48 protein-coding genes (1 of these 48 running past the window's edge) are annotated in these 57,419 nt (G+C 63.7%); 20 read left to right on the forward strand and 28 right to left on the reverse strand.

The features are described from left to right. Window positions 1–99: 99 nt before the first annotated feature. On the forward strand, window positions 100–576 hold the full coding sequence (locus CAG46_RS17615) for a nuclear transport factor 2 family protein (protein WP_085616786.1): 477 nt from the start codon (window positions 100–102) through the stop codon (window positions 574–576). After that, window positions 569–865, forward strand: coding sequence for a GIY-YIG nuclease family protein (locus tag CAG46_RS17620; protein WP_013971092.1), 297 nt, complete (start codon window positions 569–571; stop codon window positions 863–865). The genes CAG46_RS17615 and CAG46_RS17620 overlap by 8 nt, the downstream gene beginning before the upstream one ends. A 123-nt stretch (window positions 866–988) precedes the next feature. On the opposite strand, the gene yejK is transcribed toward CAG46_RS17620, so the two are convergent. Continuing rightward, the gene (yejK, locus tag CAG46_RS17625) at window positions 989–1,996 is read right to left on the reverse strand and encodes a nucleoid-associated protein YejK (RefSeq protein WP_085616859.1); all 1,008 of its coding nucleotides are present in this window, start codon (window positions 1,994–1,996) and stop codon (window positions 989–991) included. Window positions 1,997–2,366: 370 nt separating this feature from the next. Here yejK and CAG46_RS17630 point away from each other — a divergent pair, with 370 nt between their 5' ends. After that, on the forward strand, window positions 2,367–2,648 hold the full coding sequence (locus tag CAG46_RS17630) for an HU family DNA-binding protein (RefSeq protein WP_003257928.1): 282 nt from the start codon (window positions 2,367–2,369) through the stop codon (window positions 2,646–2,648). Between the two features lie 50 nt (window positions 2,649–2,698). Here the strand turns inward: CAG46_RS17630 and rlmF are convergent, their stop codons facing one another. The 5 genes from rlmF to CAG46_RS17655 form a co-directional block, all read right to left on the reverse strand. Next, window positions 2,699–3,652 (reverse strand): 23S rRNA (adenine(1618)-N(6))-methyltransferase RlmF, encoded by a 954-nt coding sequence (gene rlmF, locus CAG46_RS17635; protein ID WP_085616784.1) that lies wholly within the window; start codon window positions 3,650–3,652, stop codon window positions 2,699–2,701. Window positions 3,653–3,830: 178 nt separating this feature from the next. Continuing rightward, window positions 3,831–6,677, reverse strand: coding sequence for a valine--tRNA ligase (locus tag CAG46_RS17640; protein WP_085616782.1), 2,847 nt, complete (start codon window positions 6,675–6,677; stop codon window positions 3,831–3,833). Window positions 6,678–6,885: 208 nt separating this feature from the next. Continuing rightward, a complete protein-coding gene (locus CAG46_RS17645) occupies window positions 6,886–7,251 on the reverse strand; it encodes a hypothetical protein (RefSeq protein WP_013971096.1) in 366 nt (121 codons plus the stop codon). A 5-nt stretch (window positions 7,252–7,256) separates the two neighbouring features. Further along, entirely contained in the window at window positions 7,257–7,688 is a 432-nt protein-coding gene (locus tag CAG46_RS17650) for a DNA polymerase III subunit chi (RefSeq protein ID WP_025337838.1), read from the reverse strand. Window positions 7,689–7,737: 49 nt separating this feature from the next. Continuing rightward, window positions 7,738–9,231 carry a leucyl aminopeptidase gene (locus CAG46_RS17655; protein ID WP_025337839.1) on the reverse strand — a complete coding sequence of 498 codons (1,494 nt, stop codon included), beginning with the start codon at window positions 9,229–9,231 and terminating at the stop codon, window positions 7,738–7,740. A gap of 301 nt (window positions 9,232–9,532) precedes the next feature. On the opposite strand from CAG46_RS17655, the gene lptF reads away from it, so the two are divergent. Both lptF and lptG read left to right on the forward strand, forming a co-directional pair. Continuing rightward, window positions 9,533–10,648, forward strand: a complete 1,116-nt coding sequence (gene lptF, locus CAG46_RS17665) for an LPS export ABC transporter permease LptF (protein WP_025337841.1) — start codon at window positions 9,533–9,535, stop codon at window positions 10,646–10,648. Further along, window positions 10,641–11,702, forward strand: a complete 1,062-nt coding sequence (gene lptG, locus CAG46_RS17670) for an LPS export ABC transporter permease LptG (protein ID WP_025337842.1) — start codon at window positions 10,641–10,643, stop codon at window positions 11,700–11,702. Before lptF ends, lptG begins: the two co-directional genes overlap by 8 nt. A gap of 182 nt (window positions 11,703–11,884) precedes the next feature. Here lptG and CAG46_RS17675 read toward each other — a convergent pair whose 3' ends face one another. From CAG46_RS17675 to arcD (CAG46_RS17735), 13 genes are all read right to left on the reverse strand, one after another. After that, on the reverse strand, window positions 11,885–12,373 hold the full coding sequence (locus CAG46_RS17675; protein WP_075043880.1) for an RDD family protein: 489 nt from the start codon (window positions 12,371–12,373) through the stop codon (window positions 11,885–11,887). Window positions 12,374–12,464: 91 nt separating this feature from the next. Beyond that, a complete protein-coding gene (locus CAG46_RS17680) occupies window positions 12,465–12,677 on the reverse strand; it encodes a cold-shock protein (protein WP_075043881.1) in 213 nt (70 codons plus the stop codon). Between the two features lie 356 nt (window positions 12,678–13,033). Beyond that, a complete protein-coding gene (gcvT, locus tag CAG46_RS17685; RefSeq protein WP_085616780.1) occupies window positions 13,034–14,155 on the reverse strand; it encodes a glycine cleavage system aminomethyltransferase GcvT in 1,122 nt (373 codons plus the stop codon). A gap of 27 nt (window positions 14,156–14,182) precedes the next feature. Beyond that, a complete protein-coding gene (locus CAG46_RS17690; RefSeq protein WP_085616777.1) occupies window positions 14,183–15,559 on the reverse strand; it encodes an L-serine ammonia-lyase in 1,377 nt (458 codons plus the stop codon). Window positions 15,560–15,700: 141 nt separating this feature from the next. Further along, window positions 15,701–18,556: an aminomethyl-transferring glycine dehydrogenase gene (gene gcvP / locus CAG46_RS17695; protein WP_085616775.1), complete on the reverse strand. Its 2,856-nt coding sequence runs from the start codon at window positions 18,554–18,556 to the stop codon at window positions 15,701–15,703. Window positions 18,557–18,567: 11 nt separating this feature from the next. Beyond that, window positions 18,568–18,951 carry a glycine cleavage system protein GcvH gene (gene gcvH, locus CAG46_RS17700; protein WP_003257943.1) on the reverse strand — a complete coding sequence of 128 codons (384 nt, stop codon included), beginning with the start codon at window positions 18,949–18,951 and terminating at the stop codon, window positions 18,568–18,570. 419 nt (window positions 18,952–19,370) lie between these two features. Beyond that, complete coding sequence (gene gltS, locus CAG46_RS17705) at window positions 19,371–20,567, reverse strand: sodium/glutamate symporter (protein WP_085616773.1); 1,197 nt, start codon at window positions 20,565–20,567, stop codon at window positions 19,371–19,373. Between the two features lie 308 nt (window positions 20,568–20,875). Continuing rightward, entirely contained in the window at window positions 20,876–22,384 is a 1,509-nt protein-coding gene (locus CAG46_RS17710) for a sigma-54-dependent transcriptional regulator (protein WP_025337851.1), read from the reverse strand. A 186-nt stretch (window positions 22,385–22,570) separates the two neighbouring features. Further along, entirely contained in the window at window positions 22,571–22,939 is a 369-nt protein-coding gene (locus CAG46_RS17715) for a DUF5064 family protein (protein ID WP_085616771.1), read from the reverse strand. A gap of 55 nt (window positions 22,940–22,994) precedes the next feature. Beyond that, the gene (arcC, locus tag CAG46_RS17720) at window positions 22,995–23,924 is read right to left on the reverse strand and encodes a carbamate kinase (RefSeq protein ID WP_003257953.1); all 930 of its coding nucleotides are present in this window, start codon (window positions 23,922–23,924) and stop codon (window positions 22,995–22,997) included. A 180-nt stretch (window positions 23,925–24,104) separates the two neighbouring features. Continuing rightward, window positions 24,105–25,115, reverse strand: a complete 1,011-nt coding sequence (locus CAG46_RS17725) for an ornithine carbamoyltransferase (RefSeq protein WP_025337853.1) — start codon at window positions 25,113–25,115, stop codon at window positions 24,105–24,107. Window positions 25,116–25,184: 69 nt separating this feature from the next. Further along, window positions 25,185–26,438, reverse strand: a complete 1,254-nt coding sequence (arcA, locus tag CAG46_RS17730; RefSeq protein ID WP_075043890.1) for an arginine deiminase — start codon at window positions 26,436–26,438, stop codon at window positions 25,185–25,187. Between the two features lie 33 nt (window positions 26,439–26,471). Next, on the reverse strand, window positions 26,472–27,899 hold the full coding sequence (gene arcD / locus CAG46_RS17735; protein ID WP_085616769.1) for an arginine-ornithine antiporter: 1,428 nt from the start codon (window positions 27,897–27,899) through the stop codon (window positions 26,472–26,474). A 436-nt stretch (window positions 27,900–28,335) separates the two neighbouring features. Between arcD (CAG46_RS17735) and arcD (CAG46_RS17745) the strand changes: the two genes are divergently transcribed. Further along, window positions 28,336–29,763, forward strand: coding sequence for an arginine-ornithine antiporter (gene arcD, locus CAG46_RS17745; protein WP_085616767.1), 1,428 nt, complete (start codon window positions 28,336–28,338; stop codon window positions 29,761–29,763). Here the strand turns inward: arcD (CAG46_RS17745) and CAG46_RS17750 are convergent. The 6 genes from CAG46_RS17750 to gap all read right to left on the reverse strand — a co-directional run bounded on the left by CAG46_RS17750 (window position 29,743) and on the right by gap (window position 36,691). Further along, a complete protein-coding gene (locus tag CAG46_RS17750) occupies window positions 29,743–30,159 on the reverse strand; it encodes a YbaN family protein (protein ID WP_075043892.1) in 417 nt (138 codons plus the stop codon). The two genes, arcD (CAG46_RS17745) and CAG46_RS17750, sit on opposite strands and share 21 nt — an antisense overlap. A gap of 54 nt (window positions 30,160–30,213) precedes the next feature. After that, window positions 30,214–30,807, reverse strand: coding sequence for a biliverdin-producing heme oxygenase (locus tag CAG46_RS17755; protein WP_025337858.1), 594 nt, complete (start codon window positions 30,805–30,807; stop codon window positions 30,214–30,216). A 222-nt stretch (window positions 30,808–31,029) separates the two neighbouring features. After that, entirely contained in the window at window positions 31,030–33,633 is a 2,604-nt protein-coding gene (locus tag CAG46_RS17760) for a TonB-dependent receptor (RefSeq protein ID WP_085616765.1), read from the reverse strand. A 267-nt stretch (window positions 33,634–33,900) separates the two neighbouring features. Continuing rightward, entirely contained in the window at window positions 33,901–34,860 is a 960-nt protein-coding gene (locus CAG46_RS17770) for a FecR domain-containing protein (RefSeq protein ID WP_075043895.1), read from the reverse strand. A gap of 71 nt (window positions 34,861–34,931) precedes the next feature. Beyond that, window positions 34,932–35,444: an RNA polymerase sigma factor gene (locus CAG46_RS17775; protein ID WP_085616759.1), complete on the reverse strand. Its 513-nt coding sequence runs from the start codon at window positions 35,442–35,444 to the stop codon at window positions 34,932–34,934. A 245-nt stretch (window positions 35,445–35,689) separates the two neighbouring features. Beyond that, window positions 35,690–36,691 carry a type I glyceraldehyde-3-phosphate dehydrogenase gene (gene gap / locus CAG46_RS17780; protein ID WP_041506241.1) on the reverse strand — a complete coding sequence of 334 codons (1,002 nt, stop codon included), beginning with the start codon at window positions 36,689–36,691 and terminating at the stop codon, window positions 35,690–35,692. A 265-nt stretch (window positions 36,692–36,956) separates the two neighbouring features. Here gap and edd point away from each other — a divergent pair, with 265 nt between their 5' ends. From edd to CAG46_RS17835, 11 genes are all read left to right on the forward strand, one after another. Next, window positions 36,957–38,783, forward strand: coding sequence for a phosphogluconate dehydratase (gene edd, locus CAG46_RS17785; protein ID WP_085616757.1), 1,827 nt, complete (start codon window positions 36,957–36,959; stop codon window positions 38,781–38,783). Further along, window positions 38,780–39,742 carry a glucokinase gene (locus CAG46_RS17790; protein ID WP_085616755.1) on the forward strand — a complete coding sequence of 321 codons (963 nt, stop codon included), beginning with the start codon at window positions 38,780–38,782 and terminating at the stop codon, window positions 39,740–39,742. Before edd ends, CAG46_RS17790 begins: the two co-directional genes overlap by 4 nt. Before the next feature lie 168 nt (window positions 39,743–39,910). After that, on the forward strand, window positions 39,911–40,636 hold the full coding sequence (gene gltR, locus CAG46_RS17795; protein ID WP_025337864.1) for a two-component system response regulator GltR: 726 nt from the start codon (window positions 39,911–39,913) through the stop codon (window positions 40,634–40,636). Continuing rightward, a complete protein-coding gene (locus tag CAG46_RS17800) occupies window positions 40,617–42,071 on the forward strand; it encodes an ATP-binding protein (protein WP_025337865.1) in 1,455 nt (484 codons plus the stop codon). Before gltR ends, CAG46_RS17800 begins: the two co-directional genes overlap by 20 nt. A 239-nt stretch (window positions 42,072–42,310) precedes the next feature. Continuing rightward, a complete protein-coding gene (locus CAG46_RS17805) occupies window positions 42,311–43,561 on the forward strand; it encodes an AGE family epimerase/isomerase (RefSeq protein WP_085616753.1) in 1,251 nt (416 codons plus the stop codon). Window positions 43,562–43,665: 104 nt separating this feature from the next. Further along, window positions 43,666–44,952, forward strand: coding sequence for an ABC transporter substrate-binding protein (locus CAG46_RS17810; protein WP_085616751.1), 1,287 nt, complete (start codon window positions 43,666–43,668; stop codon window positions 44,950–44,952). 196 nt (window positions 44,953–45,148) lie between these two features. Next, window positions 45,149–46,057 carry a carbohydrate ABC transporter permease gene (locus CAG46_RS17815; protein WP_025337868.1) on the forward strand — a complete coding sequence of 303 codons (909 nt, stop codon included), beginning with the start codon at window positions 45,149–45,151 and terminating at the stop codon, window positions 46,055–46,057. Then, window positions 46,050–46,895, forward strand: a complete 846-nt coding sequence (locus tag CAG46_RS17820) for a carbohydrate ABC transporter permease (RefSeq protein WP_075043901.1) — start codon at window positions 46,050–46,052, stop codon at window positions 46,893–46,895. Before CAG46_RS17815 ends, CAG46_RS17820 begins: the two co-directional genes overlap by 8 nt. A 3-nt stretch (window positions 46,896–46,898) precedes the next feature. Beyond that, a complete protein-coding gene (locus CAG46_RS17825; RefSeq protein ID WP_085616749.1) occupies window positions 46,899–48,053 on the forward strand; it encodes an ABC transporter ATP-binding protein in 1,155 nt (384 codons plus the stop codon). 101 nt (window positions 48,054–48,154) lie between these two features. Then, a complete protein-coding gene (locus CAG46_RS17830; RefSeq protein WP_230384892.1) occupies window positions 48,155–49,447 on the forward strand; it encodes a carbohydrate porin in 1,293 nt (430 codons plus the stop codon). A 115-nt stretch (window positions 49,448–49,562) separates the two neighbouring features. After that, window positions 49,563–50,417 carry a D-hexose-6-phosphate mutarotase gene (locus tag CAG46_RS17835; protein WP_013971129.1) on the forward strand — a complete coding sequence of 285 codons (855 nt, stop codon included), beginning with the start codon at window positions 49,563–49,565 and terminating at the stop codon, window positions 50,415–50,417. Here CAG46_RS17835 and hexR read toward each other — a convergent pair. Beyond that, complete coding sequence (gene hexR, locus CAG46_RS17840; protein WP_169774905.1) at window positions 50,410–51,273, reverse strand: DNA-binding transcriptional regulator HexR; 864 nt, start codon at window positions 51,271–51,273, stop codon at window positions 50,410–50,412. The genes CAG46_RS17835 and hexR overlap by 8 nt on opposite strands. A 212-nt stretch (window positions 51,274–51,485) precedes the next feature. On the opposite strand from hexR, the gene zwf reads away from it, so the two are divergent. The 3 genes from zwf to CAG46_RS17855 are packed head-to-tail and all read left to right on the forward strand — an operon-like array spanning window position 51,486 to window position 54,353. Then, entirely contained in the window at window positions 51,486–52,955 is a 1,470-nt protein-coding gene (gene zwf / locus CAG46_RS17845) for a glucose-6-phosphate dehydrogenase (protein WP_085616745.1), read from the forward strand. Continuing rightward, window positions 52,942–53,655, forward strand: coding sequence for a 6-phosphogluconolactonase (pgl, locus tag CAG46_RS17850; RefSeq protein WP_084785050.1), 714 nt, complete (start codon window positions 52,942–52,944; stop codon window positions 53,653–53,655). The genes zwf and pgl overlap by 14 nt, the downstream gene beginning before the upstream one ends. 17 nt (window positions 53,656–53,672) lie before the next feature. After that, the gene (locus tag CAG46_RS17855; protein ID WP_084785051.1) at window positions 53,673–54,353 is read left to right on the forward strand and encodes a bifunctional 4-hydroxy-2-oxoglutarate aldolase/2-dehydro-3-deoxy-phosphogluconate aldolase; all 681 of its coding nucleotides are present in this window, start codon (window positions 53,673–53,675) and stop codon (window positions 54,351–54,353) included. 237 nt (window positions 54,354–54,590) lie between these two features. Here CAG46_RS17855 and leuA read toward each other — a convergent pair whose 3' ends face one another. Together leuA and CAG46_RS17870 are read right to left on the reverse strand one after the other, a co-directional pair. After that, complete coding sequence (gene leuA, locus CAG46_RS17865; protein WP_075043907.1) at window positions 54,591–56,264, reverse strand: 2-isopropylmalate synthase; 1,674 nt, start codon at window positions 56,262–56,264, stop codon at window positions 54,591–54,593. A 423-nt stretch (window positions 56,265–56,687) separates the two neighbouring features. Then, on the reverse strand, window positions 56,688–57,419 hold the 3' portion of the coding sequence (locus CAG46_RS17870) for a M23 family metallopeptidase (RefSeq protein WP_085616742.1). Its footprint extends 96 nt past the window's final position; the window shows 732 of its 828 coding nt (coding positions 97–828); the start codon falls outside the window, past its right edge — the gene reads right to left on this strand; its stop codon occupies window positions 56,688–56,690.

A 57,419-nucleotide genomic window follows, 5' to 3' on the forward strand; every position in this document is an offset into this window, starting at 1 on the left:
CCTGTGGGAGCGGGTTTACCCGCGAAAGGGCCGGTACTGGCATAAGCAACCGGGGCAGATTATCGTGCTGCTTTCATCCCCAGGACGGACCAGCCCCCCATGAGCGACGCCAACCGCGACCTGATCACCCGCTTCTACCAGGCCTTCCAGCGCCTGGATGCCGAGGCCATGGTCGCCTGCTACAGCGACGATATCGTCTTCAGCGACCCGGTCTTCGGCACCTTGCGCGGCAAGGATGCAGGTGACATGTGGCGAATGCTCACCAGCCGTGCCAAGGACTTCACCCTGACCTTCGACAACGTCCGCGCCGATGAACGCACGGGCGCCGCACATTGGGTGGCCACCTACCTGTTCAGCCAGACCGGCCGCATCGTGGTCAACGATATCCAGGCGCGTTTCGTGATCCGTGACGGGCTGATCTGCCAGCACGATGACCAATTCGACTTGTGGCGCTGGTCGCGGCAGGCGCTGGGTGTGCCTGGCATGCTGCTGGGCTGGTCGCCGTTGGTGCAGAACAAGGTGCGCCAGCAGGCGTTCACAGGATTGCGAGCATTCCAGCAGGCCCAGGGTGAGTGAGCCCGTCGAAATTGCCGCGAGCAAACCCTGGTATGTCTACTTGGTAAGGGCTGCCAATGGATCGCTGTATTGCGGTATCAGCGATGACCCGCAGCGGCGCTTTCTGGCGCACCAGAAGGGGCAGGGCGCGCGCTACTTCAAGACCAGCCCGGCCCAGGCGCTGGTGTATGTGGAGCAATGGCCGGACAAGGGCGAGGCGTTACGCCAGGAGCGGCTGGTGAAGCGGCTGCGCAAGTCGGCGAAGGAGGCTTTGGTGGCCTCCTATGGCGCAGTAGTGGCTGCTAATTAGGGCCGCTTCGCGCCCCATCGCCGGCAAGCCAGCTCCCACCTCGACCGCCTTGACCGCAAGCCATGTGCTACCCCTGTGGGAGCTGGCTTGCCGGCGATGGGCTGCCCAGCAGCCCCGGGGCCATCAGTCCTTGCGCCGCTTCAACTGATCCACCAAGGTGGTCGGAAGGCCCTTGATGATCAAGGTCCCTGCCTCTTCGTCATACTCGACCTTGTCCCCCAGCAGGTGCGCTTCGAAGCTGATCGACAACCCCTCGGCACGGCCGGTGAAACGGCGGAACTGGTTGAGGGTGCGCTTGTCTGCGGGGATTTCCGGCGACAGGCCGTAGTCCTTGTTGCGGATGTGGTCGTAGAACGCCTTGGGCCGGTCCTCGTCGATCAGGCTGGACAGCTCTTCCAGCGTGACCGGCTCGCCCAGCTTGGTCTGGGTAGTGGCGTACTCGACCAGGGTCTGGGTTTTTTCGCGGGCAGACTCTTCCGGCAGGTCTTCGCTCTCGACGAAGTCACTGAAGGCCTTGAGCAGGGTGCGGGTTTCGCCCGGGCCGTCGACGCCCTCCTGGCAGCCGATGAAGTCGCGGAAGTAGTCCGAGACCTTCTTGCCGTTCTTGCCCTTGATGAACGAAATGTACTGTTTGGAGTTCTGGTTGTTCTTCCACTCCGACAGGTTGATGCGCGCCGCCAGGTGCAGCTGGCCAAGGTCGAGGTGGCGCGAAGGCATCACGTCGAGCTCGGCGTTCACCGCCACGCCTTCGCTGTGGTGCAGCAGGGCGATCGCCAGGTATTCGGTCATGCCTTGCTGGTAATGGGCAAACAGGATGTGGCCGCCGGTGGACAGGTTGGACTCTTCCATCAGCTTCTGCAGGTGCTCCACGGCCACGCGGCTGAACCCGGTAAAGTCCTTTTCTTCGTCCAGGTACTGCTTCAGCCAGCCGCTCAGCGGGTAGGCGCCGGACTCGCCGTGGAAAAAGCCCCAGGCCTTGCCTTGCTTGGCGTTATAGCTGTCGTTGAGGTCGGCCAGCAGGTTTTCGATGGCGTCGGAGGCGGCCAGTTCGCAATCACGGGCATGCAGCACGGCGGGGCTGCCATCGGGCTTTTTGTCGATCAGGTGAACGATGCAATGACGGATTGGCATGGAATTCTCGGCGAGCTGCAAAAGTCGTCCAGTTTACCCTAGACACAAGGTGGTGCAGTGGCCGGATGTTGGCAGAAATGCCGGTTGTTCGTTTTTTGTTCAAATTTGTGCGTTTTAGGCTAAAACCCCCGAAAAACCTGCATTAAATCGAAGCGCGCAGCGGATATTTATCCGTTCCTGTGGTAGCTTTGCGCGGTCTTGCGCCCCTTGTGTGGCGCATTGCTGGCAGCGTGCTGTCGTCGTGTCGAACCAAACGTCGATTTACGTATCTACATACGCGATTGGCGCGGCCCTCCACTTTCAGGGGCTGGCCCGATAACGTCGTAGTCCGCTGCATAACCATCGAATTTGATAGGGAAGGAACACCACCATGGCATTGACCAAAGACCAACTGATTGCCGACATCGCCGAATCGATCGCCGCGCCAAAAGCCACCGCCAAGAACGCTCTGGAGCAACTGGGCCAGATCGTTGCCGACCAGCTGGAAAACGGCGCTGAAATCACTCTGCCAGGCATCGGCAAGCTGAAAGTCGCTGAGCGTCCTGCCCGTACCGGCCGCAACCCTTCGACTGGCGCTGCCATCGAAATCGCTGCCAAGAAAGTCGTCAAGTTCGTTCCAGCCAAAGTGCTGACCGACGCCATCAACAAGTAATTGTTGAAGCTTTGACGAAACCGCGCCCGGCTTGCCCGGGCGCGGTTTTTTCATGCCTGGGTTTTACGCCTGGCGTGCCAGGCTTGGCGTGCGGCGTCGTCGTGGAAGCTCCAGGCGACCATGCGGCTTTGCTTCTGCCCTTGGCCCATTTCACTGATGCGCACGGCCTTGGCGCCCGCTTTCCTGAGCGCAGCCTCGATCCCCGGCAGGTTGCTGGCCTTGGACACCAGGCTGGTGAACCACAGTACCCGTTCGGCGTACTGCACGCTTTCGCTGACCAGTTGGCTGACAAAGCGGATCTCGCCGCCTTCGCACCACAGTTCGTTGTTCTGGCCGCCGAAGTTGAGCACCGGCAGCTTGCGCTTGGGGTCCTGCTTGCCGAGGTTCTTCCACTTGCGCTGGCTGCCACGGGTGGCTTCGTCGCGTGAGGAATGGAAGGGCGGGTTGCACAGGGTGAGGTCGAAGCGTTCGCCCTCCTGCAGCAGGCCGCTGAAGATGTGTGCACGGTTGGCCTGCTGGCGCAGGGTGATGGCCTTGCCCAGGCCATTGGCCTGGACGATGGCCTTGGCCGAAGCCAGGGCCACGGGGTCGATGTCCGAGCCGAGGAAGCGCCAGCGGTAGTCGCTGTGGCCCAGCAGCGGGTAGATGCAGTTGGCCCCCACGCCGATGTCCAGCGCCCGCACCTGGGCGCCCTTGGGGATCTCGCCGGCATTGTCGTCGGCCAGCAGGTCGGCGGCCACGTGGATGTAGTCGGCGCGGCCGGGAATCGGCGGGCACAGGTAGTCGGCGGGGATATCCCAGTGCTGGATGCCGTACTGGGCCTTCAGCAGGGCACGGTTGAACACCCGCACGGCCTCGGGGTTGGCGAAGTCGATGCTGGGTTTGCCGTGGGGGTTGGTGATGGTGAAGCGCGCCAGGTCAGGGTGGGCCTTGATCAGGCTGGGGAAGTCGTAGCGGCCCTGGTGGCGGTTGCGCGGGTGCAGGGTGGGTTTGTTCGGGGTCATGGCAGTGTCCAGCCCTATACGAGCGGTGGCTGATAGAGCCTGGGGCTGCTTTGCAGCCCTTTCGCGACACAAGGCCGCTCCTACAGGATAGCGGCGCCCTTCAGACCGGCGCCGTCCCTGTAGGAGCGGCCTTGTGTCGCGAAAGGGCCGCAAAGCGGCCCCGGCTTTTCTCTAGTGATTAAAGCGCTGCAATCCGCGCATGCTGCTCGGTGAAGTTGGCCAGGGCCTGTTCGGACTCGGCCAGCTTGGCGCGTTCCTTCTCGATCACGGCAGCTGGTGCCTTGTCGACGAAGGCGGCGTTGGACAGCTTGCCACCCACGCGTGCCACTTCACCCTGCAGGCGCTGGATTTCCTTGTTCAGGCGCGCCAGCTCGGCATCCTTGTCGATCAGGCCGGCCATTGGCACCAGCACTTGCAGGTCACCGACCAGGGCGGTGGCCGACAGCGGCGCTTCGTCGGCATCGCCCAGTACGGTGAACGATTCGACCTTGGCCAGCTTCTTCAGCAGGGCTTCGTTTTCCTGCAGGCGACGCTGGTCGTCGGCGTTGGCGTTCTTCAGGAACAGCGGCAGCGGCTTGCCCGGGCCGATGTTCATTTCGGCGCGGATGTTGCGCAGGCCGACCATCAGCTCCTTGAGCCACTCGATGTCGCCTTCGGCGGCAGCATCGATGCGGCTTTCATTGGCCACCGGCCATGGCTGCAGCATGATGGTCTTGCCTTCGATGCCGGCCAGCGGCGCGATGCGCTGCCAGATTTCTTCGGTGATGAACGGCATGAACGGGTGCGCCAGGCGCAGCGCCACTTCCAGCACGCGCACCAAGGTGCGGCGAGTGCCACGGGCGCGCTCGACCGGGGCGTTCTCGTCCCACAGCACCGGCTTGGACAGCTCCAGGTACCAGTCGCAGTACTGGTTCCAGATGAACTCGTACAGCGCCTGGCTGGCCAGGTCGAAGCGGAACTGCTCCAGCTGGCGGGTCACTTCGGCTTCGGTACGCTGCAGCTGCGAGATGATCCAGCGGTCGGCCAGCGAAAGCTCGTAGGCTTCGCCGTTCTGACCGCAGTCCTCGCCCTTGTCCAGCACGTAGCGGGCGGCGTTCCAGATCTTGTTGCAGAAGTTGCGGTAGCCTTCGACGCGGCCCATGTCGAACTTGATGTCGCGGCCGGTGGAGGCCAGCGAGCAGAAGGTGAAGCGTAGGGCGTCGGTGCCGTAGCTGGCGATACCTTCGGGGAACTCGGCCTTGGTCTGCTTGGCGATCTTCTCGGCAAGCTTGGGCTGCATCATGCCGCTGGTGCGTTTTTCCAGCAGGGCGTCGAGGGTGATGCCGTCGACGATGTCCAGCGGGTCCAGCACGTTGCCCTTGGACTTGGACATCTTCTGGCCCTGGCCGTCACGTACCAGACCGTGCACGTACACGGTCTTGAACGGTACCTGCGGGGTGCCATCCTCGTTCTTGATCAGGTGCATGGTCAGCATGATCATGCGCGCAACCCAGAAGAAGATGATGTCGAAGCCGGTCACCAGCACGTCGGTGGAGTGGAACTTCTTGAGGAACTCGGTCTGTTCCGGCCAGCCCAGGGTAGAGAAGGTCCACAGGCCCGAACTGAACCAGGTGTCGAGTACGTCGTCGTCCTGGCGCAGAACAACGTCGGCGCCCAGGTTGTGCTTGGCGCGCACTTCTTCCTCGTTGCGGCCGACATAGACCTGGCCGGCCTCGTCGTACCATGCCGGGATGCGGTGGCCCCACCACAGCTGGCGGCTGATGCACCAGTCCTGGATGTCACGCATCCAGGAGAAGTACATGTTCTCGTACTGCTTGGGCACGAACTGGATGCGGCCATCTTCCACGGCGGCGATGGCAGGTTCTGCCAGCGGCTTGGTGGAAACGTACCACTGGTCGGTCAGCCACGGCTCGATGACGGTGCCCGAACGGTCGCCTTTCGGCACTTTCAGCGCGTGGTCGTCGATGCTCACCAGCAGGCCCTGGGCATCCAGGTCGGCGACGATCTGCTTGCGCGCGACGAAGCGGTCGAGGTTGGCGTACTGGGCCGGCAGGCGGGTGTCCACCTGCTCGTTGACGCTGCCGTCGAGGTTGAAGGCCTGCGCGCTGGCCAGCACGAAGGCGTTCTTGTCGAAGATGTTCAGCAGCGGCAGGTTGTGGCGCTTGCCAACTTCGTAGTCGTTGAAGTCGTGGGCTGGGGTGATCTTCACGCAGCCGGTACCGAACTCGGGGTCGCAGTAGTCGTCGGCGATGATCGGGATGCGGCGGCCGACCAGTGGCAGTTCGACGAACTTGCCGATCAGTGCCTGGTAGCGCTCGTCGTTCGGGTTGACCGCCACGGCGGCGTCACCCAGCAGGGTTTCCGGACGGGTGGTGGCGACTACCAGGTAGTCCTTGCCTTCGGCGGTCTTGGCGCCGTCGGCCAGTGGGTAGCGCAGGTTCCACAGGTGGCCCTTCTCGTCGTGGTTTTCCACTTCGAGGTCGGAGATGGCCGTGTGCAGCTTGGTGTCCCAGTTGACCAGGCGCTTGCCGCGGTAGATCAGGCCGTCTTCATGCAGGCGCACGAAGGCTTCCTTGACCGCTTCGGACAGGCCGTCGTCCATGGTGAAGCGCTCGCGGCTCCAGTCGACCGACGAGCCCAGGCGGCGGATCTGACGGCTGATGTTGCCACCGGACTGATCCTTCCATTCCCAGACCTTTTCCAGGAACTTTTCGCGGCCCAGGTCATGCCGGTTCTGGCCCTTGGCCTCGAGTTGGCGCTCGACCAGCATCTGGGTGGCGATACCGGCGTGGTCGGTGCCTGGCTGCCACAGGGTGTCGCGGCCTTGCATGCGGCGGAAACGGATCAGGGCGTCCATGATCGCGTTGTTGAACCCGTGGCCCATGTGCAGGCTGCCGGTCACGTTCGGCGGCGGGATCATGATGGTGTAGGACTCGCCTGCACCTTGTGGGGCGAAATAGTTCTCGGACTCCCAGGTGTTGTACCAGGAAGTTTCGATGGCGTGCGGCTGGTAGGTCTTATCCATGCGCGGCGGGACCCTGTGCATTTATTCGGGAAAGCCGGGAAGTATAACCAAGCTGGGGGCCGCAGGCGACAAGCTGCTGCTATCTGGCAGGCAGGGACGGCCTATTCGCGGGTAAACCCGCTCCCACAGGAGCTGCGCAAGCTTTGAGACTTGCGCCGGTCCTGTGGGAGCGGGTTTACCCGCGAAGAAGCACCGCCGAAGTTCGGTTTTACTCGGAACGCTTGATCAACCGCTCGATCCGCGCATCCAGCCGGCGCTTGATCTCGTTCTCGATGTGCGGGGTGAAGTCGTTGATCACGTCCTGCATGATCATCTGCGCCGCCGCACGCAGTTCGCTTTCCAGGTGCAGCAGGGTGTCCTGGCGACGGGTCTGCGGGTCATCTTCGGGTTCGGCAGCTACCGGTTCGGCCGCAGGCACATGATTGCCGGGCGCTTCTTCCAGCAGCAACGGGATCTGCTCCACCGTCTCGGTCAGCAGCGGCGGTTGCAGGTCGGCGTCGCCAAGCAACTGGCGTATCGACTCGAGGTCATCGAGCAGATGGGCGGAATCGGGCAGGGGGGAGGGCTTGTCCATCGTCGTCAAAGTCGCTGTAAGCGGTGGTCTTGCAGAGCATAGCCCTGTTCACGGTAGAAACGGAATCGTTCACGGGCCGATTGGCGGATGCCAGGCTCTTCAACGACGATTTCGGCCACCCGTTCGAACTGGCCGACGAAGGCCGGTACGCCGGCGCCCAGGTTGATCAACAGGTCGTGGTGATCGCCTGCACTGTCGGCGGCCAGGCCCAATGCCACGCTGGCATCGGCATGCACTTCCGCGAGATCGTGGGGCACGAAGGCCTCGCCCTTGAAACGCCACAGGCGTTGGTCCAGCTCGCTGCGCTGCTCGGCGTCCTGGCAATGCAGGTAGACCCGGTGGCCAAGGCGCCAGGCCTTTTCGCACAGCTTGCAGGCGAAATCGAGCCGCGCCGACAGCGAGTCGGTGGGCAGGATGTAGAAATCGACTTTGCTCATGGTGGTATCGCCGGCCGGTGGCGCGCGGGGCGCCACCGGCTTCATGGCGTCAGGCGCCAGCGCGGTCCAGCAGGTACTGGGTCAGCAGGGGCACAGGGCGGCCAGTGGCGCCCTTGTCCTTGCCACCGCTGACCCAGGCGGTGCCGGCGATGTCCATGTGCGCCCAGTCGTAGGCCTTGGCAAAGCGCGACAGGAAGCAGCCGGCGGTGATGGTGCCGGCCTTCGGCCCGCCGATGTTGCCCATGTCGGCGAACGGGCTGTCCAGCTGCTCCTGGTACTCATCGAACAGCGGCAGCTGCCAGGCACGGTCGTCGGCGCGCTTGCCGGCGTCGAGCAACTGGCCGACCAGGTCGTCGTTGTTGCCCATCAGGCCGGTAGTGTGGCTGCCCAGGGCGACGATGCAGGCACCGGTCAGGGTGGCGATGTCGATGACTGCCTGCGGCTTGAAGCGCTCGGCGTAGGTCAGGGTGTCGCACAGCACCAGGCGGCCTTCGGCGTCGGTGTTGAGGATTTCCACGGTCTGCCCGCTCATGGTGGTGACGATGTCACCCGGGCGGGTGGCGCCGCCGCTCGGCATGTTCTCGGCGCAGGCCAGCAGGCACACCAGGTTGACCGGCAGCTGCAGCTCGAGCACCGCACGCAGGGTGCCGAGCACGCTGGCGGCACCGCACATGTCGTACTTCATTTCGTCCATGCCGGCACCAGGCTTGAGGCTGATGCCGCCGGTGTCGAAGGTAATGCCCTTGCCCACCAGCACGAACGGCTTGTCCGCCTTCTTGCCGCCCTGGTAGTTGAGCACGATCAGGCGTGGTGGCTGGTCGCTGCCCTGGCCGACGGCGTAGAACGCGCCCATGCCCAGGTCCTTGATCTTCTTCTCGTCCAGCACTTCGACTTTCAGCGCCTTGTGCGCCTTGCCCAGGTCCTTGGCCTGTTCGGCCAGGAAGCTTGGGTGGCACAGGTTGGGCGGCAGGTTGCCCAGGTCGCGGGTGAAAGCCATGCCGGTGGCGATGGCGCTTGCATGCTTGACGGCACGCTCGACCTCGGCCTGGCCGGCCTTGTCGGCCAGCAGGGTGACCTTCTTCAGGGCGCGCGGCTCGGCCTTCTGGCTCTTGAAGCGATCGAACACGTATTCGCCGTCGAGCAGGGTTTCGGCCAGCAGGCGGTACTTGCCATAGTGGGCATCGCGGTTGCTGACCGCGATGTCGTCCAGGGCCAGCACTGCGTCAGCGCCGTTCAGGCCCTTGAGCACGCCGGCGACGCTGGCGACCAGTTTGCGCCAGGCGCGGTCGCCCAGGGCTTCGTCCTTGCCGCTGCCCACCAGCAGCACGCGCTCGGCCTTCAGGCCCGCGAGGTTCTGCAGGAGCAGGGTCTGGCCCGGCTTGCCGGCCAGGTCGCCACGCTTGAGCACGGCACTGATGGCGCCCTCGCTGGCCTGGTCGACGGCCTTGGCCACGGCGCCGAGCTTGCGGTTTTCACCTACCGGGAGGACCAGGGTGGCGGTTTTTACGGATGCAGCAGCTACGCTTTTTACAACCAGTTCCATGTCAGGATCCCCGAATGATCGATACAGTCGGCGCTGTGTGTTCCAGCGCTCTGGACAGGCCTGGCCGCGTCGTCGCGCGCCAGCGGAAAAGCTGCCAGTTTGAGCCTGCGGCAAGCGTGCTGACAACCCCGTTATGCGCCTTCATGCGCGGCGAAGTGACAGGGGCGGTCAATCACAGGATAATGCGCGCACTTTACATGGAGGTTCGCCTTTGGCGAACCGGCATTGGTCTTGGCTGTACTAAGTCATTGTCTGGCGCCATTGATTGGCAGTCCGCCCTGACAACCCAGGAGTGTCTGGTTTGATCGTCTTTCGTTATCTGTCCCGCGAGGTCCTGGTGACCTTGAGCGCCGTCAGCGCCGTGCTGCTGGTGATCATCATGAGTGGGCGCTTCATCAAGTACCTGGCCCAGGCTGCCCAGGGTGTGCTCGACCCGAGCGTGCTGTTCCTGATCATGGGCTTCCGTCTGCCGGGCTTCCTGCAGCTGATCCTGCCTCTGGGGCTGTTCCTCGGCATTCTCCTGGCGTACGGGCGCCTGTACCTGGAAAGCGAGATGACCGTGCTGTCGGCCACCGGCATGAGCCAGCAGCGCCTGCTGGGCCTGACCATGGCACCGGCCGCCCTGGTCGCCCTGCTGGTGGCCTGGCTTAGCCTGAGCCTGGCGCCGCTGGGTGTTGCCCAGGTGCAGCAGATCATCAGCCAGCAGGATGCCCTGACCGAGTTCGACACCCTGGTGCCGGGCCGCTTCCAGACCCTGCGCGACGGCTCGCGGGTGACCTATACCGAAGAGCTGTCGGACGACCGCATCAACCTGGCCGGGGTGTTCATTTCCGAGAAGCGCTTCAACCAGGACAAGACCAAGGACCGCGCCCCGTCGGTGCTGGTTGCCGAAAAAGGCCACCAGGAAATCCAGGCCGACGGCAACCGCTATCTGGTGCTGGAAAACGGTTACCGTTACGACGGCAACCCGGGCCAGGCCGATTACCGTGCAATCAAGTACGACACCTACGGCGTGCTGCTGCCCAAGCCGGAAGTCGCCGAGGAAGTGACCGATCGCGAAGCCATCCCCACTTCCGAGCTGATCGGCAAGAAAGGTCTGCGTGAGCGCGCCGAGCTGCAATGGCGGCTGTCGCTGCCGATCCTGGTGTTCATCGTCACCATGCTGGCGGTGCCGCTGTCCCGGGTCAACCCGCGCCAGGGCCGCTTCCTCAAGCTGCTGCCGGCAATTCTTCTGTACATGGCCTACCTGACAATGCTGATTTCCGTACGCGGCGCCCTCGAGAAGGGCAAACTGCCGATCGCCCTGGGCATGTGGTGGGTCCACGGCCTGTTCCTGCTGATCGGCCTGGGCCTGATGTACTGGGAGCCGCTGCGTCTCAAACGCGCCGCCCGTCGTGCGGAGGTGGCCCATGGGTAAGCTCGACCGCTACATCGGCCAGAGCGTGCTGCTGGCCATCCTCGCCGTGCTGGGGATCATCCTCGGCCTGGCTTCGCTGTTTGCCTTCATCGACGAGATGAGCGACCTGAGTGACACCTACACGGTGATGGAGGCGGGCAACTTCGTCCTGCTGACTGCACCGCGGCGCCTGTATGAAATGCTGCCGATGGCCGCCTTGATCGGCTGCCTGATTGGTCTGGGCAGCCTGGCCAGCAGCAGCGAACTGACCATCATGCGTGCTGCCGGGGTTTCCATCGGGCGCATCGTCTGGGCGGTGATGAAGCCGATGCTGGTACTGATGCTGGTCGGCCTGCTGATCGGCGAGTACGTGGCGCCGGTGACCGAGAACAAGGCCCAGGCCGACCGTTCCCTGGCCCAGGGTGGTGGTGATGCGCAAAGCTCCAAGCGCGGCATGTGGCACCGCCAGGGCGAGGAGTACGTGCACATCAACGCCGTGCAGCCCAACGGCCTGCTGCTGGGTGTGACTCGTTACCGCTTCGACAGCGAGCGCAAGATCGTCACCTCGAGCTTTGCCCGCCGTGCACAGTACCAGGACGACCACTGGATGCTCAGCGACGTGCGCACCACCTTCTTCCGTGGCGATCACACCGAAGTGGTGACCGCGCCGCAGGAGCGCTGGGACGTTTCGCTCACGCCGCAACTGCTCAATACCGTGATCCTGGCGCCGGAGTCGCTGTCCATCACCGGGCTGTGGGACTACATCCACTACCTGTCCGACCAGGGCCTGAACAATGCCCGTTACTGGCTGGCGTTCTGGACCAAGGTATTGCAGCCGATGGTGACCGCGGCGCTGGTGCTGATGGCCATTTCCTTCATCTTCGGCCCGCTGCGTTCGGTAACCCTTGGCCAGCGCGTGTTCACCGGTGTACTGGTGGGCTTCGTGTTCCGCATCGCCCAGGACCTGCTGGGGCCTTCGAGCCAGGTGTTCGGCTTCCCGCCGCTGCTGGCGGTGGTGATCCCGGCAGGCATCTGTGCGCTGGCCGGTGTGTGGTTGTTGCGCCGGGCAGGTTGATGGCCTGAGCTGTACAAAAAAGCCGGCCTCAGGGTCGGCTTTTTCATGGGTGTTCGGCTGTGCTGGCCCCTTCGCGGGTAAACCCGCTCCCACAGGAATCGCACCGGTCGTGATGCCTGTGCTGTACCTGTGGGAGCGGGTTTACCCGCGAAGAGGCCAGCACAGGCAATACAGGTCTCAGTTCATTTCTTCTGCTTCGGCACCCGCACCAGCTGGCTTTCCGAATAGATGTCATGCCAGCCCCGCTGGCGCTTGTCGATCAAAACCCAGAAAAACCCCAGCCCCAGGCACAGCCACGAGGCAATCGACACCACGAAGCGCAGCAGCGCCTGCCACAGGCTGATGGCTGTGCCATCGGCGTTCTGCACCCGCACGCCCCACACCTGCATGCCCAGGGTCTGCCCGCCATGGGTCCAGAACTTGGCAAAGAAACCGAACAGGACGAACAGCAACACGGTGGACAACAGCGGGTCGCCGTCCAGTGCGCCAGCCTCGGTCAGCTCACGCATGCGGGCTTCGCCGATGATCGCCATCTGGATCATCTTGTAGGCACCGGCGGTCACGATCAGCAGCGCCGTGCACAGCAGGAAGTCGTAGAACATCGCCGCCAGGCGCCGGCCCAGGCCGACCGGCGGAAAATCACCCTGGGGTGTGAGCAGAGGCTTGGACATGCAAAACGGCTCCAGAAGACGAAGCCGCTATTCTACGGGCAAAAAAAAGCCCCTGCACTTGGCAGGGGCTTTTCTCGAAGTCGGGTTCAGCTTAGCCGATGACCTGAACTTTGTCAGCCTGCAGGCCTTTCTGGCCCTGCACTGCTTCGAAGGAGACCTTCTGGCCTTCTTTCAGGCTCTTGAAGCCGTTGCCTTCGATAGCGCGGAAGTGCACGAACAGATCAGCACCGCTTTCCGGGGTGATGAAACCGTAACCTTTTTCGTCATTGAACCACTTGACGGTACCGTTCTGACGCTCAGCCATTGTCTTATTTCCTATGAAGCTTGAATTTTGATGACAGTTTCTTTTGCAATAAAGGAAGCAAAAGATTACTGGGCTGGGTTGCAGGAAAGTAAGAGACGTCGAACGGGTTGTAGCAGATTGCGGCTACTGGCCCAGGTCACGAACTGTTGCGACCCATGCAAACACAGTGCAGTGACTCTACGCCAACTCCCGAGCGAAAAACAAGCCCTTGGTCGTATGGAAAATCGGCCGTTTGCCGATAACCGACCGATTTGTCGGAAACGGCATGGCGCCTGGCCTGGCGCCATGTTCAAAAGTTATTGGACAGGTTCGAAAACGAATATGTCGAACCTGCCCGCAACCTTCACAAAGCGGCTTCAGCCCCGGTAGTAACGTTGTGCCACGAAAGGCATTTTGCTGACTTTCAAGGCAACCTTCTTGCCGCGCACCACGGCAAACAATGAGGTGTCGATAGCGCTATGTTCACTATCGATATAACCCATTGCTACAGGTGCACCGAGTGTCGGGCCAAAGCCCCCGCTGCACACTTTGCCTACAGGTTTATCGTTTGCATCGACAATATCCGCGCCTTCACGTACTGGGGTACGCTCCTGCGGCAACAGGCCCACACGTTTGCGCGCCACACCATCGCGCTGATGAGCGAGTATGGCCTCGGCACCCGGGAAACCGGCGGCACGCGCGCCATCGGCACGGCGAACCTTGGAAATGGCCCACAACAGGCTGGCTTCCACCGGCGTGGTCTCGGTGTTCATGTCGTGGCCATACAGGCACAGGCCGGCTTCCAGGCGCAGCGAGTCACGCGCACCCAGGCCGATCGGCTGTACTTCCGGCTCGGCCAGCAGGCGGCGGGCCAGGGCTTCGGCGGCATGTACCGGTACCGAGATTTCGTAGCCGTCTTCGCCGGTGTAGCCCGAGCGGCTGACGAAGCAGTCTTCACCCAGCAGTTTCACCGGGCGGAACTGCATGAAGGTCATGCCGGCCACTTCCGGGGCCAGGCGCTCCAGCACCTTGACCGCCGCCGGGCCTTGCAGGGCCAGCAGGGCGCGCTGCTCGAACAGCGGTTGTACCTCGCAACGGCTGCCGATGTGCGCTTGCAGGTGGGCCAGGTCCTGGTCCTTGCAGGCGGCGTTGACCACGAGGAACAGCGTGTCGTCGCCCAGGTTGGCGACCATCAGGTCGTCGAGGATGCCGCCTTGCTCATTGGTGAACATGGCATAGCGCTGCATGCCCACCGGCAGGTCGATGATATCCACCGGCACCAGGCTTTCCAGGGCCTTGGCGGCATCGCTGCCGCGCAGGGTGATCTGGCCCATGTGCGAGACATCGAACAGGCCGGCCTGCTCGCGGGTGTGCAGGTGTTCCTTGAGCACGCCCAACGGGTACTGCACCGGCATGTCATAGCCGGCGAACGGCACCATGCGCGCACCCAGTTCCAGGTGCAGGGCGTGCAGTGGGGTCTTGAGCAGTGTTTCGGACATCGGTGACTCCTTGCTGTTGTTGTCGGGTCAACATTCGATGATGTTGACGGCCAGGCCGCCACGGGCGGTCTCTTTGTATTTGCTTTTCATGTCGGCGCCGGTCTGGCGCATGGTGCGGATGACCTTGTCGAGCGACACGTAGTGCTGCCCGTCGCCGCGCAAGGCCATGCGCACCGCGTTGATCGCTTTCACCGAGCCCATGGCGTTGCGCTCGATGCAAGGCACCTGGACCAGCCCGCCAATCGGGTCGCAGGTCAGGCCCAGGTTGTGTTCCATGCCGATTTCGGCAGCGTTCTCCACCTGCTGCACGCTGCCGCCCATCACCTCGCACAGCGCCCCGGCGGCCATCGAGCAGGCCACGCCGACCTCGCCCTGGCAGCCTACTTCGGCGCCGGAGATGGAGGCGTTTTCCTTGTACAGGATGCCGATGGCCGCGGCGGTGAGCAGAAACCGCACCACCCCGTCCTCGTTGGCTCCCGGTACGAAGCGCATGTAGTAATGCAGCACCGCCGGGACAATGCCCGCCGCGCCGTTGGTCGGCGCGGTGACCACACGCCCGCCGTAGGCGTTTTCCTCGTTCACTGCCAGGGCATAGAGGTTGACCCAGTCGAGTACCGACAGGGCATCGCGAAGGCTGGCCTCCGGGTTTCGGCTCAGTTGGCGGTACAACGCCGGCGCCCGGCGCTTGACCTTGAGCCCGCCCGGCAGGATGCCTTCATGCTGGCAACCGGCTTCGACGCAATCCTGCATCACCTGCCAGATGCGCAGCAGCCCGGCACGGGTTTCCGCCTCGGGGCGCCAGGCCGCCTCGTTGGCCAGCATTACCTGGCTGATCGACAGGTTTTGCCCGGTGCAATGGCCGAGCAGCTCCTTGGCGGTCTTGAACGGGTAGGTCAGCGGTGTGCTGTCCTCGACGATGCGGTCGTGGCCGGCAGCGTCCTGGTCGACCACGAAACCGCCGCCCACCGAGTAGTACTCGCGGCTGCGGATTTGCAGGCCGGCCTCGTCGAAGGCGCGGAAGATCATGCCGTTGGGGTGGTAGTCCAGCGGCTTGCGAATCATCGCCAGGTGCTGCTTTTCGATGAATGCGATGCTGTGCTCGCCGAGCAGGTTCAGCCGACCGCTGTCGCGGATGACCTGCAGGCGGGCAGGGATGGTGTCGGTGTCGATGACATCGGGGTGTTCGCCTTCAAGGCCCAGCAGCACGGCCTTGTCGCTGCCATGGCCCTTGCCGGTGGCGCCGAGCGAGCCGTACAGCTCGGCCTTGACGCTGACCGTGCGGGCGAGCAGGCCATCACGGCGCAGCCCTTCGGCGAAGCGCGCGGCGGCGCGCATCGGGCCGACCGTGTGCGAGCTGGAGGGGCCGATGCCGATCTTGAACAGGTCGAAGACGCTCAAAGACATTGCTCATTCCCTCCGGTAAGTAAGGCGAGTGCTGCGCACTCGATCGCCGGCAAGCCAGCTCCCACAGGTACTGCACCAGCCTTGAGTGCGGTGAGGCCCCTGTGGGAGCTGGCTTGCCGGCGATGAGGCCTGAGCGCCGGGTCAGGCGTCCTGATAGCTCTCGATCGACGGGCAGGCGCACACCAGGTTGCGATCGCCGAACACGTTGTCGACCCGGCCGACCGGTGGCCAGTACTTGCCTTCCACCAGGCTCGGCAGCGGGTACACCGCCTGCTCGCGGCTGTAGCCATGGGCCCATTCGCCAACCAGCTCGGCCGCAGTGTGCGGGGCGTTCTTCAGCGGGTTGTCGTCCTTGTCCAAGCTACCGTTCTCGACCGCGCGAATTTCTTCGCGGATCTGGATCATCGCGTCGCAGAAGCGGTCCAGTTCTTCCTTGGACTCGCTTTCGGTCGGTTCGATCATCAGCGTGCCCGCCACCGGGAAGGACATGGTCGGGGCGTGGAAGCCGAAGTCGATCAGGCGCTTGGCCACGTCGTCGACGCTGATGCCGCTGGTGTCCTTCAGTGGGCGCAGGTCGAGGATGCACTCGTGGGCCACCAGGCCATTGCCGCCGGTATACAGAACAGGATAGTGCTCTTCCAGGCGACGGGCGATGTAGTTGGCGTTGAGGATCGCCATCTGCGAGGCACGCTTGAGGCCGGCACCGCCCATCATGCGGATGTACATCCAGGTGATCGGCAGGATGCTGGCGCTGCCGAACGGCGCGGCACAAACCGCGCCCTCGGTGTTTTCCAGCTGCGCATGGCCGGGCAGGAACGGCGCCAGGTGCGACTTGACACCGATCGGGCCGACGCCCGGGCCGCCACCGCCGTGTGGGATGCAGAAGGTCTTGTGCAGGTTCAGGTGAGATACGTCGCCGCCGAACTTGCCCGGGGCGCACAGGCCGACCATGGCGTTCATGTTGGCGCCGTCGATGTACACCTGGCCACCGTTGTCGTGGATGATCGCGCAGATTTCGCCGATCGCTTCCTCGAACACACCGTGGGTCGACGGGTAGGTGATCATGATCGCGGCCAGGCGCTCGCGGTGCTCGATGGCCTTGGCGCGCAGGTCCTCGACATCGACGTTGCCGCGGGCATCACAGGCGGTGACCACCACGCGCATGCCGGCCATGTGCGCGGTTGCCGGGTTGGTGCCGTGGGCCGACGACGGGATCAGGCAGATGTCGCGGTGGCCTTCGCCACGGCTGCGGTGGTAGGCGCGGATGGCCAGCAGGCCCGCGTACTCGCCCTGGGAACCGGCGTTGGGCTGCAGCGATACGGCGTCATAGCCGGTGGCGGCGCAGAGCATGGCTTCCAGCTCGGTGGTCATCTGCAGGTAGCCCTGGCTCTGTTCGGCCGGGGCGAACGGGTGCAGGTTGCCGAACTCGGCCCAGGTGACCGGGATCATTTCGCTGGCGGCGTTCAGCTTCATGGTGCACGAGCCCAGCGGGATCATGCTGCGGTCCAGCGCCAAGTCCTTGTCGGCCAGGCGGCGCAGGTAGCGCATCAGCTCGGTTTCGCTGTGGTAGCGGTTGAATACCGGGTGGGCGAGGATGGCCGACTGGCGCAGCAGGGCGGCAGGCAGCAGCGAGCCGGTGCTGGCGGCCAGGGCGTTGAAGTCCGGCTGGGCCTGGTCGCCACCGATCAGCTGCCACAGGGCCTCGACATCGGCCTGGCTACTGGTTTCGTCCAGCGACAGGCCCACGTGGGCGGCGTCAATCTGGCGCAGGTTGATGCCCTGGGCGCGCGCCTTGTCATGCAGGCTGGCAGTGGCACTGCCGGTGGCCAGGGTCAAGGTGTCGAAGGCGCTGGCGCCCACTACCTGCACGCCCAGCGTCTTCAGGCCGGCGGCCAGGATCGCGGTCAGGGCATGGGTACGTTCGGCGATGCGCTTGAGGCCGGCCGGGCCGTGGTATACGGCGAACATGCTGGCGATGTTGGCCAGCAGCACCTGGGCGGTGCAGATGTTGCTGGTGGCCTTTTCGCGGCGGATGTGCTGCTCGCGGGTCTGCATGGCCAGGCGCAGGGCGGTCTTGCCGAAGCGGTCGATCGACACGCCGACCAGGCGGCCCGGCATGTCGCGCTTGAACGCGTCACGGGTGGAGAAGTAGGCCGCGTGCGGGCCACCGAAGCCCAGTGGCACGCCGAAGCGCTGGGCGCTGCCGATGGCCACGTCGGCGCCGAACTCGCCAGGCGGGGTCAGCAGGGTCAGGGCCAGCAGGTCGGCGGCAACGGCGACCAGGGCGTTGGCGGCGTGGAAGCGCTCGACCACTTCGCGGTAGTCGAATACTTCACCGTTGCTGGCCGGGTACTGGAGCAGGGCGCCGAAGAAGGCGCTGACATCGCCCAGCTCGCGCTCGTCGCCGACCACGATCTCGATGCCCAGCGGCTCGGCACGGGTGCGCAGCACGTCGAGGGTTTGCGGGTGGCAGTGCACGGAGGCGAAGAAGGCGTGGCTGGCCTTGTTCTTCGACAGGCGCTTGCAGAAGGTCATGGCCTCGGCTGCAGCGGTGGCTTCGTCGAGCAGGGAGGCGTTGGCGATCGGCAGGCCGGTCAGGTCGCTGATCAGGGTCTGGAAGTTCAGCAGCGCTTCCAGGCGGCCCTGGGAAATTTCTGGCTGGTACGGGGTATAGGCGGTGTACCAGGCCGGGTTTTCCAGCAGGTTGCGCAGGATCGGCGCCGGAGTGTGGGTGTTGTAGTAGCCCTGGCCGATGTAGCTCTTGAACAGCTGGTTCTTGCCGGCGATGGCCTTGAGCGCGGCAAGCGCGTCGGCTTCGCTCTGGCCATCGTGCGAGCCGAGCACGCTGGTGCCTTTGATGCTGTCGGGAATGACCGCGGCGGTCATGGCTTCCAGCGAGTCGAAGCCGAGGGCGGCCAGCATGGCCTGCTCGTCAGCGGCACGCGGCCCGATGTGGCGGGCGATGAATTCGTTGGCGGTGCCGAGGTTGATGGTCATGGCGGGGTTCCTCAGGCGTCGTCGTTGGCTTTGATCAGGCGGTCGTAGGCGTCCTGGTCGAGCAGGGCGGCCACGGCGCTGGCGTCGGCGGGAATGAAGCGGAAGAACCAGCCTTCGCCCATCGGGTCTTCGTTGACCAGTTCCGGGCTGTCTTCGAGTTGGTCGTTGATCTGGACCACTTCGCCAGTCAGGGGCATGTACACACCGCTGGCGGCCTTGACCGACTCGACGGTGGACGCTTCGCTGCCTTTCTCATACTGCTGCAACTCTGGCAGTTGCACGAAAACCACATCGCCAAGGGCGTTCTGGGCGTAGGCGGTGATGCCCACGGTGACGCTGCCATCGGCTTCGACGCGCAGCCATTCGTGATCTTCAGTGAAACGCAACTCGCTCATGGGGAATCCTCGGGAAGCAGGGCGTTAGGCGCAGTGGCTCCGCGCTCTTGGGGTTGGGATTCCCTTAGCAAAAATGCGGCCAATCGTTAAAAATCTTTATAAATCAATATGTTAAATATTTCGCGTAATCATTTTGTCATTCTTGTGGAATGAAAACGCTACAGCGGGTGGGGGATGGAAAAGGGTTTGGGGATCAAACCCTTGCACAGCCGTATCCGAATGGATGTGTATCGATTTGAATACGGTGTATTTAAATCGATACGGTTCTGTCTGCAGGGGAAGGAATCGCCATTATCGGTAGGACCCTTTTCCAGTGTGAAGCTCACACCTAACCACGTGCCCCTCCTAAAGGGTCAAATAGCCGATTCTGCTGATGCAAAGGCTTGAGCAACTTACCGGCTGAGTGTTCAACCTCTGGCTCAAAAGAACGGCAGCGCCAGATACAGCTTGATGACGATGACATTGATGATGTCGATGAAGAACGCCCCCACCATCGGCACCACCAGGAAGGCAATGCGCGAGGCTCCGTAGCGCTGGGTCACCGCTTGCATGTTGGCGATTGCCGTCGGCGTTGCGCCCAGGCCGAAACCACAGTGCCCGGCAGCCAGTACCGCTGCATCATAGTTGCGGCCCATGACCCGGAACGTGACGAATATCGCGAACAGTGCCATGACCAATGTCTGTGCGGCGAGCAATGCAAAGAACGGTAATGCCAGTGCTGAAAGTTCCCACAACTTGAGCGACATCAAGGCTATGGCCAGGAATAGCGACAAGCTCACATTGCCCAATACCGAGACTTCCCGTTCGAAAACTTGATAAAAGCCGAGCGCCGAAAGGCCGTTTCGCAACACCACGCCCACGAACAGCACGCAAACGAACGTTGGCAGTTCAAATGCAGTGCCTTTCAGCAAACCGTTAAGTAACGAGCCTGCGAGCAAACTGACAGCGATCAGCGCCAGTGTTTCGATAAATGAAAACGGTGTAATCAGGCGCTCTTTGTCCGGTTGTTCGAAACCTTTGGGCAGTTGTGGTGCTGCTTCTTCGATACCAGGCGTCGATACCCGCTTGATCAGCAACCGGGCGACCGGGCCACCAATCAGGCCGCCCAGTACCAGGCCGAAGGTAGCTGATGCCATTGCCAGCTCGGAGGCCGAGGCCAGGCCAAACTTTTCGGTAAAAGTGGCCCCCCACGCGGCGCCTGTACCGTGACCGCCGGACAAGGTAACAGAGCCGGCCAGCAGGCCCATCAGCGGGTCGAGGCCCAGTGCCGTTGCCAGGCCGATACCCATGGCGTTCTGGACCAGCAGCAAGCCGGTTACCACCAGCAGGAACACGGTAACCACGCGGCCACCTTTTTTCAGGCTGGCGAAGTCTGCACTCAAACCAATGGTGGCGAAGAATGCCAGCATCAGAGGGGTTTGCAGTGAAGTATCGAATTGCACGTGGATATCGAATCTGCGCAACGCCAGGAACGCCAAGGCCACTACCAGGCCGCCAGCAACAGGTTCCGGAATATTGTAAGTGCGCAAGAAACCAATACGCGCGACCAGGCCGCGCCCCAATAACAGTACCAAAGAGGCGGCTACAAGCGTCCCGTAAAAATCGAGTTCAAACATCAGGTGCTCTCGTTATATCCAGTAGCGGACCACTTCCCGCTATGGGGCGGACAAGTGGAGTGACAGGTGGGAATAGACTGTCACCATTCTACGAGGCATCCGTGGGAGAGTATCTTTCACTGGCGTAGGAAAAGCCTGAATAACAACCGGATTATTACAATAACTATCAGGGGCCGCTTTGCGGCCCATCGCAGGCAAGCCAGCTCCCACAATTACCGTGACAACCTCGAGAGCAACGCCGTACCTGTGGGAGCTGGCTTGCCTGCGATGGGCTGCGTAGCAGCCCCGTTGACGCTATCTGACAGGTATCAGGCTTTGCCCGGTATTCCATATTTGCGCAGGCGCTGCGCAATGGCGGTATGTGAAGTTTGCAAGCGCCCGGCCAGTTGCCGCGTCGATGGGTAGCTGGCGTACAGGCGTTGCAGCAGCTCGCGCTCGAAATCGCCCACGGCCTGTTCCAGGCTGGCCACTTCGCCGTCCTGGCCACGGGCCACCGAGGTGCCGGCGATGTCCAGGTCACCGATATCCACCAGGTTGCCCTCGCAGATGGCTGCGGCGCGGAATATCACGTTCTGCAGCTGGCGCACGTTGCCCGGCCAAGGGTTGGCCAGCAGTGCCGAATGGGTGGCCGGGGTCAGCCGGCACGGTGGGCGCTGGATCTGCGTGCAGGCCTGCTGCATGAAGAAATGCGCCAGCATCAGGATGTCCTGGCCACGGTCGCGCAGCGGTGGCACTTGCAGGTTGAGCACGTTCAGGCGGTAGAACAGGTCTTCGCGGAAGCTGCCTTCGGCGACCATGCGCTCCAGGTCGCGGTGGGTGGCGCTGATGATGCGTACATCCACCTTCACTTCGCGGTCGCCACCCACCCGGCGGAAGCTGCCATCGCTGAGAAAACGCAGCAGCTTGGCCTGCAGGTATGGCGACATCTCGCCGATTTCATCGAGAAATACCGTGCCCTGGTTGGCCAGCTCCATCAGCCCGGGCTTGCCGCCCCGTTGCGCGCCGGTGAAGGCGCCGGGGGCGTAGCCGAACAGTTCGCTCTCGGCCAGGCTCTCGGGCAGCGCGGCGCAGTTCAGGGCCAGGAATGGCGCCGCATGGCGGCTGCTGATGGCGTGGCAGGCGCGGGCTACCAGCTCTTTGCCGGTGCCGGTTTCGCCATGCACCAGCAGCGGTGCATCGAGCGCCGCCACGCGCAAGGCGCGGGCCTTGAGGGTGCGGATGGCCGGTGACTCGCCGAGCAGGGCATCGAAGCCTTCGGCATGGTCGTGGTGCATGGCCGACAGGCGTTCGCCCATGCGCGTGGGTGGGTACAGCGTCAGCAGGCCACCGGCGTTGGTGATCGGCATGGCATCCAGCAGCAGGCTCTGGCCGTTGAGCTGCATCTCGCGCATGGGCAGGTGAAAGTTGTTGTCCAGCAGGGCCTGCAGCAGCGCCGGGTCGCCGAACAGTTCACCCACCGAGCGCCCGGCCGATTCGCGGCCGCACAGCTCGATCAGCGCCGGGTTGGCCAGCAGCACCTTGCCGGCACTGTCCACGGCCAGCACCGGGTCGCTCATCGCCGCCAGCAGGGCATCGAGCTGCAGGTGCCGGCGTTGGCCAGGGAGGATGTCGACCACGTCCACCGATTGCACGCCATGTACCTCGAACAGCGCGTCGTGCAGTTCTTCGAGCACGGCGGGGCTGAGGGTAGGGGCGTCGATGTAGACGTTCGGCGGGACCATCTCCACGGCGTCCAGGTTGAGGTTGCGGGCACCGAGCAGGGCGAGGACTTCCTGGGTGATGCCGACGCGGTCGATGAAGCTGACGTGGATGCGCATGGGGACGGTGCGGTTGTGGCTGGGGGAGGGCGGTAGTATGCCTCAACATTGTCGGGGCCGCTTTGCGGCCCTATCGCGACGCAAGGCCGCTCCTACAGGTACAGCGCCACGCCCAAAATTGGCGCGATCCCTGTAGGAGCGGCCTTGTGTCGCGATGGGCTGCAAAGCAGCCCCCGGTTCTTGAAATCACTCCAGATGTTCAGGCTTGATCGGATCGCCCGATTTCACATCCAGCTTTTCGCGAATGTCCGCGAACATATGGTCATAAAGCTTGTGCGGCGAACTCAGGCTCTCGAATTTCTTCGGTGGCGTCAGGTACGACTGCGCCCTTCGGCTCAGCTGCATGAGGAAGCTGGGCAACACTTGGTCCTTGGCCAGGAAGAACTTTTCTTCCACTGGCTTGCCTTCGATGCTGCCATGCATCTTGAACTGGATGCCTCTGCCTTCCTTGGGGTCCGACACTGCCTCGTATTCGATGTTCAGGTCATAGCTGTGGTCGTTCTGGTTCAGCGCGGTGCGCTCGATGTGTACATGACCGGGCTGGTACTGGGCCATGGCAAGCTCCTTTGGAAGGTCTAAAATGGCGGGCGCTGGCGCCCGCCTACTGCATTCAACGGTAGCTGATCCCCGGCTTCGCGGTGGAAACCCGCGTGCCGGCGGTGCCTTTGACGATGTCTTCGATGTTCTCCAGCGAACTGATCACTGCCACTTTGCCGGTGTTGCGGGCAAAGTCGCAGGCCGCCTGCACCTTCGGCCCCATGGAGCCGGCGGCGAAGCCGAGGCGTTCGAGCTCGTCGGGGTGGGCCTGGGCAATGGCCTTTTGCGTGGGCTTGCCCCAGTCAACATACGCCGCATCGACGTCGGTGGCGATTATCAGAAGGTCGGCGTCCAGCTGCTCTGCCAGCAGGGCCGAGCACAGGTCCTTGTCGATCACCGCCTCGATGCCCTTGAGCTTGCGGTTCTCGTCGTACATGGTGGGGATGCCGCCGCCGCCGGCGCAGATCACGATGCTGCTCTTTTCCAGCAGCCACTTGATCGGGCGGATCTCGAAGATGCGCTTGGGTTTCGGGCTGGCCACCACACGGCGGTACTTGTCGCCGTCGGCCTTGACCACCCAACCCTTTTCCTTGGCCAGGCGCTCGGCCTCTTCCTTGCCATAGACCGGGCCGATGAACTTGGTCGGGTCCTTGAAGGCGGGGTCGTTGGCGTCTACTTCGACCTGGGTCAGCAGGGTGGCGAACGGCACTTCGAAGGCCAGCAGGTTGCCCAGTTCCTGTTCGATCATGTAGCCGATCATGCCCTCGGTCTCGGCACCCAGCACGTCCAGCGGGTAGGCCTCGTCGGGCTTGTAGGACAGGCCCTGCAGCGACAGCAGGCCAACTTGCGGGCCGTTGCCGTGGGCGATGACCAGCTCGTTGCCTGGGTGGATCTTGGCGATCTGTTCGGTGGCGGTGCGGATATTGGCGCGCTGGTTGTCAGCGGTCATGGGCTCGCCGCGACGCAGCAGGGCGTTGCCGCCCAATGCAACAACGATACGCATGGGGAATGTCCTTTAACGAAAGAAGGGAGCGCTGCTCTCGACCGGTATCGCCGCCCCCTTGTGGGAGCGGGTTTACCCGCGAAAGCGTCAGCCCATGCAACACGGCTGGTGCTACTGACGCATTCGCGGGTAAACCCGCTCCCACAGGGCTTCGGGTTGCCCGGCTTGCCGAGTCAGCCTTTACAGGTCAGCCAGTGTCGACACCAGGATCGCCTTGATCGTGTGCATGCGGTTTTCCGCTTGCTCGAAGGCGATGCAGGCCGGCGACTCGAAGACGTCGTCGGTCACTTCGATACCGTTGGCCAGGTCCGGGTACTGTTCCGCGATCTGCTTGCCTACCTTGGTTTCGGAGTTGTGGAACGCCGGCAGGCAGTGCATGAACTTGGTCCGCGGGTTGCCGGTGGACTTCATCAGCTGTGCATTCACCTGATACGGCTTGAGCAGCTTGATGCGCTCACCCCAGGCTTCGATCGGCTCACCCATCGATACCCATACGTCGGTGTGCACGAAGTCCACACCCTTGACCGCGGCAACCGGGTCTTCGGTGAGGGTGATGCGCGCGCCGCTTTCCTCGGCGTACTTGCGGCAACGCTCGACCAGGTCGTCATGCGGCCACAGCGCCTTGGGCGCGGCGATGCGCACGTCCATGCCGAGCTTGGCGCCAATCAGCAGCAGCGAGTTGCCCATGTTGTTGCGGGCGTCGCCCAGGTAGGCGTAGCTGATGTCGTGCAGCGGCTTGTCGCTGTGCTCACGCATGGTCAGCACGTCGGCGATCATCTGGGTGGGGTGGTATTCGTCGGTCAGGCCGTTGAACACCGGAACGCCGGCGAACTTGGCCAGCTCTTCGACGATTTCCTGCTTGAAGCCACGGTACTCGATGGCGTCGTACATGCGCCCGAGCACACGGGCGGTGTCCTTCATGCTTTCCTTGTGGCCGATCTGCGAGGAGGTCGGGTCGATGTAGGTGACATTGGCGCCCTGGTCATAGGCGGCCACTTCGAAGGCGCAGCGGGTACGGGTAGAGGTTTTTTCGAAGATCAGCGCGATGTTGTTGCCTTTCAGGTGCTGCTGCTCGGTGCCGGTGTACTTGGCACGCTTGAGGTCGCGGGACAGGTCCAGCAGGTAGCGCAGCTCGCGGGTGCTGTGGTGTTCCAGGCTGAGCAGGTTGCGGTTGTGAATATTGAACGCCATGACTTTTCTCCTTGAGTTTGGTGAACACACCGGCCGCCGCTTTGTGAGGGCGGCCGGGGGTAATGGTCGTTAGTAGTCGATCGGGTCGCGCACGATCGGGCAGGTCATGCAGTGGCCGCCGCCACGACCCCGGCCCAGTTCGCCGGCGCTGATGGTGATGACTTCGATCCCGGCCTTGCGCAGCAGGGTATTGGTGTAGGTGTTGCGGTCGTAGCCGATGACCACGCCCGGCTCGATGGCCACCACGTTGTTGCCGTCATCCCACTGTTCGCGCTCGGCGGCAAAGCTGTTGCCACCGGTCTCCACCACGCGCAGCTTGACCCCAAGCTGCTCGCCCACCACTTCGATGAACGACTTGTTGATGCGGCGCACATCCATGCCGTAAGGCTTGCTTTCGTCCGGACGGATGATGAACGGCACGATCTCTTTCACCACTTCCGGGAAGACCGTGACCAAGTCGCGGTCGCAGAAGCTGAACACGGTATCCAGGTGCATGGCGGCGCGCGATTTCGGCAGGCCTGCGACGATCACTTCCTTGACGGCGCCCTTGGCGAACAGGTTCTGCGCGAGCTGGCCGATAGCCTGGCGCGAGGTACGCTCGCCCATGCCGATCAGCACGATGCCCTTGCCGATCGGCATGACATCGCCGCCCTCGAGGGTGGACTGGCCATGTTCCTTGTCCGGGTCGCCATACCACACCTGGAAGTCAGCGTTGGTGAACTGTGGGTGGAACTTGTAGATGGCGGTAGTCAGCAGGGTTTCCTGGCGTCGCGCCGGCCAGTACATCGGGTTGAGCGTGACGCCGCCGTAGATCCAGCAGGTGGTGTCGCGGGTGAACTGGGTGTTGGGCAGCGGTGGCAGGATGAAGCTGGAGTGGCCCAGGTAGTCGTTGTACATCTTGACCACCTCGGCACCTTCGCTCTGCGGCAGGTCCTGCCCGGCGACGCCGCCGATCAGGAACTCGGCCAGGTGGCGTGGCTCGAGGCCTTCGAGCCAGCTGCGCACTTCATTGGTCAGGCCGACACCGACGGTGTCGGGGGTGATCTTGCGATCGAGGATCCACTTCAGTGCCTCGGGTTGCTGGACGATGTCGGTCAGCAGGTTGTGCATCTCCAGCACATCCACGCCACGCTCGCGCATCTTGGTGACAAAGTCGAAATGGTCACGCTTGGCCTGGTCGACCCAGATCACGTCGTCGAACAGCAGCTCGTCACAGTTGCTCGGCGTCAGGCGCTTGTGCGCCAGGCCCGGCGAGCAAACCATGACCTTGCGCAGTTTGCCGGCTTCGGAGTGGACACCGTACTTCTGTTTTTCAGCGGACATGATTTCATTCCTCCAGTTGAACGAAGACGTGGGTCAAAGAGTCAGGAAGCCGTCATACAGGCCAAAGGCTGCCACCAGGGCGCCGATGACCACGGCTGCGAAGATCAGTTTTTCCACGTTGGTGAAGACAGGTTGGCCAACCTCACGCTTGGCCTTGGCGAACAGGATTGCGCCAGGTGCGTAGAGCAGGGCCGAGAGCAGCAGGTATTTCACGCCACCGGCGTACAGCAGCCAGACGGCGTACAACAGGGCGATACCACCGATCACCAGGTCCTTCTGCCGTTCGGCCAGGGCCTGCTCGTAGGTTTCGCTACGCACTGCCAGCAGCACGGCATAGGCTGCCGACCACAGGTAGGGCACCAGGATCATCGATGTGGCCAGGTAGATCAGCGACAGGTAGGTGCTGTTGGAGAACAGCGTGATCACCAGGAAGATCTGCACCATGGCGTTGGTCAGCCACAGGGCGTTGGCCGGTACCTGGTTGGCGTTCTCGCGGCGCAGGAACTCCGGCATGGTGTGGTCCTTGGCGGCGGCGAACATGATCTCGGCGCACAGCAGCACCCACGACAGCAGGGCCCCGAGCAGCGAGATGATCAGGCCGACGCTGATCAGCACCGCGCCCCAGTGGCCGACCACATGTTCCAGCACGGCAGCCATCGACGGGTTCTGCAGCTTGGCCAGTTCCGGTTGGGTCATGATGCCCAGCGACAGTACGTTGACCAGTACCAGGAACAGCAGCACGGTGACGAAGCCGATGACCGTGGCCTTGCCCACGTCAGAGCGTTTTTCCGCCCGCGACGAGAAGATGCTCGCACCCTCGATGCCGATGAACACCCACACGGTGACCAGCATCATGTTGCGCACCTGGTTCATCACGCTGCCAAGTTCTGGTGTGCCCAAGGCCCAGATGTCGGCGGTGAAGATGTCGAGCTTGAAGGCGAACAGGCAGATCAGGGCGAACAGCAGCAGTGGCACCACCTTGGCCACGGTGGTGACCAGGTTGATGAACGCCGCTTCCTTGATACCGCGCAGTACCAGGAAGTGCACGGCCCACAGCAGCACCGACGCGCCGATGATGGCGGCCGGGGTGTTGCCTTCGCCGAAGATCGGGAAGAAGTAGCCCAGGGTGCTGAACAGCAGCACGAAGTAGCCGACGTTGCCCAGCCAGGCACTGATCCAGTAGCCCCAGGCCGAGGAGAAGCCCATGTAGTCGCCGAAACCGGCCTTGGCGTAGGCATACACCCCGCCATCCAGGTCAGGCTTGCGGTTGGCCAGGGTCTGGAACACGAACGCCAGGGTCAGCATGCCGACCGCGGTGATCGCCCAGCCGATCAGTACAGCGCCAACCCCTGCGCTGGCAGCCATGTTTTGCGGCAGCGAGAAGATCCCGCCACCAATCATCGAACCGACGACAAGTGCAACTAACGCGCCGAGCTTTAGTTTTCCGGATGAATCAGACATTTAACAACTCCTGCCAGGAGAAAGTTGACGACAGAGTAAATCCGACGCCGCTGCCATTCGCTGACTTGGGTCAGTTCATGGCGACGTGAAGTAGGAAAATTCCTTCACGAAGCTCCTGGAGAGTGCCGACAACTTATGCTGCAGGGCTTGCACGCTGGCACCTCCATGTCCTTCTAGAGCAAACGCTCTGTTCAGCCTGCGATGCTTGAAGCTAGCCGCTTTTGCCGCTTTCGCAAATTTTTCACAAGAATTTCGAGTTTTATCGGATTCTTTTCTAGTTGCTCGGGAGCTGCTAGTTTTTAGTCAAAGGGTGACATAGACAAAGCAGTTATTAGTGCTATAGCTTCATTGATCAGGATCATTATAAGTAACATCATTTATATGGCCCGCATGGCTGTTTCAAGCCCATGACAGCGCGCAAAAAAAAGGAAGGCTCATGAGCGAACCGGGACAGAAGCTGCGCCTGGGCGCGCTGATCGCGTTGGTGGTCGGCTCGATGATTGGTGGCGGGATCTTCTCGCTGCCGCAGAACATGGCGGCGCGTGCCGATGTGGGGGCGGTACTGATCGGCTGGGGGATCACCGCGGTCGGCATGCTGGCCCTGGCGTTCGTGTTCCAGACCCTGGCCAATCGCAAGCCGGAGCTGGACTCGGGGGTGTACGCCTATGCCAAGGCCGGCTTTGGCGAGTACATGGGCTTTTCCTCGGCCTGGGGCTACTGGATCAGTGCCTGGCTGGGCAACGTTGGCTACTTCGTGCTGCTGTTCAGCACCCTGGGCTTTTATTTCCCTGTGTTCGGTGAGGGCAACACGCCAATTGCCATCGGTTGCGCCTCACTGCTGCTGTGGGCGGTGCATTTCCTGGTGCTGCGCGGTATCAAGGAAGCGGCGTTCATCAACCAGGTGACCACCGTGGCCAAGGTGGTGCCGTTGCTGATTTTCGTGGTGATCGCCGCGTTCGCCTTCCGCGCCGATATCTTCACCCGTGACATCTGGGGCCTGAGCAACCCGCAGTTCGGCAGCGTGCTGGAGCAGGTGCGCAACATGATGCTGGTCACCGTGTTCGTGTTCATCGGCATCGAGGGCGCCAGCGTGTATTCCGGGCGTGCCCAGCGCCGCTCGGATGTGGGCAAGGCCACGGTGATCGGTTTCCTGGGGGTACTGGCGCTGCTGGTGCTGGTCAACGTGCTGTCGCTGGGGGTGATGACCCAGCCGGAACTGGCCGGGTTGCAGAACCCGTCACTGGCCTCGGTGCTGGAGCATATCGTCGGGCCCTGGGGCGCCTTGCTGATCAGTATCGGCCTGGCGATTTCGCTGCTTGGCGCGCTGTTGTCGTGGGCGTTGCTGTGCGCCGAGATCCTCTTTGCCACGGCGCGGGACAAGACCATGCCGCGCTTCCTGGCCAAGGAAAACGCCAATCACGTGCCGGCCAACGCCCTGTGGCTGACCAACAGCATGATCCAGGGCTTCCTGCTGATCACGCTGTTTTCTGCCGGTACCTATACCAGCCTGATCTACCTGGCCTCGTCGATGATTCTGGTGCCCTACCTGTGGTCGGCGGCCTACGCCGTGCTGCTGGCGGTGCGTGCAGAAACCTACGACGGGCAGCCGGCCCTGCGCCGCAAGGACCTGCTGGTGGCGCTGGTTGCCCTGGTGTATGCCGTGTGGCTGTTGTACGCCGGCGGGCTCAAGTACCTGTTGCTGTCGGCGCTGCTGTACGCGCCGGGCGTGATCCTGTTCGCCAGGGCCAAGCATGAGCAGGGAAAAACCTTGTTCACCACCTGGGAAAAGCTGATCTTCGCCGCCGTGCTGGCAGGTGCCGCGCTGGCGGCCTATGCCCTTTACTCAGGGCTGCTGAGCTTGTGACGGGGCAGGGCAGGGGGCGTGCTCGGGGCGGGACCAGATCCACAGGTTGCCCAAGGTCATGCCGGCAATGGCCAGGAACACCGGCCAACGGTGTTCCAGGAACGTCAGCATCAGGCCCGCGCACAGCAGCATGCTGAGGGTCGCGCTGACCTTGGCCCGGCGCTGGATCACCTTGCCATTGCGCCAGTTGTGCAGGATCGGCCCGAACAGCCGGTGGTTCTCCAGCCAGGCAGACAGGCGCGGCGAACTGCGCGTGGCCGCCCAGGCGGCCAGCAGGATGAATTCGGTGGTCGGCAAGCCGGGAATGACGATCGCGACCAGGCCCACGCCCAGGCTCACGTAAGCCAGGAGCGCATACAGCAGGCGGGCGAGTTTCGAGCGGGCGGGTCGGGTCATGGTCTCACTGCATAAAACGGTTCGGCCACCGGTAGGGTGGCCGGTTACGGCGTGTCAAACCAGCGCGGCATCCGCGGCGTAGGCGTGCTTGAGCAGCTCGGTGAAGCGCTCGAAGGCAGCAACTGCGCCGCGTTCGGCAGCGGCTTCCTCTTCGGCCGACAGGGCCAGGCCATCAAGAATGCGGGTGAACTGCTTCCAGCCTTCGGCACGGCCACCGGCCGGTTCGCCCAGGTGTCGGGCACCGAAGCTGTCGGACAGTTCCAGGGCCACGGCACGCTTGATCAGAAACGCAGCGCCCAGTTTGGAGCCTTCGGAGACGAAGATCCAGCCCATTGCCTCGCCCAGGCTCGGGTTGCGCAGGGCTCCTGGCACGGCTGGCGGTACTTCGGTGTCGAGGTCGGCGAGGTCCAGGCGGGCCTGTTCGGCGCGGCAGCGCTCCGCCAGGTCGGGGACGATGGCAATCAGTTGCGGGTCGTTGTACAGGGCCTGCAGCTCGGCCTGGAACAGGTACTGGGCGACCACGAAGCGGGCGAAGCTTTCGCGGCTGTCGAAGGGCGCGTGGGCTTTGACCAGGGCATCCAGTTCGGCGTGGGGGGCGTGGGTGATCTGGTTGAGGCGCTGGGAGCGCAGGGCTGGGCGGTCGGTCATGGGGCAGTCCTTGGAAAAGGGGGCGTCTAGAGACAAGACGAAATAGTTGGAGCGCGACAGTAAAAAAAGCTGGTATTTGTGCTGGTAGTGCTGGCCTCTTCGCGGGTAAACCCGCTCCCACAGGGACATTACAGCCCCGAGGTCTGCGCAATACCTGTGGGAGCGGGTTTACCCGCGAAGAGGCCGGCACTGACGAAACAAACCTGTCAGCGATAATCCAGGTCAGATATCCCAAACCACATTGATGCCGAAGTTGCGCCCCGGCATGGTCAGGCGGTCGATGTTGGCCGGCTGGGTCACGGCCGCTTCACCCTGGCCGTCGTAGCTGCGTACCGAATCCCACTGCCAGTACTTCTTGTCGGTGAGGTTGTACAGGCCGGCGTTGATGGTCACGTCGTCGGTGATCTTGTAGTAACCGGTCAGGTCCAGCACCCCATAGCCGGGGGTACGGAACTTGGAGCTCGAGCCGTCGGGCGAGTAGAAGGTGCTGTCGTCGACGCGGGTCTTGCGCTTGACCAGTGTCCAGCTCAGCAGGCCGCCGTAGTGCTGTTGTTCGTAACCCAGGCCAAACACGCCCTTGAGCGGGTTGACGCTGTTCAGTGGCTCGCCGGTGTCATCGTTGCGGCCATAGGTGTAGGCGATCGAGCCCTGGGTATACAGGCCCTGCGGCGCACCGAAGTGGTCGAGGTTCAGGCGGCCCTTGACCTCGGCACCCTTGATGGTGGCGTGCTTGATGTTGTTGGCCTGGAAAGTCTGCTCCAGGTTGGCGCTTTTCACGGCGTCCTCGTCGATGAAGTCGCGGTACTTGTTGTAGAACACAGCCACGTCGAAGTTGCCGGCGTCGAAGTTGCCACGCAGGCCGGTTTCATAGCTTTTGCTTTTTTCCGGTTCCAGGCCCGGGTTGCCTTCGACGCGGTAGCCTTGCTCGATGTTCTCAAACTTCCCGTACATGGATTTGGCAGTCGGGGTGCGGAAACCTTCGGCGTACTGGCCATACCAGGTGTAGTTGTCGTTGAAGGCGTAGGTCAGGCCGAACTTGGGCGAGACGCGGTGCCACTTCTTGTCCGAGTCGTCCTGAGAGGTAGGCGCGGTACCGGTGGACTCCAGGCCACGCAGGAACTCCTTGGTGAACCTGGGCTCCATGCGCGTGTAGTCGTAACGAGCGCCAGGCATGAAGGTCCAGTTGTTCCAGCGGATTTCATCCTGCACGAACAGGCTGTAGGTGTTCACGGTCGGGTCCGGGAAGTCGCTGACCAGGGCCTGGCCGTCTGCCGGGCGCTCGGCGCCAGCGGCAGAACAACCTGAACCAACGGCCAGGCAGGTGCCAGTGCCGCTGCGCGAACCGGTGACCTTCTCGTGCTTGAGGGTGGTGCCGTAGGTCAGCAGGTGATCGGTGGCGCCGAGGCTGAAGGCCTTGTCCAGCTGGGCGTCGAATACCCACTGGCGGTCCTTGTAGGTGGTGTCGCGGGTACGCAGCACCTGACGGCCAGGTGGTGCGTAGACTTCTTCGGTGTGCTGGTCGGTCTTGGCGATCTGGTAGTTCAGGCTCCACTTCACATGGTCGGCCACCAGCGAATCCAGGCCGAACTCATGGTTGATGCCAAAGCGTTCGCGGGTGATGGTGTCGTTGCCAGTGCGCGCCTTGTAGTAACCCGAGGCACCAAGGCCAGGAATGAACGGCCCGCCCACCGCACTGAGGATGTTCTGGTCGCGGTCATCCTTGTAGCGTTCGTAGGTGAAGCCCAGGCGCGCGTCGTCGGCGTAGTTCCAGCCCAGCTTGGCCAGCACGTTTGTAGTGCGCACATCCATCGGGTTGGCTTCGGTACGGGCCAGGCCGTCACCGCTGTGGCCGCCGTGGGTCTCGGTTTCGTGGCCGTTGCGCTGGCTCAGGTGCAACAGGCCGTCGAAGTCGCCCTGGCGGCCGGCGACGGTGGCGGAGGTCAGCCAGCTTTCGTCGGCCGAGCTGTAGCCGGTCTTCAGGCGGGCGCCTGCGTCCTTGCCGGGCTTGATGATGTCGTCCGGGTCGAGGGTGAAGTAGCTCACCGCGCCGCCGATGGCGTTGCTGCCGTACAGCACCGAAGCCGGGCCGCGGAGGATTTCCACACGCTTGACGATCTCCGGGTCCACGTAGTTGCGCTGGGTCTGGGCGTAGGGGCCGAAGAAGAAGCTGTCGGGGATCGACACCCCATCGACCTGGGTGAGGATGCGCTCGCCGTCGATGCCACGGATGTTGTAGCCGTTCAGGCCGCTGCGCTGGCCGGTGCCGGCTACCGATACGCCCGGTTCGTAGCGCACCAGGTCCTGGATGTTGTTGATGTTCTGCCGGTCCAGTTGCTCGCGGGTCTGCACGCTGACGGTGCTCGGCACCTGGCTGACGTCCTGGGCGCTGCGGGTGGCGCTGACGGTCACCTGCTGCAGGGCAATCACATTGGCGCTGGCCTGGCGTTCGAGCACCACATTGCCGTTGCTGATCTTGCGAAAGCCCAGGCCGGTGCCGTGCAGCAGGCGCTTGAGTGCGGCTTCCGGCGGTAGCGAACCCTGCACCCCTGGCGATGCCACGCCGTCGGCCAGTTCGGCGCTGAAGCCGACCTGCCAGCCGGTGACCTGGCTGAAAGCATTGATGGCCGAAACCAGCGGCTGCTGGCCGATGCTGAAGCGGTAGTCGCCCATGCGCGGGCTGCTGGCCTGTGCCGGCTCGGCGGCCAGTGCCGGCAGGCTGATGGCGCCGCTGGCGAGCAGGGCGAGGCTCAGTAGGGAAAGGCTCAGGAGGGGCAGTTGCCCTCCATGGCGAGGAAGAGTGGAGGGGCGGGTAGGACCTGTGGACATCGGAAGCGCTCCCTGACGCGCGGACTGTTATAGGTGATGGCTGTCCTCGTTTTCAAACGAGAATCAGTTGCATTGGCTATAACGAGACGGGCGGGGTAGCGCGACTGCGTAAAAAAAGTTGGATTGCGGTCTGGCGATCGGTATCGCGATTTCTGTGGGAGCGGGCATGCCCGCGAAACAGGCACCGCGGTGGATGGCACGGGCGTTGCCCGTGTTCGCGGGCACGCCCGCTCCCACAGGGATCGTGTCGGGTTTCAGATTTGCGGATCAGTTCAGGATGACCAGTGCCGGGAACTCATGCAGCTGTGCCGAGGTGATGTGGGCCAGCGCGCGCAGGGTTTCCAGCGGCTGGTCGAGGCGGTAGTTGCCGGTGACCGCCATGTCTTCCAGCTGCGCGTTGCGGTTGATGATCCAGCCCGGGTAGTAGCGCTGCACCTCGGCCAGCACCTGGCTCAGCGGGCAGTTCTCGAACACCAGGCGGCCGTCGACCCAGGCCAGGTCCTTGTGCATGTCGGGGCGCTGGCGCTGGCCGAACCCCTGGGGGCCGACGCTGATGCTGTCGCCGGCACTCAGGCGGATGCGCTGGTCGCGGCCCCCCTGCAGGTCAACATCGCCGCGCTGCACCCGCACCTGTGCCTCGCCGTCGAGGTAGCGCACGGCAAAGTCGGTGTCGCGCACCTGCGCGCGCAATGGCCCGGCCTGCACTTCCAGTGGCAGCAGCGCGCCCTCGGGGACTTGGAAATAGGCCTCGCCTTGTAGCAGGCGGGCGATCTGGCGGCCGTCACGCTGCTCGCTGGCAAATGCCGAATTGGTGTTGAGCAGCACTTTCGCGCCGTCTTCCAGCTGCAGGCGCTGGCGCTCGCCCACCACCGTCAGGTGGTCGGCCTGCAGGCGCATGGGCAGGTTGCCGAGGGTGAACAGCCCGACCAGCAGCAGCGCCGCCGTGGCCAGGGGTTTCCAGTGGCTGCGCAGGCGCCCGCGCCACGAGCGGCGCTGTTGCTGATGCATCTGCACGGCCACCTGGTGCAGCGGTGCGCCGTTCCACAATGCTTCTGCCTCGACATAGGCCTCGGCATTTTCCGGCGCTGCGCTCAGCCAGGCTTCGAAGGCCTGGGTGTCCTCGGCGTCGGCGCATTGCAGGCGCACCAGCCAGTCCAGCGCCTCGTCCATGGCACGAGCACGGGCGCTGGGCCCGGCGGGTGACGGGCGAGGGGGGCTGTCGGTCACGGTGAATCCTTGAATGGTTTTTTGCGAATGATCAAGGCTGAGGCGGGGCGTGGCAAGGGCTTTGCGTTGCCTCACTTGAGGCGGTCGGCGACACCCATGCATATCGCCATGATCAGTTTCAGTTCCTTCTGTACCGTGCTGGGCGAAACATTCAGTTGTTCGGCGATTTCCAGGTAGGTGGCGCCATGCAGGCGGCTGAGGATGAAGATGCGCTGCTGGCGTTCGCTCAACTGGTTGAGGCTGATGCTCAGGTGCTTGAGCAACTGCTCGGCATGGGCCGCATCCTCGCTGCTGGTGGCCGGCGCGGCCACGTTGTGCAGGACCTCGTCGGGCACGTCGTCGACCAGCATGCGCGATTGCACCCGGCGTGCGCGCAGGTGGTCGAGGGCCAGGTTGCGTGCGGTCTGGAACACGAACGGTTCGATGTGTTCGATGGGCCGCTCACCGAGGGCGCGGGACACCCGCAGGTAGGTTTCCTGCAACAGGTCCTCGGCCGTGTTGGGGTTGCCCACCATGCGCTGCAAGGTGCGCAGCAGGGTAAGGCGCTGGACGAGGAAGACAGAGTTGAACCGGGACTGACTCACTGGGGGACCTGGCCGACGAAAGGTTAATGATAATGCTTATCATCCATATCGAAGGTCAAGCCTGGAAATGTTAGGAAAAGGTAAAGATTGTGAGTCCCAGCCTTGCGCGGTCCCATGTAGGAGCGGCCTTGTGTCGCGATGGGCTGCGCAGCAGCCCCAGGATTTTGGCCGTGGCACAGATTGCAGGGGGCTGCTGCGCAGCCCATCGCGACACAAGGCCGCTCCTACAGGGAGCGTGCCGAAGCTCAGCGGGCGCGGCACAACGCCAGGCAGTTATCCAGCATGCGGTTGGAGAACCCCCACTCGTTGTCATACCAGGCCAGCACCTTGAGCATGCGCCCGTTGGCCCGGGTATGGTTGGCATCGAAGATCGACGACAGCGGGTTGTGGTTGAAGTCGCAGGAAACCAGCGGCAAGGCGTTGTAGCCCAATACCCTGGAATGCTTGCTGGCCTCGAGGAACAACTGGTTGACCTGCTCGGCCGTGGCCTCGCGCTTGAGGTTGACGGTGAGGTCCACCAGCGACACGTTGATCACCGGCACCCGTACCGCCATGCCGGTAAGCTTGCCGGCCAGCTCCGGCAGCACCAGGCCAACGGCCTCGGCAGCGCCGGTCTTGCTCGGGATCATCGACTGGGTCGCCGAGCGCGCACGGTACGGGTCGCCGTGGTACACATCTGTCAGCACCTGGTCGTTGGTATAGGCATGGATGGTGGTCATCAGGCCCTGTTCGATGCCGAACTCGCGGTGCAACACCTGGGCAATCGGTGCCAGGCAGTTGGTGGTGCAGGAGGCATTGGAAATGATCTGGTGCGAGGCCCGCAGGATGTCATGGTTGACCCCGTACACCACGGTGGCATCGGCGCCTTTGGCCGGTGCCGAGACAATCACCTTGCCAGCTCCCGCAGCCAGGTGTGCGGCGGCCTTGGCGCGCTCGGTGAACAGCCCGGTGCATTCGAACACCACGTCGATCGCCTCGGCCTTCCAGGGCAGTTCGGCCGGGTTGCGGATGGCGCTGACCGCGATACGGTCACCATTGACCGTGAGGCTTTCGTGGTCGGCCTCGACGCTGGCGTCGAAGGTGCCGTGCACGCTGTCGTACTTGAGCAGGTGGGCATTCATGGCGCTGTCGCCCAGGTCGTTGATGGCGACGACCTGCAGGTCCTGGCGGTAGCCTTGGGTATACAGTGCGCGCAGGACGTTGCGCCCGATGCGGCCGAATCCATTGATGGCGATGCGTAGGGTCATGGCAGTACCTCTGGCAGTCCGAGTGAAACCTGTGGCACAAAGGAGCTTCACTGAAACGGTTTTGTTGTTGGAATTACAAGATTATTCACCTGCCGATAGAAAACAAGCCTTTTTAGTGGCAGTATTTTGTTTAAACATACAACGAGTGGTTGGGCGTCGTGCCTCCACCGATGCAGCGGGCTCCTCTACCTTGAGCCTAGGCCGCAATCGTTTGGAGGGGAAATGCCCGGTAAACCGCCCTTACAATTAGCCTGGAGTCCAGTACATGCATCCGCGCATCCTTGAGGTCACCCAGCGGCTGGTCGAACGTAGCCGTGCCACCCGCGAACGCTACCTGCAACTGATTCGCGGCGCGGCCAGTGACGGCCCCATGCGTGCCAGCCTGCAGTGCGCCAACTTCGCCCATGGCGTGGCCGGTTGCGGCAGCGACGACAAGCAGACCCTGCGCCTGATGAACGCGGCCAACGTGGCCATCGTCTCGGCCTACAACGACATGCTTTCGGCGCACCAGCCGTACCAGCACTTCCCCGAGCAGATCAAGCAGGCCCTGCGCGAGGTCGGCTCGGTCGGCCAGTTCGCCGGTGGCGTGCCGGCCATGTGCGATGGCGTGACTCAGGGCGAGCCAGGCATGGAGCTGGCCATCGCCAGCCGCGAAGTGATCGCCATGTCCACCGCCGTGGCCCTGTCGCACAACATGTTCGACGCCGCGCTGATGCTGGGCATCTGCGACAAGATCGTCCCCGGCCTGATGATGGGGGCGCTGCGCTTCGGCCACCTGCCGACCATCTTCGTTCCGGGCGGGCCGATGGTCTCCGGCATTTCCAACAAGCAGAAGGCCGACGTGCGCCAGCGCTATGCCGAAGGCAAGGCCAGCCGCGAAGAGCTGCTGGAATCGGAGATGAAGTCCTACCACAGCCCTGGCACCTGTACCTTCTACGGCACTGCCAACACCAACCAGCTGGTGATGGAAGTGATGGGCCTGCACCTGCCGGGTGCCTCGTTCGTCAACCCGTACACACCGCTGCGCGATGCGCTCACCGCCGAGGCCGCGCAGCAGGTCACGCGCATGACCAAGGCCAGCGGCAACTTCATGCCGCTGGGTGAAATCGTCGACGAGAAGGCGCTGGTCAACTCCATCGTCGCCCTGCACGCCACCGGTGGCTCGACCAACCACACCCTGCACATCCCGGCGATTGCCCAGGCCGCGGGTATCCAGCTGACCTGGCAGGACATGGCCGACCTGTCCGAGGTAGTACCGACCCTGTCCCACGTCTACCCCAACGGCAAGGCCGACATCAACCACTTCCAGGCCGCGGGCGGCATGGCCTTCCTGATCCGCGAGCTGCTCGATGCCGGGCTGCTGCACGAAGACGTCAACACCGTGGCCGGCCATGGCCTGCGCCGCTACACCCAGGAGCCGTTCCTCGACAACGGCAAGCTGGTGTGGCGCGAAGGGCCGCAGCACAGCCTGGACGAAAGCATCCTGCGCCCGGTGGCGCGGCCGTTCTCGGCCGAAGGCGGCCTGCGGGTGATGGAGGGCAACCTTGGCCGCGGCGTGATGAAGGTGTCCGCTGTCGCCCCCGAGCACCAGGTGGTCGAGGCCCCGGCGCGGGTGTTCCACGACCAGCAGTCGCTGGCCGATGCGTTCAAGGCCGGCGAGCTGGAGCGTGACTTCGTCGCCGTGGTGCGCTTCCAGGGCCCGCGCTGCAACGGCATGCCCGAGCTGCACAAGCTCACACCGTTCCTCGGCGTGCTGCAGGACCGTGGCTTCAAGGTGGCGCTGGTGACCGACGGGCGCATGTCCGGTGCCTCGGGCAAGATCCCGGCGGCCATTCACGTTTGCCCCGAGGCTTATGACGGCGGCCCGCTGGCACGGGTGCGCGATGGTGATATGGTGCGGGTCGATGGTGTCGAAGGCACGCTGCGGGTAATGGTGTCGGCCGAAGAACTGGCCGGCCGCGACCTGCCGCCAGCGCCACAGGGCAACGACCTGGGCTGCGGGCGCGAGCTGTTCGGCTTCATGCGCGTGGCGTTCAGCCCGGCAGAACAGGGCGCCAGTGCGTTCACCTCGGCCCTGGAGAACCTCAAATGAAGGACCTGCTGGTTGGCGACATCGGCGGCACCAATGCCCGTTTTGCGTTGTGGCGTGACAACCAGCTGCACGAAGTGAAGGTCTTCGCCACCGAGGACTACACCAGCCCGGAACAGGCCATCGAGGCTTACCTTGAAGGCTTGGGCATTACCCGCGGCGGCGTGACTGCTGCCTGCCTGGCGGTGGCTGGGCCGGTCGATGGCGATGAGTTCCGCTTCACCAACAACCATTGGCGCCTCAGCCGCGTGGCCTTCTGCCAGACATTGCAGGTCGAGCGGCTGCTGCTGATCAACGATTTTACCGCCATGGCGCTGGGCATGACCCGTCTGTGCCCCGGCGAGTTCCGCGAAGTGTGCCCAGGCCAGGCAGACCTCTCGCGGCCGGCCCTGGTCATCGGCCCGGGTACCGGGCTGGGCGTGGGCGCGCTGCTGCGCCTGGGCGAACAGCACTGGCATGCCCTGCCGGGGGAGGGCGGGCACGTCGACCTGCCGGTGGGCAATGCCCGCGAAGCGGCGATTCACCAACAGATTCACGCTCAGATCGGCCACGTCAGCGCCGAAACCGTGCTCAGTGGCGGTGGCCTGCTGCGCCTGTACCAGGCAATCTGCGCGCTGGACGGCGACACACCCCGACACAAGACCCCGGCACAGATCACCGATGCCGCGCTCGGCGGCGAGCCGCGGGCGCTGGCGGTGATCGAGCAGTTCTGCCGGTTCCTTGGCCGAGTCGCTGGTAACAATGTTCTGACGCTGGGCGCGCGGGGTGGGGTCTATATTGTCGGCGGCGTGATCCCGCGCTTTGCCGAGCTGTTCGTGCGCAGCGGGTTTGCCGCGAGTTTTTCCGACAAGGGCTGCATGAGTGGCTATTTCGCTGGCGTACCGGTTTGGCTGGTGACGGCGGAGTTTTCCGGGTTGCTGGGGGCCGGGGTGGCTTTGCAGCAGGCGCTGGATAACCGATAGGTAGCAGGGGGCCGCTGTGCGGCCCATCGCGACACAAGGCCGCTCCTACACGGGGCCGCGCCATTCTGTAGGAGCGGCCTTGTGTCGCGATGGGCTGCAAGGCAGCCCCCGAAGGCAACACCCGACAGCAGGCAAAAAGACCTGCAATCAACAAGAGGAAGGACCACCTTGAGCACTGCCGGCAAATCGATCCTGATGGTCGACGACGACCAGGAAATCCGCGAACTGCTGCAAACCTACCTGAGCCGCTCCGGCTTCCAGGTGCATGCCGAAGCCGACGGCAAGGGCTTTCGCCGCGCGCTGGAGTCCACCCCCTGCGACCTGGTCATCCTCGATGTCATGCTGCCCGACGAAGACGGCTTCAGCCTGTGCCGCTGGGTACGCCAGCACCCGCGCCAGGCACGGGTACCGATCATCATGCTCACCGCCAGTTCCGACGAAACCGACCGGGTCATCGGCCTGGAGCTGGGTGCCGACGACTACCTGGGCAAGCCGTTCAGCCCCCGCGAACTGCAAGCGCGGATCAAGGCCCTGCTGCGCCGCGCCGAGTTCGGCCAGGCGGCGCCGGGCAGTGCGGTGCTGGCCTTCGACGACTGGCGCCTGGACACGGTCAGCCACCGCCTGTTCCATCGCGACGGTGAGGAGGTGATTCTCTCCGGCGCCGACTTCGCCCTGCTCAAGCTGTTCCTCGACCACCCACAGCAGATCCTCGACCGCGACACCATCGGCAACGCCACCCGTGGCCGCGAGCCGATGCCGCTTGACCGCATCGTCGACATGGCGGTCAGCCGCCTGCGCCAGCGCCTGCGCGATACCGACAAACCACCCCGGCTGATCCGCACCGTACGCGGCAGCGGCTACCTGCTGGCTGCCCATGTCTGCAATGCGCCCTGAGCGGCGCTGGCGGCTGCTGCCGCGCTCGCTACTAGGGCGCATGCTGCTGCTGACCCTGCTGGTAGTTCTGCTGGCCCAGGGGTTGTCGAGCATCATCTGGGTTGCCCAATTGCGCGCCAGCCAGTTGCAGGGCCTGCGTGCCAGCGCCAGCAGCCTGGCTCATTCGATGAGTGCCAGTGTCAGCTACTTCCGTTCGTTGCCGGTGGCCTACCGGCCGATGGTCCTCGACCAGCTGCGCAGCATGGGCGGCACGCGCTTTTTCGTGTCGCTCAACGCCAAGCCGCTGGACATGCCGCTACTGCCCGTTACCCCGCGCAAGCAGGCGGTTATCGATGTGTTCCAGCAAGTGCTGCATGAGCGCCTGGGTTCGCAGATGGAAATTTCCGTGGAGTTCGTCGGGCCGGACGACCTGCGTATCTTCAACAGCGGCCTGAAGCTCGACGAACTGCCACGCTCCTGGGCGCATTACTCGCTGACCCTGGAGCCACTCAACCCGCCGGTGCTGGTCACCCAGATCCGCCTGGGCGAGGGTGAGTGGCTGTACATCGCCTCGCTGCTGCCCGAGCCCTACACCAGCCTGGAGGCCGAGCGCCTGCCGCGTCAGCAGATCGGCTTCATCGTGCTGACCACGGCCTTGCTGCTGTTGTTCATCGGCTTGCTGGTGCACTGGCAAAGCTGGCCGCTCAAGCGCCTGGCGCGGGCTGCGCGGGAGATGTCGCTGGGCGCCGATGTGGCGCCGGTGGCCGAAGGTGGTGGCAGCGAGGTGGTCGAGGTGGGGCGTGCGTTCAACAGCATGCGCGAGCGCATCAGCCGCTACCTGACCGAGCGCAGCCAGCTGTTCAGCGCCATTTCCCACGACCTGCGCACGCCGATCACCCGCTTGCGCCTACGCGTCGAGCTGCTGGAGGACGAGCGCCTGCAGGCCAAGTTCAGCCAGGACCTGGACGAGCTGGAGCTGCTGGTCAAAGGCGCGTTGCAGTGCGTGAAGGACACCGACATCCACGAGAACATCGAGCCGGTAGACCTCAATCAGGTGCTGGAAATCCTGGCCGAGCCTTACCTGGGCGATGGCCGCATCACGCTCGAAGGCCGGGCGCTGGCGCCGTACCCGGGCAAGCCGCTGGCGCTGCGGCGCTGCATCGGCAACCTGATCGACAACGCCATAAAGTACGGCGAGCGGGCACGGTTGCGCATCATCGACAGTGCCGAGGGGTTCGTGCTGCAGGTGGATGACCAGGGGCCGGGGGTGCCGCAGCAGCAATTGGAACAGGTGTTCGAGCCGCACTTCCGTCTGGCCGGGCAGCAGCAGGGGTACGGGCTGGGGTTGGGGATTGCGCGCAACATTGCCCATAGCCATGGCGGGGAGGTGAGCTTGCTGAACCTGCGTGAGGGCGGGTTGCGGGTGACCTTGTATCTGCCGCGGGGCATGGACTGAAGGGTTGTGTTGCCTGTACCGGCCTCTTCGCGGGTAAACCCGCTCCCACAGGTTTTTGCATTAGCCTCGGAGGCTGGTGGACCTATGAGGACTTTGTGGGAGCGGGTTTACCCGCGAAGAGGCCGGTACAGGCAACACAAATGTCACTGACTGGTGACAAATCCACCTTCCTTGGTGACATTCCCTTCCAGGCCAGCTCACTAGAATTCGCAGACGACTGGCAAGGATCAAGCTGGCCCATGAGCACCTCCAACCTGGCTTCCACCCGCTGGCTCGACGCCCCGGCGCACAACGCCTGGCGCGTGGCAGAAGGGCAGCGCCTGCTGGCCTTCGCCACGGCTTCGAAACTGCCCGATGGCTTCGGCAGCCTCGACGCCGCAGGCCTGCTTGCAACCGGTGCCCGCGCCGAAACCCTGATCACCGCCCGCATGACCCACTGTTTCGCCCTGGCCCACCTGCAGGGCGTGCCCGGCTACCTGGCCTATGCCGAACACGGTGTGGCCGCCCTGCGTGGCGCGTTGCAGGATGCCACCTACGGCGGCTGGTTCGCCCACCCCGGTGGCCATGACGACAGCGGCAAGGCGGCTTACCTGCATGCGTTTGTCGCCCTGGCCGCCAGCTCGGCGGTGATGGCAGGTGCTGGCGGTGCACCAGCCCTGCTGGCAGGCGCGGTGCAGGTGCTCGAAGCGCATTTCTGGAGCGAAGAGGAGGGTGCCCTTCGGGAAGCCTTCTCCCGCGCCTGGCAGTTGCCCGAGCAGTACCGTGGCGCCAACAGCAACATGCATGCGGTCGAGGCCTTCCTGGCCCTGGCAGACGTCACTGGCGACAGCCTGTGGCTGCAACGCGCCTTGCGCATCGCCGAACGCATCATCCATACCCATGCCGCTGCCAACGGCTACCGGGTCATCGAGCATTTCGACGCCCTCTGGCAGCCACTGCCGCACTACAACCAGGCGCACCCGGCCGACCACTTCCGGCCTTATGGTTCCACGCCCGGGCATGCCCTGGAGTGGGCGCGGTTACTGCTGCATCTTGAAGCCAGTCTGGAACGGGCCGGCCTGCATGCCCCGCAGTGGCTGCCAGACTGTGCCCGCGTGTTGTTCGATACAGCCTGCCAGCAGGCCTGGAACGTCGATGGCGCACCCGGTTTCGTCTACACCCTGGACTGGGACGATCGCCCGGTGGTGCGCGCACGCCTGCACTGGGTGCATGCTGAAGCCTGCGCCGCCGCCGCGGCCCTGTTGCAGCGCACGGGCGAGGCGCACTACGAGCAGTGGTACCGCCGTTGCTGGGACTTCATCGCCAACCATTTCATTGACCATGGCGCTGGCAGCTGGCACCACGAACTCGATGCGCACAACCAGCCGGCCGCGACCATCTGGCCAGGCAAGCCCGACCTCTACCATGCCTACCAGGCGCTGCTGCTGCCAGGCTTGCCACTGGCACCCAGCCTGGCCAGCAACTTGGCCGGCAATGTAACCAAACGATGACATTCACGCATCGCTTCGTTACCTGGCGAGGCGAGCACGCTGTTTAGACTTCATGCAACGCAAGCGATCGACTTGCACGGCATAACAACAAGAAAGGTGCTTCGATGAATTCCACGCTCCGTCTCGCTGCCGCAATCTCACTGGCCTCCTTGTTCCCGCTGAGTGCCTTGGCTGCCGATGCCAAAGGCAGTGTCGAGGTGGTGCACTGGTGGACCTCCGGTGGTGAAAAAGCGGCGGTCGATGTGCTCAAGGCCCAGGTCGAAAAAGATGGCTTCACCTGGAAGGACGGCGCCGTCGCCGGTGGTGGTGGTGCCACCGCCATGACCGTGCTCAAGAGCCGCGCCGTGGCTGGCAACCCGCCGGGTGTCGCGCAGATCAAGGGCCCGGACATCCAGGACTGGGCGGCCACCGGTCTGCTCGACGCCGATGTGCTCAAGGATGTGGCCAAGGACGAAAAGTGGGACTCCCTGCTCGACAAGAAGGTCGCGGACACCGTGAAGTACGACGGTGACTATGTCGCCGTGCCGGTGAACATCCACCGCATCAACTGGCTGTGGATCAACCCCGACGTCTTCAAGAAGGCTGGTATCGACAAGGCGCCAGCCACCCTCGACGAATTCTACGCCGCCGCCGACAAGCTCAAGGCCGCCGGCTTCATCCCGCTCGCCCATGGCGGCCAGCCGTGGCAGGACAGCACCGTGTTCGAAAGCGTGGTGCTGGCGGTGATGGGGGCCGATGGCTACAAGAAGGCTCTGGTCGACCTCGACAGCGCGGCCCTGACCGGCCCGCAGATGGTCAAGGCGCTCACCGAACTGAAAAAGGTCGCCACCTACATGGACCCGGATGGCAAAGGCCAGGACTGGAACCTGGAAGCGGCCAAGGTCATCAACGGCAAGGCCGGCATGCAGATCATGGGCGACTGGGCCAAGAGCGAATGGACCCTGGCGAAGAAAACCGCCGGCAAGGATTATCAGTGCGTGCCATTCCCCGGCACCGACAAGGCGTTCCTGTACAACATCGACTCGCTGGTGGTGTTCAAGCAGAACGACGCCGGCACGTCTGCCGGCCAGCAGGATATTGCCCGCAAGGTGCTGGGCGAGGACTTCCAGAAGGTCTTCAGCAGCAACAAGGGGTCGATCCCGGTGCGCAACGACATGCTGGCCGACATGGGCAAGTATGGCTTCGACGCCTGCGCGCAAACCTCCGCCAAGGACTTCCTGGCCGATGCCAAGAATGGCGGCCTGCAGCCGAGCATGGCGCACAACATGGCCACCACGCTGGCCGTGCAGGGCGCGTTCTTCGATGTGGTGACCAACTACATCAACGACCCCAAGGCCGACCCGGCCGATGCGGCGAAGAAGCTGGCGGCGGCGATCAAGGCTGCCCAGTAAGCAGCTCGGAGGTTAACGCAGCCTGACTGTGGGAGCGGCCTTGCGTCGCGAAAGGACCGCAAAGCGGTCCCAGAACCAGTCAGCGCAGTCCTTCCAGAACAGCTTCGTTCATCAGGCCCCCGGGGCTGCTTCGCAGCCCTTTCGCGACACAAGGCCGCTCCCACAAAAGCGGGCCGTTGTGCCTTTGAGGTGAACCATGACCACAGCAACCGCCCAACTGCGGGCCTCACCCCTGGACGCGCTACAGCGCTGGCTGCCAAAGCTGGTGCTGGCGCCGAGCATGTTCATCGTCCTGGTGGGCTTCTACGGCTACATCCTCTGGACCTTCGTCCTGTCCTTCACCACCTCGACCTTCCTGCCGACCTACAAATGGGCCGGCCTGGCGCAGTACGCCCGGCTGTTCGACAACGACCGCTGGTGGGTGGCAAGCAAGAACCTGCTGCTGTTCGGCGGCCTGTTCATCGCCATCAGCCTGGTCATCGGCGTAGTGCTGGCGGTCCTGCTGGACCAGCGCATCCGTCGCGAAGGTTTCATCCGCACCATCTACCTGTACCCCATGGCGCTGTCGATGATCGTCACCGGCACCGCCTGGAAGTGGCTGCTCAACCCGGGCATGGGCCTGGACAAGCTGCTGCGTGACTGGGGTTGGGAGGGCTTTCGCCTGGACTGGCTGATCGATCCCGACCGGGTGGTGTACTGCCTGGTGATCGCCGCCGTGTGGCAGGCCTCGGGCTTCATCATGGCAATGTTCCTCGCCGGCCTGCGTGGCGTCGACCCCTCGATCATCCGTGCCGCGCAGATCGACGGCGCCAGCCTGCCGCGCATCTACTGGCGCGTGGTACTGCCCAGCCTGCGCCCGGTGTTCTTCAGCTCGCTGATGATCCTCGCGCACATTGCCATCAAGAGCTTCGACCTGGTGGCGGCCATGACTGCCGGCGGCCCAGGCTACTCGTCCGACCTGCCGGCGATGTTCATGTACTCGTTCACCTTCAGCCGCGGCCAGATGGGCATGGGCTCGGCCAGCGCCATCCTGATGCTCGGGGCGATCCTGGCGATCCTCGTGCCTTACCTGTACTCGGAGCTGCGGAGCAAACGCCATGCATAGCCCTCTCGACAAAGCGGTGCTTAGCCCGAGCCGCATCGCCATCCACGCGGTGCTGTTGCTGGCGGTGCTGCTGTACCTGGTGCCGCTGGTGGTGATGCTGCTGACCAGCTTCAAGACCCCGGACGACATCAGCACCGGCAACCTGCTGAGCTGGCCGGTGGCAATTACCGGCATCGGCTGGGTCAAGGCCTGGAGCACGGTCAGCGGTTACTTCTGGAACTCGATCATGATCACCGTGCCAGCGGTGCTGATCTCCACCGCCATCGGCGCGCTGAACGGCTATGTGCTGTCGATGTGGCGCTTCCGTGGTTCGCAGCTGTTCTTCGGCCTGCTGCTGTTCGGCTGCTTCCTGCCGTTCCAGACCGTACTGCTGCCGGCCTCGTTCACCCTCGGCAAGCTCGGCCTGGCCAGCACCACCACCGGCCTGGTGCTGGTGCACGTGGTCTACGGCCTGGCCTTCACCACGCTGTTCTTCCGCAACTTCTACGTGAGCATCCCCGATGCGCTGGTCAAGGCCGCGCGCCTGGACGGTGCCGGGTTCTTCACCATCTTCCGCCGCATCATCCTGCCGATGTCCACGCCGATCATCATGGTCTGCCTGATCTGGCAGTTCACCCAGATCTGGAACGACTTCCTGTTCGGCGTGGTGTTCTCCAGCGGCGATTCGCAACCGATTACCGTGGCCCTGAACAACCTGGTCAACACCAGCACCGGGGCCAAGGAATACAACGTCGACATGGCGGCGGCGATGATCGCCGGCCTGCCAACCCTGCTGGTCTACGTGGTGGCAGGCAAATATTTCGTCCGCGGGCTGACTGCTGGCGCGGTAAAGGGGTAAGTCATGGCAACGCTCGAACTTCGCAATGTGAACAAGACCTACGGCAGCGGCTTGCCGGACACCCTCAAGGACATCCAGCTGTCGATCAAGGATGGCGAATTCCTGATCCTGGTCGGCCCGTCGGGTTGTGGCAAGTCGACCTTGATGAACTGCATCGCCGGGCTGGAGCAGATCACCGGCGGCGCGATACTCATCGACCAGCAGGACGTCAGCGGCATGAGCCCCAAGGATCGCGACATCGCCATGGTGTTCCAGTCCTACGCGCTGTACCCGACCATGAGCGTGCGCGAGAACATCGAGTTCGGCTTGAAGATCCGCAAGCTGCCCCAGGCCGCCATCGACGAGGAAGTGGCGCGGGTGGCCAAGCTGTTGCAGATCGAGCACCTGCTGGCGCGCAAGCCGGCGCAGCTGTCCGGTGGCCAGCAGCAGCGCGTGGCCATGGGCCGGGCGCTGGCGCGGCGGCCGAAGATCTACCTGTTCGATGAACCGCTGTCCAATCTCGATGCCAAGCTGCGCGTCGAAATGCGTACCGAAATGAAACTGATGCACCAGCGCCTGAAGACCACCACTGTGTACGTCACCCATGACCAGATCGAGGCCATGACCCTGGGCGACAAGGTGGCGGTGATGAAGGACGGCATCATCCAGCAGTTCGGCACCCCGCAGCAGATCTACAACGATCCGGCCAACCAGTTCGTCGCCAGCTTCATCGGTTCGCCGCCGATGAACTTCATCCCGGTGCGCCTCACGCAACAGGACGGGCGCCTGCTGGCCGTGCTCGACAGCGGCCAGGCGCGTTGCGAACTGCCTCTGGGAGTGGCTGCAGACGAGCTGGAGGGCCGCGAGATTATCTTGGGCATCCGCCCCGAGCAGATTGCCCTGGGTGCAGCCGAGGGCAATGGCCTGCCCGGCATTCGCGCCGAGGTGCAGGTGACCGAGCCCACCGGGCCAGACCTGCTGGTGTTCGTCACCCTCAACCAGACCAAGGTCTGCTGCCGCCTGGCGCCGGATGTGCCGTGCCGGGTCGGCGACAGCCTGAACCTGCAATTCGACCCGGCCCGGGTGCTGCTGTTCGACGTCGCCAGCGGCGAGCGCCTGCACCTGGCCACTACTGCCGCAACCATGAAAGACAATGTGGCGCACTTCAAAGGCCGATAACTCGTCTACACCATCAATAAGAAAAAAGAGGACGCAAAGGGATGGAACAGCGCAAACGCATCAGGACATTAGGTTCGCTCGCCTTGCTCGCACCGCTGGCGATGGCCGCTGGCAGCGGCGCGCAGGCTGCCGAGGCTTTTTCCAGCGAATCGAAGTGGATGACCGGCGACTGGGGCGGCACCCGCACCGAGCTGCTGGAAAAGGGCTATGACTTCACTCTCGATTATGTCGGTGAGGCTGCCGGCAACCTGCACGGTGGTTACAACGACGACAAGACCGCGCGCTATAGCGACCAGTTCGCCCTGGGCGCGCACCTGGACCTGCAGAAAATCTTCGGCTGGCATGACGCCGAGTTCAAACTGGCGATCACCGAGCGCAGCGGCCGCAACCTGTCCAACGACCGCATCAGCGATCCGCGCGCCGGGCAGTTCAGCTCGGTGCAGGAAGTGTGGGGCCGCGGCCAGACCTGGCGGCTGACCCAGATGTGGGTCAAGCAGAAGTACTTCGACGGCGCACTGGACGTCAAATTTGGCCGCTTCGGCGAGGGCGAGGACTTCAACAGCTTCCCCTGCGATTTCCAGAACCTGGCCTTCTGCGGCTCGCAGGTGGGCAACTGGGTCGGCGGCATCTGGTACAACTGGCCGGTCAGCCAGTGGGCGCTGCGGGTGAAATACAACATCACCCCGGAATTCTTCGTCCAGGTCGGCGCCTTCGAGCAGAACCCTTCCAACCTGGAAACCGGCAACGGCTTCAAGCTCAGCGGCAGCGGTACCAAGGGCGCGATCCTGCCGGTGGAAGCGGTGTGGTCACCCAAGGTCAATGGCCTGCCGGGCGAGTACCGCCTGGGTTACTACTACAGCACGGCCAAGGCCGACGATGTGTTCGATGACGTCAACGGCAACCCGCAGGCGCTGACGGGCGAAGCCTTCAAGTCGCACTCCAGCAAGCATGGCTGGTGGGTGGTGGCGCAGCAGCAGGTCACCGCCCATGGTGGCGACGTCAACCGTGGCCTGAGCCTGTTCGCCAACTTCACTGTGCACGACCAGGCCACCAACGTGGTCGACAACTACCAGCAGCTGGGGTTGGTCTACAAAGGCGCATTCGACGCCCGGCCCAAGGACGATATCGGCTTCGGCGTGGCGCGCATTCATGTGAACGACGACGTGAAGAAGCGCGCCGAACTGCTCAACGCCCAGAGCGGCATCAGCGATTACGACAACCCAGGCTTCGTGCCGCTGCAGCGTACCGAGTACAACGCCGAGCTCTACTACGGCTTCCACGTCACCAACTGGCTGACCGTGCGGCCCAACCTGCAGTACATCAAGAGCCCCGGCGGGGTGGATGAGGTGGACAACGCGCTGGTCGCGGGTTTGAAGATTCAGTCGTCATTCTGAGAGCAATTGTTGTAAATTTACGCCAATCCACTTCGGTACCCGGCAGCCACTGGCCTTCAGTGGTTGTCGGGGTTAGGCCGAGACAGCGCTATCTCAAACAACAAGAGCTCGAACCATGCCCGAACATCCGCTCCATCGCTTCTTTACCTCGCAGCGGCCCCGGCCGACATTCGAGTGGGAGCGTTACCAGCAGCGCGATGTGCTGATCATCGACCATCCCCGTTGCCAGGCGGTGTTCAGCCGCCAGGGAGCGCAACTGCTGCATTTTCAACCAGCGGGTGAACGGCCCTGGCTGTGGTGCGCCGAGCAGTGGCCGCAGGTGGGGGCGATCCGCGGTGGTGTGCCGGTGTGCTGGCCATGGTATGGCCGCCACCCCAGCGAGGACTTGTGGCCGGCCCATGGCTGGGCGCGCCTGCTCGACTGGAAGCTGGTGGACAGCCGTGAGGACGAGGAGGGGGTAACCTTGAAATGGCGGCTGGACCTGTGCGACTGGCAGGTCGACCTGCATGCCCGTCTGGGTAGCCGCATGGAGCTCAGCCTGAGCACCGAGCACCAGGACAGCGAACCCTGCCAGCTGAGCCATGCCCTGCTGGCCTACTGGCGCATCAGTGACGTGTCCGAGATAGCGCTGTCCGGGCTGGAGGATATAGAAGGCTACGACCGCCTGAACCGCCAGGCCTGCCGTGAAGATGGCGCGCTGAAGCTCAAGGGCGGCTGCCAGAAGGTCTACCCCGGCACGCCGCGGGTGCAATTGCAGGACCCGGCCTGGCAGCGCGAGCTGTGCATCGATACCGGTGACAGCGACGACACGGTGGTCTGGCACCCCGGCAACCGCCCGCTGATGGGCGTGACCGGGCGTGAATGCCAGCGCTTCGTCTGTGTCGAGGCCGCCAGCGGCAGTGGCGAGGGCCTGAGCCTGGCGCCGGGGCAGCGTGCCCACCTGCGCCTGCAGGCACACCGGCTCAGTTGAGCTCGTCGTCCTCGATCGGGTAGCGGCTGGCGTTGAGGCTTTCCTTGATCTTGCGCAGGTGCGGCTGGAAGTCCACGCCTCGCCGCAGGGTCATGCCGGTGGCCAGCACATCGAGCACGGTCAGCTGGATGATCCGCGAGGTCATCGGCATGTAGATGTCGGTGTCTTCCGGCAGCGGAATGTGCAGGCTCAAGCTGCAGGCATTGGCCAGTGGCGAACCGGCGGCGGTCAGGCCCAGCACCGAGGCGCCGTTTTCCCGGGCCAGGCGGGCCACCTCGACCAGTTCGCGGGTGCGCCCGGTGTAGGAGATGATCACGAACAGGTCGCCGGTGTGTGCCACCGAGGCCAGCATGCGCTGCATCAGCACATCGGCGTGGGCCGATACTGCCAGGTTGAAGCGGAAGAACTTGTGCTGGGCGTCCAGCGCCACCGGGGCCGAGGCTCCCAGGCCGAAGAAGTGGATCTGCCGGGCCTGGATCATCATGTCCACGGCACGGCTGACCTGCTGCGGGTCGAGCTGCTGGCAGGCGCTGTCGAGCGAGGCGATGGCACTGGCGAAGATCTTCTGGGTGTAGGCGGCCGGGTCGTCGTCAGCCTCCACCGCGCGGCTGACGTAGGCGGCGCCGCTGGCCAGGCTCTGCGCCAGCTGCAGCTTGAGCTCGGGGTAGCCGCTGACGCCGAACGAGCGGCAGAAGCGGTTGACGGTCGGTTCGCTGACCTTGGCCGCCTGGGCCAGCGCAGCGATGCTGAAACGGGTGGCTTGTTGCGGGTTGAGCAGGATGACTTCGGCGACTTTGCGTTCGGCCTTGTTCAGCTCGTCGAGGCGGCCCTGGATCTGTTCCAGGAGGTTTCGCACGCGGTCCATGGGGTGTGTCCTTGGGTCGGGAAGACAGCCGGCTGTGGGAGCAGCAGGCTTTTTGCACGGTCGTCTATCGTACTGTCGGCGCGGTTGACGTACCACTTGTCTGTAACACTTGTGTGTAATGTTGTGGTTTTTACTACATTATCCCTTGAAAACCGTATGTGAAAGCGGTATTCCTAGACCAACTTTAGGAAAGAACCAACATCATGGCTGCGATCAGTGTCGAACCTTGCACCTTTGCCCTGTTTGGCGCCCTCGGCGACCTGGCATTGCGCAAGCTGTTTCCTGCGCTCTACCAGCTCGACCGGGCCAACCTGTTGCACCCGGAAACCCGCCTGCTGGCGCTGGCCCGCGAGGCCGGTAGCGCGCAGGGCCACCTGGACAGCATCGAAGCGCACCTGCGCCGGCATGTGCCCGAGGCCGATATCGAGCCCGCCGCGCTGGGCCGTTTCCTCGCCAGGCTGAGCTACCAGCACCTGGACTTCCTCCAGCCCGAGGGCTACCAGGCCCTGGCCGAGCAGTTGCCGGGCGAGCTGCCGCTGATCGCCTACTTCGCCACCGCTGCGGCTGTGTACGGGGCCATCTGCGAAAACCTCGACAAGGCCGGGCTGGCCGAACGCACCCGGGTGGTGCTGGAGAAGCCCATTGGCCACGACCTGGAGTCGTCGCGCCGGGTCAACGATGCCGTGGCGCGGTTCTTCCCAGAGAGCCGGGTCTACCGCATCGACCACTACCTGGGCAAGGAAACGGTGCAGAACCTGATCGCCCTGCGTTTCGCCAACAGCCTGTTCGAAACCCAGTGGAACCAGAATTCCATCTCCCATGTGGAGATCACAGTCGCCGAGAAGGTCGGTATCGAAGGCCGCTGGGGCTACTTCGACAAGGCCGGCCAGCTGCGCGACATGATCCAGAACCACCTGCTGCAGCTGCTGTGCCTGATCGCCATGGACCCGCCCAGCGAATTGTCGGCCGATGCCATCCGTGACGAGAAGGTCAAGGTACTCAAGGCCCTGGCACCGATCACCGGTGAAGGGCTGAGCACCCGTGTGGTGCGCGGCCAGTACATCGCCGGCTACAGCGATGGCAAGCCGGTGCCTGGTTACCTGGAAGAAGACAACGCCAACGCCCAGAGCGACACCGAAACCTTTGTCGCCCTGCGTGCCGACATCCGCAACTGGCGCTGGTCGGGGGTGCCGTTCTACCTGCGTACCGGCAAGCGCATGCCGCAGAAGCTGTCGCAGATCGTCATCCACTTCAAGGAAACGCCGCACTACATCTTCGCCCCGGAACAGCGTTTGCAGATCGGTAACAAGCTGATCATCCGCCTGCAACCGGACGAAGGCATCTCTTTGCGGGTGATGACCAAGGAGCAGGGCCTGGACAAAGGCATGCAACTGCGCAGCGGCCCGTTGCAGCTGAATTTCTCCGATACCTGGCGCAGTGCACGGATTCCGGATGCCTACGAGCGGCTGTTGCTCGAAGTGATGCGCGGTAACCAGAACCTGTTCGTGCGCAAGGACGAAATCGAGTATGCCTGGAAGTGGTGCGACCAGCTGATCGCCGGCTGGCGTAACGCGGGCGATGCGCCCAAGCCATACGCGGCAGGCTCCTGGGGGCCGATGAGCTCGATTGCACTGATCACACGCGATGGGAGGGCGTGGTATGGGGATATCTGAACTGAAACTGCCAGCGGCTGTGAAGGTACACGAGCTGGCGGATGCCAAGGCTCTGGCCGCAGCCCAGGCCCATGACGTGGCCGAGCGCCTGCGCGCGGCCATTGCCGCCAAGGGCCAGGCCTGCGTGGTGCTGTCCGGTGGCCGCAGTCCGGTGCCGTTCCTCGAGCAGCTGGCCAGCGAGAACCTCGACTGGGCCAAGGTCACCGTCAGCCTGGCCGATGAGCGCTGGGTGCCGGTGGAGCACGCCGACAGCAACGCCGGCCTGCTGGCCCGCCACCTGTTCAAGGGCGCGGCGGCCAAGGCCCGCTTCGTTGGCCTTTACCAGCAGGCGGAGAACCTTGATGCCGCCGCGGGCAAGGCCGATCAGGCCCTGGCCGAGCTGCCGCCGATCGACGTACTGGTGCTGGGCATGGGGGATGATGGCCATACCGCTTCGCTGTTCCCTGCCAGCCCCAACCTGGAGGCAGGCCTCGACCTGGCCAACCCACGCCGCTGCCTGCCCTTGCTGGCACCGAGCGTGCCGCACCAGCGCCTGTCGATGACCCGCTCGCTGCTGGCCAGCTCCGCCTTTACCGCGCTGTCCGTACAAGGGCAGGGCAAACTCGCTACCCTGCGCGCCGCGCTGGCTGGCAACGACCTTACCGAAATGCCGATTCGCGCTTTTCTTCACGCCCCCCTGGACATCTACTGGTGCCCATGAGCCAAGGATCCACAGTCATGACCACCCTCGAACGCCCACAGTCCAAGCTCTCGATGGCCGACAAAGCCGCACGGATCGACGCCATTTGCGAAAAGGCGCGCATCCTGCCGGTGATCACCATCGCCCGTGAGGAAGACATCCTGCCGCTGGCTGACGCCCTGGCCGCCGGTGGTATCCGTACCCTGGAAGTGACCTTGCGCTCGCAATATGGCCTGAAGGCCATCCAGGTGTTGCGCGAGCAGCGCCCGGAGCTTTGTGTCGGCGCCGGCACCGTGCTCGATCGCGGCATGTTCGCCGCCGTTGAAGCTGCGGGTGCGCAATTCGTCGTTACCCCAGGCATTACCCAGGACATTCTCGAAGCCGGTGTGGACAGCGAGATCCCGCTGCTGCCAGGCATCAGCACACCGTCCGAAATCATGATGGGCTACGCCCTGGGCTACCGCCGTTTCAAGCTGTTCCCGGCGGAGATCAGCGGCGGCGTGGCGGCGATCAAGGCCTTTGGCGGCCCGTTCGGCGATATTCGTTTCTGCCCTACGGGCGGTGTGAACCCGGCCAACGTGCGCAATTACATGGCGCTGCCCAATGTGATGTGCGTGGGTGGTACCTGGATGCTCGACAGCAGCTGGATCAAGAACGGCGACTGGGCGCGGATCGAAGCGTGCAGTGCGGAAGCGATGGCGCTGCTGGACGCCAACTGAATTTGTTGTGTGCTTTACGGCTTGTGGGGCGCTTGGTCGGCGCCCCTTTTTTTGCCTGCAGTTTTTGCATTGCCTGTGCGGGCCCTTTCGCGGGCTCGCCCGCTCCCACAGGTACTGTACAGATGCTGAGTGCAGCGCGATCCCTGTGGGAGCGGGTTCACCCGCGAAGAGGCCGGCACAGGCCAAAAAAAAGCCCGCATCCAACGATGCGGGCTTTCTCATTCATTGCGGTACGGCTCAGGCCGCCTTGGCTTCCTGCAGGCTCAGCGAGCGGTTCAGCGCGCTGAACAGTGCCTTGAAGCTGGCCGTGGTGATGTTTTCATCGATACCCACCCCATGCACCGGGCGGCCACCGGCCACGCGCAGTTCGATATAGGCCGCGGCCTTGGCGTTGGTACCGGCACCAATGGCATGCTCGTTGTAGTCCATGATCTCCACGGCAATCGGCAGGCCGGCCACCAGTGCTTCCAGCGCGCCGTTGCCCTTGCCGCGCCAGTGCAGGGTGGTTTCGCCTTCACCGGCGACCTCCACTTCCACGGCGCTGTGGCCGTTCTCTTCCTGCAGACGGTGGCTGACCAGCGCGTACGGGGCGTTGGCCTGGAGGTATTCCTTGTGCAGCAGGCTGTAGATCTGCTGGGCAGTCATTTCCAGGCCCAGGCGGTCGGTTTCACCCTGTACTACCTGGCTGAACTCGATCTGCATGCGGCGCGGCAGGCTGATGCCGTATTCCTGCTCGAGCAGGTAGGTGATGCCGCCTTTGCCCGACTGGCTGTTGACGCGGATTACCGCCTCGTAGCTGCGGCCGATGTCGGCCGGGTCGATCGGCAAGTAAGGCACTTCCCACAGCTCGCCTTCCTGCTGCTTGGCGAAGCCCTTGCGGATGGCATCCTGGTGCGAGCCGGAGAACGCGGTGTGGACCAGGTCGCCCACGTACGGGTGGCGTGGGTGCACCGGCAGCTGGTTGCACTCTTCGACCACCTTGCGCACGCCGTCGATGTCGGAGAAGTCCAGCAGCGGGTCGATGCCCTGGGTGTAGAGGTTCAACGCCAGGGTCACCAGGTCGACATTACCGGTACGCTCGCCGTTGCCGAACAGGCAGCCTTCGGCGCGATCGGCACCGGCCATCAGGCCCAGTTCGGTGGCGGCAATGCCGGTGCCACGGTCGTTGTGGCAGTGCAGGCTGATGATTACGCTGTCGCGACGGCTGACATTACGGCAGAACCATTCGATCTGGTCGGCGTAGATGTTCGGGGTGGACACTTCCACGGTGGCCGGCAGGTTGAGGATGATCTTGTGCTCGGGGGTAGGGTTCCACACCTCGATGACCGCGTCGCAGACTTCCTTGGCGAACTCCATCTCGGTGGCGCTGAAGGTTTCCGGCGAGTACTGGAAGGTCCACTGGGTTTCCGGCTGCTGGGCGGCGTACTTGACGAACAGCTTGGCCGCGTTCACCGCGATGTCCTTCACGCCTTGCTTGTCCTGGTTGAAGACGATGCGGCGGAACGACGGGCTGGTGGCGTTGTACAGGTGGACGATGGCCTTCTTCGCCCCGCGCAGCGACTCGAAGGTGCGGGCGATGAGGTCTTCACGGGCCTGGGTGAGCACCTGGATGGTGGTGTCGTCCGGGATGTGGCCGTCTTCGATCAGCGTGCGCACGAAATCGAAATCGGTCTGCGAAGCGGACGGGAACGAGGCTTCGATTTCCTTCACGCCAACCTGCACCAGGGTCTTCCAGAAGCGCAGTTTCTTCTCCGAATCCATTGGCTCGATCAGCGACTGGTTGCCATCACGCAGGTCGGAGCTGCACCAGATTGGCGCGGCGGTGATGGTCTTCGACGGCCAGGTACGGTCAGGCAGGTCGATGGTCGGGAAAGCGCGGTATTTCTTCGAAGGGTCTTTGAGCATGGTCATGGTAGCAATCCTTTTGTGTGCGGCCGAGATCGGGCCTGCCGAGCGATAACGAGATGAAAGGCGAGGCGACGCGATTCAGCCTGGTAGTCGGGCGCTGACCAGGCAGAGGCTGCGATGTTGTCGGAGCAGGATGAGGGTGCTGAAGGTTTTCATGCCTTCAACCCTAACCAGTGGGGTGGGGGATGGCAAGCATTCAGGAAAAATTGAGAGGAATGCTTAAAAAAAGCTGAAAGGCGAGATTTTATGGCATGAAAGAAAGTCTGGCTTATTGATTGTTGCGCAGTATTTTTCGATGGCGCAACACAGTTGAACTGATGTCGACTGTGCTGGCCCTTTCGCGGGTGAACCCGCTCCCACAGGTGCAGCGCCATCCCTGTGGGAGCGGGTTTACCCGCGAAAAGGCCGGCACAGGCAGTACCGCTCTCAGGGCTGGAACGCACCAATGAAAATCGCCGGATCCACCCGCGCATCGTTCAGGCTGACGTTCCAGTGCATGTGCGGCCCGGTAGCCCGCCCGGTCGAGCCCACACGCCCCACCACCTCGCCCCGGCGCAATTGCTGCCCCACCTGCACATCGATCTTCGACATATGGCAGAACATGCTGATAAAGCCCTGCCCGTGGTCGACGAACACTGTACGGCCATTGAAGAAGTAATCGCCCACCAGGATCACCTTGCCATTGGCCGGGGTCTTGATCGGCGTGCCGGCCGGCACCGCGAAGTCCAGCCCGGCATGCGGGTTGCGTTCTTCGCCATTGAAGAAACGGCGCACGCCGAACTTGCTCGACAGCGGGCCACTGACCGGCTTGTCGAGGATCAGGTTGCTCGGCAGGGTCGGGCTGAAGCTGCGATAGGCCTTGATCTGCTCGGCCAGCTCACGATCGATGCGCTTGAGGTCGGCCGGGTTCGGGTTGACCTGGCGTGTGTTCTTCAGGGTGATGCGCTGCTCGGGGTATTTCTTGCTACCGACCGTGAAGGGCAGGGTACGGCCGTCCTGGCTCAGCACCGCGGTGCCGGGCTTCTGGGTCAGCGGGATGCCGACGATGGCCAGCCAGTTGTCCTGCTCTTTCACCACCAGCACCGGCTTGCCGTCGAAGCGGGCGCTGGGCGCGCTGGCGGCGGGGCCGAGGTCGACCACCGCCACGCCGCCGGGTAC

Origin of the sequence: Pseudomonas sp. B23(2017) (assembly GCF_002113725.1) — a bacterium.
Lineage (GTDB): Bacteria > Pseudomonadota > Gammaproteobacteria > Pseudomonadales > Pseudomonadaceae > Aquipseudomonas > Aquipseudomonas putida_Z.

What these genes read in the sequence shown, in the direction of transcription:
- CAG46_RS17755 (WP_025337858.1), bottom strand. Translation starts at nt 30,807, where the DNA reads ATGACCGACCGCCCAGCCCTGCGCTCCCAGCGCCTCAACCAGATCACC.
- CAG46_RS17715 (WP_085616771.1), bottom strand. Translation starts at nt 22,939, where the DNA reads ATGGCCCAGTACCAGCCCGGTCATGTACACATCGAGCGCACCGCGCTG.
- CAG46_RS17725 (WP_025337853.1), bottom strand. Translation starts at nt 25,115, where the DNA reads ATGGCGTTCAATATTCACAACCGCAACCTGCTCAGCCTGGAACACCAC.
- gcvP (WP_085616775.1), bottom strand. Translation starts at nt 18,556, where the DNA reads ATGACCATCAACCTCGGCACCGCCAACGAATTCATCGCCCGCCACATC.
- CAG46_RS17830 (WP_230384892.1), top strand. Translation starts at nt 48,155, where the DNA reads ATGGCCGCTGGCAGCGGCGCGCAGGCTGCCGAGGCTTTTTCCAGCGAA.
- CAG46_RS17680 (WP_075043881.1), bottom strand. Translation starts at nt 12,677, where the DNA reads ATGGCTGAGCGTCAGAACGGTACCGTCAAGTGGTTCAATGACGAAAAA.
- CAG46_RS17855 (WP_084785051.1), top strand. Translation starts at nt 53,673, where the DNA reads ATGACCACCCTCGAACGCCCACAGTCCAAGCTCTCGATGGCCGACAAA.
- CAG46_RS17825 (WP_085616749.1), top strand. Translation starts at nt 46,899, where the DNA reads ATGGCAACGCTCGAACTTCGCAATGTGAACAAGACCTACGGCAGCGGC.
- CAG46_RS17645 (WP_013971096.1), bottom strand. Translation starts at nt 7,251, where the DNA reads ATGGACAAGCCCTCCCCCCTGCCCGATTCCGCCCATCTGCTCGATGAC.
- gap (WP_041506241.1), bottom strand. Translation starts at nt 36,691, where the DNA reads ATGACCCTACGCATCGCCATCAATGGATTCGGCCGCATCGGGCGCAAC.
- leuA (WP_075043907.1), bottom strand. Translation starts at nt 56,264, where the DNA reads ATGACCATGCTCAAAGACCCTTCGAAGAAATACCGCGCTTTCCCGACC.
- gcvH (WP_003257943.1), bottom strand. Translation starts at nt 18,951, where the DNA reads ATGAGCGAGTTGCGTTTCACTGAAGATCACGAATGGCTGCGCGTCGAA.
- rlmF (WP_085616784.1), bottom strand. Translation starts at nt 3,652, where the DNA reads ATGACCCCGAACAAACCCACCCTGCACCCGCGCAACCGCCACCAGGGC.
- edd (WP_085616757.1), top strand. Translation starts at nt 36,957, where the DNA reads ATGCATCCGCGCATCCTTGAGGTCACCCAGCGGCTGGTCGAACGTAGC.
- pgl (WP_084785050.1), top strand. Translation starts at nt 52,942, where the DNA reads ATGGGGATATCTGAACTGAAACTGCCAGCGGCTGTGAAGGTACACGAG.
- CAG46_RS17820 (WP_075043901.1), top strand. Translation starts at nt 46,050, where the DNA reads ATGCATAGCCCTCTCGACAAAGCGGTGCTTAGCCCGAGCCGCATCGCC.
- arcD (WP_085616769.1), bottom strand. Translation starts at nt 27,899, where the DNA reads ATGTCTGATTCATCCGGAAAACTAAAGCTCGGCGCGTTAGTTGCACTT.
- CAG46_RS17650 (WP_025337838.1), bottom strand. Translation starts at nt 7,688, where the DNA reads ATGAGCAAAGTCGATTTCTACATCCTGCCCACCGACTCGCTGTCGGCG.
- CAG46_RS17630 (WP_003257928.1), top strand. Translation starts at nt 2,367, where the DNA reads ATGGCATTGACCAAAGACCAACTGATTGCCGACATCGCCGAATCGATC.
- arcA (WP_075043890.1), bottom strand. Translation starts at nt 26,438, where the DNA reads ATGTCCGCTGAAAAACAGAAGTACGGTGTCCACTCCGAAGCCGGCAAA.
- lptG (WP_025337842.1), top strand. Translation starts at nt 10,641, where the DNA reads ATGGGTAAGCTCGACCGCTACATCGGCCAGAGCGTGCTGCTGGCCATC.
- CAG46_RS17810 (WP_085616751.1), top strand. Translation starts at nt 43,666, where the DNA reads ATGAATTCCACGCTCCGTCTCGCTGCCGCAATCTCACTGGCCTCCTTG.
- CAG46_RS17615 (WP_085616786.1), top strand. Translation starts at nt 100, where the DNA reads ATGAGCGACGCCAACCGCGACCTGATCACCCGCTTCTACCAGGCCTTC.
- CAG46_RS17835 (WP_013971129.1), top strand. Translation starts at nt 49,563, where the DNA reads ATGCCCGAACATCCGCTCCATCGCTTCTTTACCTCGCAGCGGCCCCGG.
- CAG46_RS17815 (WP_025337868.1), top strand. Translation starts at nt 45,149, where the DNA reads ATGACCACAGCAACCGCCCAACTGCGGGCCTCACCCCTGGACGCGCTA.
- CAG46_RS17760 (WP_085616765.1), bottom strand. Translation starts at nt 33,633, where the DNA reads ATGTCCACAGGTCCTACCCGCCCCTCCACTCTTCCTCGCCATGGAGGG.
- CAG46_RS17800 (WP_025337865.1), top strand. Translation starts at nt 40,617, where the DNA reads ATGTCTGCAATGCGCCCTGAGCGGCGCTGGCGGCTGCTGCCGCGCTCG.
- CAG46_RS17655 (WP_025337839.1), bottom strand. Translation starts at nt 9,231, where the DNA reads ATGGAACTGGTTGTAAAAAGCGTAGCTGCTGCATCCGTAAAAACCGCC.
- arcD (WP_085616767.1), top strand. Translation starts at nt 28,336, where the DNA reads ATGAGCGAACCGGGACAGAAGCTGCGCCTGGGCGCGCTGATCGCGTTG.
- CAG46_RS17675 (WP_075043880.1), bottom strand. Translation starts at nt 12,373, where the DNA reads ATGTCCAAGCCTCTGCTCACACCCCAGGGTGATTTTCCGCCGGTCGGC.
- CAG46_RS17640 (WP_085616782.1), bottom strand. Translation starts at nt 6,677, where the DNA reads ATGGATAAGACCTACCAGCCGCACGCCATCGAAACTTCCTGGTACAAC.
- CAG46_RS17805 (WP_085616753.1), top strand. Translation starts at nt 42,311, where the DNA reads ATGAGCACCTCCAACCTGGCTTCCACCCGCTGGCTCGACGCCCCGGCG.
- CAG46_RS17710 (WP_025337851.1), bottom strand. Translation starts at nt 22,384, where the DNA reads ATGCGCATCCACGTCAGCTTCATCGACCGCGTCGGCATCACCCAGGAA.
- arcC (WP_003257953.1), bottom strand. Translation starts at nt 23,924, where the DNA reads ATGCGTATCGTTGTTGCATTGGGCGGCAACGCCCTGCTGCGTCGCGGC.
- yejK (WP_085616859.1), bottom strand. Translation starts at nt 1,996, where the DNA reads ATGCCAATCCGTCATTGCATCGTTCACCTGATCGACAAAAAGCCCGAT.
- zwf (WP_085616745.1), top strand. Translation starts at nt 51,486, where the DNA reads ATGGCTGCGATCAGTGTCGAACCTTGCACCTTTGCCCTGTTTGGCGCC.
- CAG46_RS17750 (WP_075043892.1), bottom strand. Translation starts at nt 30,159, where the DNA reads ATGACCCGACCCGCCCGCTCGAAACTCGCCCGCCTGCTGTATGCGCTC.
- CAG46_RS17690 (WP_085616777.1), bottom strand. Translation starts at nt 15,559, where the DNA reads ATGTCTTTGAGCGTCTTCGACCTGTTCAAGATCGGCATCGGCCCCTCC.
- CAG46_RS17790 (WP_085616755.1), top strand. Translation starts at nt 38,780, where the DNA reads ATGAAGGACCTGCTGGTTGGCGACATCGGCGGCACCAATGCCCGTTTT.
- gltS (WP_085616773.1), bottom strand. Translation starts at nt 20,567, where the DNA reads ATGTTTGAACTCGATTTTTACGGGACGCTTGTAGCCGCCTCTTTGGTA.
- gcvT (WP_085616780.1), bottom strand. Translation starts at nt 14,155, where the DNA reads ATGTCCGAAACACTGCTCAAGACCCCACTGCACGCCCTGCACCTGGAA.